The following is a 55,229-nucleotide window of genomic DNA, read 5'->3' as shown; positions in this document are numbered from 1 at the left end:
CATCCTCCACGGCTGCCTGCGCCACCGCACCGCATACGACGAGCAGACAGCATGGTCGCACCGCCAAAACATCCCCACCGCAAAGGCCGCTTGACAACTTGCGCACTTGGGATGTCTAACCGGGCGAGATTTGCGCTCACGGTGAGCGAAACCGCGGTCTGGGAAACTGGCTGGGTGACCGTCCGAACCGCAGGGACTCCGAACGCCGCACCGGTGGCGCTGCCGGCGATGGCCCCTGCGCCGGGTCTTCCGTTCGGCGTGTATATCCACGTGCCGTTTTGCGCCACACGCTGCGGCTACTGCGACTTCAACACCTATACCCCCGGCGAGCTGGGCGGCGCCAACCCCGACGGCTGGCTCGAGGCGCTGCGGGCGGAGTTGGCGCTGGCGGCGCGCCACCTGGGCCGCATCCCGGAGATCGACACCGTCTTCGTCGGCGGTGGCACGCCGTCGCTGCTCGGTGGGCAGGGTTTGGCGTCGGTGCTGGACGCGATACGCAGCCACTTCACCCTGGCCGCCGACGCCGAGGTCACCACCGAGGCCAACCCCGAGTCGACGTCGCCGCAGCTCTTCGAGCAGTTGCGCGCGGCCGGCTTCACCCGGGTGTCGCTCGGTATGCAGTCGGTGGCCCCGCACGTCCTGGCGGTGCTCGACCGGGTGCATTCGCCGGGCCGGGCGCTCGACGCGGCGCGTGATGCCCGCGCGGCGGGCTTCGACCACGTCAACCTCGACCTCATCTATGGCACTCCGGGGGAGACCGACGACGATCTGCGGCGTTCGGTGGACGCCGCGATCGAGGCGCAGGTCGACCACGTGTCGGCCTATGCGTTGGTTGTCGAGGACGGCACCGCACTGGCTCGGCGGGTGCGGCGGGGTGAGATCAGCGCCCCCGACAACGACGTGCTCGCGCATCGCTACGAGTTGATCGATGCGCGGCTGTCCGCGGCCGGCCTGGGTTGGTACGAAGTGTCCAACTGGTGCCTGCCCGGCGGGGAGTGCCGACACAACATCGGCTACTGGAACGGCGGCGAATGGTGGGGTGCCGGACCGGGTGCGCACGGTTACGTCGGTACGACGCGGTGGTGGAATGTCAAGCACCCCAACGCTTATGCGCAGGTATTGGCCAACGGTGTACTGCCGGTCGCCGATTTCGAGCGGCTCGACTCCAACGCGCAGCACACCGAGGACGTGATGTTGCGGGTGCGGTTGCGCGACGGGCTGCCGCTGGCAGCCCTCGACGATGCCGAGCTGCGCCGGGCGCAAACCGTGATCGAGGACGGCCTGCTGACGCGTGACGGCGACCGTTTGATCCTCACGGATCCGGGCCGCCTGTTGGCCGACGCGGTGGTCCGCACTCTGCTCGCTTAGCGGGGGTTGATGCACGCAATTCCGACACCTAGTGTGCGGGTAGATGTGCGGGTAGCAGACGTTTGCGATTGACGGTGAACGTTTTTCCGGTGGTCATCCGTTGTATGTGCGACGACGACGGAAAGCGAGGCATACGCGGGTGTATCGGACATGACTGATCCTGATCAAGCCGCGGTACTGCGAGCGATCCACGACGCCCATAGCCAGGATCTGCTGCGCTATGTACTGCGCTTGACCAGGGGTGACATGCCGTTCGCGGAGGACGTTGTGCAGGAGTCGCTGCTGCGGCTCTGGCGAAAGCCGGAGATTCTCGAGCAGCCGAGCGAATCGGCGCGCGCGTGGCTCTTCACCGTTGCCCGCAATCTCGTCATCGACGACAGGCGCAGCGCCCGCTACACCAGGGAACTGCAGAGCGACAACCTGCCGGAGCGGCCCTCCCTCGACGCAATCGGACCCGCGGTCGACAAATGGGTGCTGGCCGACGCGCTCAAGTCGCTGTCGGCAGACCATCGCAACGCCATCGTGCGCGCCTACTACCTCGGCCAGACCGTGGCCGACATCGCCCGGGAGGAACACGTTCCCGAGGGCACCATCAAATCAAGGCTTCACTACGCGCTGCGCGCGTTACGAATTGCGTTGCAGGAAAGGGGGGTTGGTCGTGACTGACGAACGACCCGACGACGACGTCGCCGAATGGGACGCCGCCTACGTGCTCGGTGCACTGAACCTCGAGGATCGGCGCACCTTCGAGAACTATCTCGCCGCCAATCCGGAGCGAACCGCGGAGTTCGACGAGATCGCCGCGATGCCCGACATTCTCAGCGTGCTCAGCCGCGACGAGGCACTGGCGCTGACCGACCTCGGCGACAGCCCCGCCGAGGTACCGCGGGGCGACAACGTCGCGTCGCTGGCCCACGGGGCGGCCGCGCGGCAACGGCGCTCGCGGCGTACCGGGCTGGCCGTGCTCGTCGCGGCCGCGGCGGCATTGGCGATCATCGGCGGTGTCGTCGGAGCAACGGTCTTTCCCCGCACGGCGGGGACGGTGCAGACGGTGGCGATGGCGCCGATGCAGCCGGGAGCGCGCGAGGGCCTGACCGCCGAGCTCGCCGTCACAGAAAAGAAGTGGGGCACCGAACTCCATTGGGCGTGCCAGTACACCAAGGCGTGGTCGCGTGACGTCAAGAGCTACGACATCGTCGTGACGACGAAGGACGGGGCGCAAACGACCGTCGGTTCGTGGCGGCCGGCGGGCGACGAGGCCACCGGGTTGTCGGCGGCCACGAGTATCCCCACCTCGGACATCCGCAGCGTCGACATCCGGGTGTCGGGCACCGACGAGCCGCTGGCGGTCAAGACCCTATAACCCGCCACCGCGAAATTGACTAGCGCGCAAGCACTTCCGAACGTGACGGGTGCCACGCTCGCCGTCGCCGTGTAGCCGCAGCGTAGACCCCAAAAAGTGGGGCGGGTGTGCCAGGATGGCCGCCATGACGCCGGGTTTGTTAGGGAAGCCTATCCAGACTTCTGAGCCTATGGGGCCTTGTTGACATGGCCGCCGCGAACGAACCGATCGCGCTCATCGGCATCGGCTGCCGCCTGGGCGGCGGCATCAGCGACCCCGCCCAGTTCTGGACCTTTCTGACCGAGGGTCGAAGCGACGTCCGCGAAGTTCCTGAGGAGCGCTGGGAGCCGTATCTACGCCGAGACCCGCGTAATGCTGCGGTCCTGAAGGAGACCACCCGCTGGGGCACTTTCCTCGACGACCTTGCCGGCTTCGACGCCGAGTTCTTCGGCGTATCGCCGCGCGAAGCCGAACTGATGGACCCCCAGCAGCGGCTGGCGCTCGAGGTCAGTTGGGAGGCGCTCGAACATGCCGGGGTACCGCCGCGAACGCTCGCGGGTAGTGACACCGCGGTGCTCATGGGCGTCAACTCCGACGACTACGGCAAGTTGATCATGGAGGACCTGCCCGGTATCGAAGCCTGGACCGGGATCGGCACGTCCCTGTGCGGGATCGCCAACCGCGTGTCACATCTCCTCGACCTCCGCGGTCCGAGCGTCGCGCTGGACGCCGCCTGTGCCGCGTCGCTCGTCGCCGTGCACCAGGCGTGCCAGATGCTGCGTGCCGGCGAGACGTCGCTGGCTCTGGCCGGTGGCGTCAGCGCGCTGATCGGACCGGGGCTCACCCGGGTGCTCGACGAGGCCGGGGCGACGGCGCCGGACGGGCGGTGCAAGACGTTCGACGCGGACGCCGACGGCTACGGGCGTGGCGAGGGCGCGGCGGTCGTCGTGCTCAAACGACTTGCCGACGCGGTGCGCGACGGCGACCGGGTGCTCGCTCTCGTGCGTGGGGGCGCGGTCGCGCAAGACGGCCGCACCGTCGGCATCATGTCGCCCAACGGCGAGGCGCAGGCGGACATGTTCGCGCGCGCATGCGAATCGGCGGGCGTGCCACCGCGCAGCGTCGACTTCATCGAGGCGCACGGTACCGGCACGCCGACCGGCGATCCGACCGAGGTGCGGGCGCTGGCCTCCGTCTACGGAGTCGATCGACCAGCCGAAGCGCCGTGCCGGATCGGCTCGGTGAAGCCCAATGTCGGCCACCTCGAGGGTGGGGCGGGCGTGGTCGGCCTCATCAAGGCGGCGCTGGCGCTGCACCACGAGGCCATCCCACCCACCGCCGGACTGAAAACACTTACACCAGCGGTGGATTGGGCCGCCAGCGGTTTGAGTGTGCCCACCACGGTCGAGCCATGGGAACGCGTCGAGGGCGCACCGCGCCGTGCCGCGGTGTGCAGCTACGGCTACGGCGGCACGATCGCCCACATCCTGCTCGAGGAGGCCCCGGCTGCGGAGCCGTCGGCCGTCGACGTAGCGATCGCGAACCCCGTGGTGGTACCGATATCGGCGCGGTCGACCGCCCGGCTGCGTGCACAGGCCCGGGCGCTGGCCGACCACCTGCGCGCCGGTGACCACGGAATCGACCGTGTGGCCGCCGCCGCGTGGACGCGCCGTTCCCACGAACCAACGCGGGCTGCCGTGGTGGCCGACGACATCGACGGCCTCGTGGCCGGACTCGACGCGCTGGCCGACGATGAGGCCGATCCGTCCGTCGTGACCGCCCGGGCCCTTGCCGCGGCACCCGACGGCGCCGTGTGGGTGTTTTCCGGGCACGGATCGCACTGGTCGGGGATGGGACGTCAGCTGCTCGAACGCGAGCCCGCGTTCGCCGCGGTCATCGACGCGATCGATCCGGTGTTCGCTGCCGAGTTGGGGTTCTGCGCACGCGACGCGCTGCGCACCGGGGAACTCGGCGGCACGGACCGGGTGCAGGCGTTGACGTTTGCGATGCAGGTGGGCCTGGCCGCCGTGCTGCGCGAGCGAGGCGTCACACCCGCAGCGGTGATCGGACACTCGGTCGGTGAGGTCGCCGCGTGCGTGACGGCCGGCGTATTCGACCTGACGGTGGGCGCCGCCGTGGCGTGCTATCGCGCCCGTGGCTTCCAGTCGGTGATGGGCGACGGAGCGATGGCTCTGGTGCGGCTGCCGTTCTCCGAGGCGGAACGACGGCTAAGCGGACACGGCGACGTGGTGGCGGCGATCAGCGCTTCACCCGCGTCGACCGTGATATCCGGCACGGTCGACGCCGTCGAGCACGTCTGCAAGATCTGGACCGACGAGGGCGTGATGATCCGACGGGTCAACACCGACGTGGCATTCCACAGTCCGGCGATGGACGCGCTCACCGCCGAACTCGGTCGACTCACCGCTGCGCTGCCGCGCCCGCGACCCGCCGAGACTCCCTTGTACACAACCGCGCTGACCGACCCGCGCTCGACAACGCCGCGCGATCAGAACTACTGGGTGGCCAACCTGCGCGATCGCGTGCGCTTCGCCGAGGCCGTGACGGCGGCCGCCGAGGACGGCCACCGGCTGTTCCTCGAGGTGTCCGCTCATCCGGTCGTCGCGCATTCGATCGTCGAGACGTTGACGCACAACGGGATCGGCGAGCACGCAGTCGTTCCGATGCTTCGCCGCGACCGTGACGAATTGCACGCGGTGGCCACGGCGGTGGGCAACCTGCACTGCAACGGTGCACCCGTCCGGCACGGCATCGACGCATCGGCGCCGTGGGCCGACGCGCTGCCCGTCACACAGTGGCAGCATCGCCGCTTCTGGCGTACGCCGACACCGCCACCGGGTGGCCGCGGCGTGCACGACGTCGACAGTCACACCCTGCTGGGTGGGCGGATGGACGTGACCGGGGCCGTCGCGTCCACGATTTGGCAGACACGGCTCGACATGAGCACTCGGCCATACCCCGGGGACCACCCCGTGCAGAACACGGAGATCGTCCCTGCTGCAGTCATTTTGAACACATTCCTCGGTGCCGTCGCCGATCTGAACACCCGCTCGGACCGGTCCGGCACCGATCTCGTGGACGTCCGGCTGCGCACTCCCGTTGCTCCCAGCAGGGCCCGCGATGTGCAGGTGGTCCTGCAGGACCGCGGTCTGACGCTCTCGACCCGGTTGATGGAGGACGACGACTCCGAGGACGGTGGGTGGCTCACCCACAGCAGCGCCGTGGCCGCGGCCGACGACGACATCGAGGATCTCCTGGGACAGGTGATCGACGAGTCCGCCGTGCGTGAGAGGTGCGCCGAAGTGCTGCCGCCCAACCACGTCGTGGACACGTTGGCGACGCTCGGCGTGGCCGCGATGGGATTCGGTTGGGAGATCCTCGATCTGCGCCGCGGCGAGGGTGAGTTGATCGCCAGGGTCGCCGCCGACCGCGATCGGAGGGAACCCGCGACGTGGGCACCGCTGTTGGATGCCGCGACGTCGGCGGCCTCCACCATCTTCGACGGCCCGCCGCGACTGCGGATGCCCGCGAGGATCGAACGCGTGCAGGTGTACGGACGCCCGTCTGCGGTGGCCGTCCTTCACGTGCGGCGGCGACCAGGAACGACCACGACCGACGTGTTGATCGCGGAGGAATCGGGGGCCGTCCACGCCTCGCTGATCGGGATGTCCTTCGAGGAACTCGAAAACCCGGCGGGAAGCGATCTTTCGCGCATGTTGCACCGCGTCACCTGGCATGTGGTCCCGTGGCGGGACGACGACCGGCCGTCAGCTGTGGTCGTCGTCGGGGGAGATGCCGACACCCGGCACTTCGTGACCCGCGACCTCGTGGCCGCCGATGTGCCGCACGCGGTGTGCGCCGATCCGGACGACATCGCCGCGTCCGACGTGGAGTTGGACCGCGGCGCGGTGGTGTTGGTGCTGCCCCGCAACCGCGATTCGCCGCAGCAGTCGGTGGATGTCGTGATGCGGACGCTGAGACACCTCCTCGACCACGGTGCGAAGGCCCGCATGTGGGTGCTGACCGAACGCGTGCACGAGGGCGAGAATGTGGCCCACGCGCCGCTGTGGGGTCTGGCCAGAGTCGCTGCCGCCGAGCACCCCAAGGTCTTCGGCGGCGTGCTCGACGTCGGCGCGGAACTCCTGCCCGTCGGCGCATTGGCGTCGCTGCACGGCCACCCCGTCGTCGTGTTCCGTGACGGCGTCGCTCAGGTGGCGCGGCTGGCGTTCGCAGGCCGCGGGACCGGTACCCTCATGCAGTGTTCGGCCGGTGGCACCTACCTGATCACCGGCGGCACAGGCGTTCTCGGTCTGCGCATGGCGCAACGGCTCGCCGACATCGGCGCACGACGGTTGGTGTTGCTGTCCCGCACCGGCATGCTCGAACGCGCCGAGTGGCGGGATGCGGGGGACTCCGAGTTGATCCGCACCGTGGCCGCGTTGGAGGAGCGCGGCGTGTCGGTGCACATAATCCCGCTCGACATCGGCGCGCCGGACGCGGCCGACGCGTTACGCGCCGCGCTGCGGTATCTGCCGCCGGTGCGCGGTGTCATCCACGCGGCTGGTGTGGAAGCCGGTGCGCTGCTTGTCAACACGAGCCCTGCCGACTTCGTGGCCGCCATGCACCCGAAGGTAGACGGCACGTTGACGTTGCACGAGGTGTTCCCGCCGGAGCAGTTGGACTGGATGGTGCTGTTCTCGTCGTGTGGCTACCTCGCAGGCTTCCCCGGCCAGGGAGCCTACGCGTGCGCGAACTCGTTCCTCGACGTCATGGCGCGCCATCGCCGGGGCCTCGGCGACCGCACCGTCAGCATCGCGTGGACGGCGTGGCGGGGGCTGGGCATGGGCTCGACGTCAGGCTTCGTCGCGGCGCAGCTGGACGCGCTCGGCATGGGCACCATCGGCGCCGATGAAGCCGTCCGTGCACTGGACCTGGCGATGCGCGACGGCGAATCGAACATCGTTGTGCTGCCGGTTCTTCCGGAGGCCGCAGCGGTGCCGATGCTCGCCGACGTGGCGCCGGTCGAGGACGACGGGTCGGACATGCCGGATGTTTTGTTGGACAGCTTTGTCGGCGACGACGGCGGGCCCGATCCACAGCGCGTCGCTGAGCGGGTGGTGGCCGCGGTGGCCGCCCAGCTCGGACTGCCGGAGGGCGACGTGGACACCGCGCTGCCGTTGGTGGAGATCGGTGTCGACTCGATCATGACCGTCGGGCTGTTGCGCCAACTCGAGAAGCAGACCGGGCTGTCGCTGCCGCCGACGCTGCTGTGGGAGTACCCGACCGCGGCGGCCGTGTCGGAGCGAATCACCGAACTCCTGGCGACGCCGGACGTTTCGCAGGAAGTTCCGGTGCCCTAGTACCGTCAGGACGACACGAGGTGCGCCACGACCTTCTTCTTGTCCACCTTGCCGACGGCCGTCTTGGGCAGCGTCGACATCGGGGCAAGCACGTCGGGCCGTGAGTGTGCCGACACCCCGCGTTCGTCGAGGAACTGATTCAGCTCGCTGAGCGTGATCGCAGGCCCGCTGAAGACGACTGCCGCGCAGATCTTTTCGCCCAGGTACTCGTCGGGCAGGGCGACCGCCGCCGCGGCATAGATCGCCGGATGGGCGAACAGGTGCTCCTCGAGGTCGGACGCAGACACGGTCTCGCCGCCACGATGGATGACATCCTTGATGCGTCCGGTGACCTCGACGTAGCCCGCTCGGGGACCGTCGGCGAAGATCCGCACCCGATCGCCGGTGCGGTAGAAGCCGTCGGGGCTGAACGACCGCGCGTTCGCCTCGTCGGCCCGGTAGTAGCCGTTGAGGGTGTAGGGCCCGCGCACCAGCAACTCACCCTCCTCGCCGGGGGCGACCTCGCGGCCCGCCTCGTCGACGACGCGCATCTCGTCATGCGGCGACATCGGCCGGCCCTGCGTGTTGAGCACGACGTCGACATCGTCGCCAGGGCGGGTGAAATTCAGCATCCCCTCGGCCATTCCGAAGATCTGCTGCAGGCCCGGCGTCAAACCGTCCAGGATGTAGCGCGCCTCCTCGGCGGTCATCCGCGAACCGCCCACCTGGAGCAGGCGAAGCGACGTGGGCAGCACGGGTTCCCACTCGCAGGCCTGCGTCCACACCTTGGCCAGTGCGTTGACGAGCGCGGTCACCGTCACGCGGTGCCGGTCGATCAATGCGAATGCCGACTCGGGGCTGGGATCGGTGGTGAACACCGACGTGGCGCCGACGGTCATCGACCCCAGCAGACCGGGGCAGGCGAGCGGGAAGTTGTGGCCGGCGGGCAAGGCGACGAGGTAGACGTCGTCGCCGGTGAGTCCGCACTCTTTCGCGCACGCGGTCGCGTTGTACACGTAGTCATCGTGGGTGCGCGCGATCAGCTTCGGCAGTCCGGTTGTGCCGCCCGACACCAGAAGCAGCGCGGGCGTACTCGTGTCGACGGCCGCGCGGTCGGGGATGAGGCCGTCGAAATCGGCCAGCTCCGACCACGATTCGAACTCCCCGGGGTCACCATCGACGAACACGTGGGTCAGGCGCGGGTTGTCGGCCATCAACTCGCGGGCCAGTTCGCGGTAGTCGAACCCGGCGACCTGGTCGGCGATGACCACGCCGACCGCACCGCTGACCTCGGCGAAGTGCGACAGCTCGGCATAGCGGTGGCCCGGAAGGCACATCACCGGTACCACGCCCGCGCGTAGGAGGCCGAACAACGCCACGGCGAACTGCGCCGTGTTGGGCAGCTGCAGCAGCACTCGATCACCGGCCGCGATGCCGCGATCCGCCAACGCCGCGGCGATGCGGTCGGCGCGCATGTTCAGTTCGGCGAAGGTGTAGGAGACGTTCGGATCGATTACCGCGGCGCGATCCGGCCAGGCCGCGGCGGCGTCGCCGAGGATGGAATCCAGCGGTCGTCCGGTCCAGTAACCCGCCTCGCGATACTGCTGGGCGCGCGCGGCCGGAAACGGCACGAAGCCCGTGGTGAGATCGCTCTGCTGAGGCTCTAAACCAGTGCTCATGGTGTGCCATGACCCCTCGACGTAGGTGTGTTCGGTGCCTCGAATATAAGGTAGCCTCGCCGAATTAGTTAGGGCAGCCTTTACTAATTTGGAGGACAGTGTGGGTGTTGCGGGCGGGGCAGACAACAGCGGTGGTCGTTCACTCGACACCGTCCGCGCGGAGGTCGCAGAGCTGCTCGGCGTGACGCCCGACGAGGTCGACTCCGACGCCGACCTGATCGCGTCCGGCCTCGATTCGATCCGCATGATGTCGCTGTCCGGGCGGTGGCGAAAGCAGGGAATCGACGTCAACTTCGCCGCCTTGGCGGAGACCCCGACGGTGGCCGCGTGGTCGGCGCTGGTGGCCGGACGCTCGGGGGCCGACGAATCGGCGGAGGCCGAAGACCGGTCCGGTGTGGATGCACATGTGGATGCACGTAAGGATTCAGGTGACGCCTTCCCGCTGACGCCGATGCAGCACGCGATGTGGCTGGGCCGCAACGACGATCAGCAGCTCGGCGGCGTCGCTGCCCACCTGTACGTCGAGTTCGACGGCACCGGCGTCGATCCGGACCGTCTGCGCGAGGCGGCGGCGAAACTCGTTGCGCGGCACCCGATGTTGCGTGTGGAGATTCTGCCGGACGGCACCCAGCGGATCGGCGATCGCGACCTCCCGGTCACCGTCTATGACCTGCGTGAACTCGACCTGAAAGCGGCCGAGCAGCGGCTGGAAGACCTGCGCCACCAGAAATCGCATCAAATGCTCGACGGCGATGTGCTCGAGCTGAGTCTGTCGCTGCTGCCGGAGGGGCGGACGCGGTTACACGTCGACATGGACATGGATGCCGCCGACGCGGTGAGCTACCGCAACTTCATGGCCGACCTCGCGGTGTTCTACCGCGGTGGTGAACTGCCCGAACTGGGCTACACCTATCGCCAGTACCGCAGCTCGCTCACCGCCGCCGATCCCGGACCCTCCGACGAGGACAGGAAGTGGTGGGCCGACCGCATCCCCGAGTTGCCCGAATCGCCTGCGCTGCCGCTGGTTCCGCTGGCCGAGCAGGCCGACCCCCGACGCAGCATCCGACTCTGGCATGTCTTCGACGTGGCGACGCGCGACGCGCTGTTCGCGGCCGCGCACCGGCGCGGGTTCACGCCGGCGATGGCCGTGGCCGCGTCGTACTCGAATGCGTTGGCGCGGTGGTCCAGCGGATCCCGGTTCCTGCTCAACCTGCCGATGTTCGGCCGGGAGCCTTTCCATCCCGATGTCGACAAGCTGGTCGGCTGCTTCACCTCGTCGCTGATGCTCGACATCGACCTGACGCAGACCAGGAGCCCCGCGGATCGGACCCGTGCGGTGCAGCAGACATTGCACGACGCCGCCCGTCATTCGAGTTACTCCGGCCTGTCCGTGCTGCGCGACCTTGGCCGCCACCGCGGCACCCAGACGCTCGCCCCGATCGTGTACACCAGTGCGCTCGGACTCGGCGACCTGTTCGCCGGTGAGGTCACCGACGCGTTCGGTGCGCCGGTGTGGACCATTTCCCAAGGCCCGCAGGTACTCATCGACGCGCAGGCGACACCCCTGGCCACCGGTCTGATGATCAACTGGGACGTCCGCATCGACGCGTTCCGGCCAGGAGTTCCCGAAGCGATGTTCGCCTATCACGTGGCGGAACTGGCGCGGCTGGCCGCCGACGACGCGGCGTGGGACGCTTCCGATCCGCCCGCGGTGCCCGAGAGCCAACGCGTGGTGCGCGACGCGGTGAACGGCGTGACGGCGCCGCCCAGTGGGGAGGCGCTCCACGACGGGTTCTTCCGCAATTCGCTGGCGACACCCGATGCGCCCGCCGTGTTCAGTGAGGACGGCGACCTGACCTATGCAGAGTTGCGCACGCGGGCCCTCGCCATTGCGGAAACGTTACGCCGCAACGGAGTTCAGTCCGGCGATCTGGTCGCGCTCGTCGGCCCCAAGTGCGCCGAGCAGATCCCCGCGATGCTCGGCATCCTCGCCGCCGGCGCCGCCTATCTCCCGATCGGCACCGACCAGCCCGCCGACCGGACTGCCAGGATCCTCGAGTCCAGCGGCGTCGCTGCCGTGCTGCTCTGCGGCGACGGCCGCACCGAAGCGACCGCACCGGTCCTCACCGTCGCTGCGGCGATGCAGGCTCACGTCGACACCGAAACCACCCCGGTCGATCCCGGAGATCTGGCCTACGTGTTGTTCACGTCGGGGTCGACCGGCGAGCCGAAGGGTGTCGAGCTGACTCACGACGCGGTGATGAACACCGTCGAGTTCCTCAGTCGCCGTTTCGATCTCGGAGAGACGGATCGCACGCTGGCGTTGTCGACGCTGGAATGCGACCACTCGGTGGTCGACATTTTCGGGATTCTGCGCGCCGGCGGAGCGGTCGTCGTGGTCGACGAACAGTACCGGCGCGATCCCGACAAGTGGGCCGAGCTCGTCGAACGTCACTCCGTCACCATGCTGAATTTCATGCCCGGCTGGATGGAGATGCTGCTCCCTGTCGGCGGCCCGCGGTTGTCCGGGCTTCGCGTGGTGCTGCTCGGCGGTGATTGGGTGCGCCCCGAACTCATCCGCGGTCTGCGCAAGTGCGCACCCGGCGTGCGCGCCCACGGTCTCGGCGGCGCAACCGAACTTGCGATCCATGCGGCCATCTGCGACGTAGCGGATCCGGAGCCGGAGTGGACCGCGGTGCCGTACGGCACGCCGCTGCCCAACAATGTCTGTCGCGTGGTCGCCGCCGACGGCTCCGACTGCCCGGACTGGGTGCCGGGCGAACTGTGGGTGTCGGGGCGGGGCATCGCGCGCGGCTACCGCGGCCGGCCGGACCTGACCGCCGAGAAGTTCGTTGAGTACGACAGCCGAACGTGGTATCGGACAGGCGATCTCGTCCGTTACCGACCGGACGGCACCCTCGACTTCGTCGGTCGCATCGACCACCGCGTCAAGATCAGCAACTACCGAGTCGAACTCGGCGACGTCGAGTCGGCGCTCAAGCGGGTGCCGCACGTCGACGGGGCGGTCGCCGCGGTCCTTCCCGGAGAGCCGGACCTGCTTGCGGCACTTGTCAGCACCGATGATCCGAATCTCGATCCGCAGTCGGTCGCCGCCGCGCTGACCCAACTGGTGCCCGAGCACATGATCCCCAAGATCATCGTCGTGGCCGGCCGGATCCCCTACACGGTCAACGGCAAGCTCGATCGCAAAGCCGTTGCGCGGGAGCTCGCACAAGCCGAACCGCCGGCCGCGAACGCCTATCGAGCTCCGTCGACGCCGCTGGAATCCGCGCTGGTCGGCATTGTCGCCGAGATACTCGACGTCGCGACCGAGACGGTCGGGGTCGATGACGACTTCTTCTCTCTCGGTGGCGATTCCGTGTTGGCGACCCAGGTGATCGCCCGGGTCCGGGACTGGCTCGATACACCGACCGCTAAGGTCGCCGACATGTTCGCGGCGCGATGCGTGTCGAAGTTGGCTGATCGACTCGTCGAACGCGAACAGGACGCCGACCGGCTCACGATGGTCGCCGAGGTGTACCTGGAGGTCGCCGGGATGGAGAGCGCCGAGGTGCTGTCCGAACTGGCGAGCGGCTAGCTCACCGCGGCACCGAGCCGGCGCCACTGCTCGTGGGGGAACTCCCGCGGGTCTGCGGTGAGCACCTGGACGCAGACGTGGTCGGCCCCGGCCTGCAGGTGTTCGTTCACCCGGTTCAGCACGGTCTCTTCATCACCCCATGCGATCAGCGCGTCGAACAGCCGGTCGCTGACCGAATCGAGCTCCTCTTGGGTGAAGCCCGAGCGCAACAGGTTGTTGGCATAGTTCGGCAGCGCCAGATAGGAGCGCAACCAGTTGGTCCCGACCGCGCGGGCCTCCTCGCGGTCGTTCGTCAGGAAGACGGTCTGCTCCGGCAGCAGCAGCGGTCCCTCGCCGAGGTGCTCACGCGCGTAGCGGGTGTGATCGGGCGTGACGAGGTAGGGGTGCGCGCCCCGGGACCGCGTCGCGGCGAGTTCGAGCATCTTCGGTCCGAGCGCCGCGAGCACGCGATTGGCGACGGGCACGGGATTCTCGGTCGCATCGATGGCATCCAGGTAGGCCCGCGTCGCGGCGAGCGGTTTCCGATACAGGCCGGGCTCCTTGGAATCGATGAGCGGCGCATGGCTCACCCCGATCCCCAACAGGAAGCGCTCTCCGTGCTCAGCGGTCAGCGCGGCGTACTTCTCCGCCACATCCGACGGTTCGTGCATCCACAGATTCAGAATCCCGGTGGCGATGACCACCTGCTTGGTCGACGACAGGAGGTGGGCCACTGAATCGAGCACGGGACCGCCGACGTCGGGGATCCACAGGGCGGTGAATCCGAGTTCCTCCAATTCCGCGGCGGCCTCGGCGGCCTGCCCGGGATCGCCGTAGCGCAACTGCGAACTCCATACACCGATGCCTGCTAGATCCATGTATCGATCCTTTCCCGGGGAACTATCGGCTCACGCTACCGGCGCTGAAAATCGGCCCGCCCGGGGGCACATGTAGGGGTCATCGAAAGACCCATTTAGGGTAACCTCACCTACTTAGGGCAGCCTGCACTAATTCACGCTCGGGGAATTTTGGCGTGCAGGCCCAGCTGCGAGACACCACCGGGGCTGAGCATCGCCGGTCTCATTCCCGGAAACGATCAGAGAGATCAGAAGAGAGTGAAACACGCGTGACTGACATCGCAGAGGAGCTTGGTGAGCACCGGCTGGAGCTGATCCGCCGCAGATTGGCCGAACGGGGATTGAAGTCGGTCAGCCCCGTGCCACAGAGCACCCGCAGCGGCGGGATGTCCGATGGTCAACGCCGCATGTGGTTCGTTCAGATGGCCGATCCCACCGGCGCGATGCTCAACGTCTGCCTGTCGTACCGCATCACCGGAGCACTTGATGTGGCGAGGCTGCGGGACGCCGTCAACGCCGTGTCGGCGCGCCATGAACTGCTGCGCACCACCTACGCGGCCGACTCCGACGGTGAACCGCAGCCGACTGTGCACCCCGACCTCCCACCCGGCTGGTCCGTCCACGACCTGTCCGATCTGGCCGACACACCTCAGCGGTTGCGCCTGGAAGTGTTGGCGCAGCGAGAGTTCAGCGCGCACTTCGACCTCAGTGCCGATGCCCCGCTGCGCTTGACCCTCGTCCGCACCGGGCCCGGCGAGTACGTCATGTTGCTGGTCGCACACCACATCGCATGGGACGACGGCTGCTGGCAAGTGTTCTTCGCCGACCTCACCCGGGCCTACAACGGTGAACACCTCGGCCCGTCCCTTTCGGTCCCGTCCCATGCGGACAGCGCGACCCCTGAGGACCTCGACTACTGGCGCACGGTGATGGCCGATCCGCCGGAGCCCCTCGAGCTTCCGGGGCCCAATGGCTCCGCCATACCGACGAATTGGCGTTCGGCGCGCACCACGTTGCAGTTGCCCGAGGCGACGGTCGCCCGGGTTGCTGCGTTGGCCAAGGAGTCCGGCGCAACCCCGTACATGGTGCTGCTCGCTGCGTTCGGCGTCCTGATTCACCGCTACACGCACTCCGACGACTTCCTCGTCGCCGCGCCGGTGCTCAATCGCAGCGCGGAACTCGAGAACGTCATCGGGTACTACGGCAACACCGTCGCGCTGCGTCTTCGTCCGCAGCGCCGCCAGACGTTCCGTGAGGTGCTCGCCGATGCGCGCGACACCGCGGTAGGCGCGTTCGCACATCAGCACGTCAACATCGACCGCGTGGTCCGTGAGCTCAACCCCGACCGCCGGCACGGCGCGGAGCGGATGACCCGGGTGACCTTCGGTGCGCGGGGAGCCGACGGTGCGGGCTTCAACCCTGCCGGCATCACGTGCAGCCGAGCCGACCTACGCGCCCAGTTCACCCAGCTGCCACTGGGATTCATGGTCGAATTCGACGACACCGGCGTCGTCGTGGAGGCCGAATACCTCGTCGAGTTGCTCAATGCCGCGCTCGTGCGGCAGATGGTCGAGCACTACGCGGTGCTGTTGGACAGCGCGCTGGCTGATCCAGACCAGCCCATCAGCGAGCTCGGCCTGATGACCCCTGCCGACATCGACTGGCTGCGCCGGGTATCGGCAGGCGAGGAATTCGTCACTGAAGCACAGACATTGGCCACTCTGGTGGAATCGCAGGTCGCCCGCACGCCCGACGCGGTGGCCGTCGTCTACGAAGGCCGTCACTACACCTACCGCGAGATCAACGAGGCGGCGAACCGGTTCGCGCACTGGTTGATCGCGAAGGGCATCGGCACCGAGGACCGTATCGCGGTGCTGCTCGATCGGTCACCCGAACTGGTGATCACCGCTCTCGGTGTGATCAAGGCGGGCGCCGTCTACCTGCCGGTCGACCCGACCTATCCGGAGGACCGGCTCAGCTTCATCCTCTCCGACTCGGACCCGAAACTGGTGCTGCGCGAGGCCGTTACCGAACTCGACGGCCTCCGGGAGGACAACCCCACCGACGCCGACCGGGTCAGGCCGTTGAGCCCGGAGAGCACCGCCTACCTGATCTACACGTCGGGTTCGACCGGGCTGCCCAAGGGTGTGCCGGTGCCGCACCGACCCGTCGCCGAGTACTTCGTCTGGTTCAAGGGCGACTACCAGATCGACGAGAACGAACGACTGCTGCAGGTGGCGTCGCCGAGCTTCGACGTCTCCATGGGGGAGATCTTCGGCATGCTGGGATGCGGTGGGCGCCTGGTCATCCCGCGCCCGGACGGCCTGCGCGACATCGGATATCTCACCGACCTCCTGCACAACGAGGGCATCACCTCGATGCACTTCGTCCCCTCGCTGCTGGGCCTGTTCCTCTCGTTGCCGGGTGTGAATCAGTGGCGGACATTGCAGCGCGTGCCGATCGGCGGCGAGGCGCTGCCGGGTGAACTCGCCGATAAGTTCCACGCCACGTTCGACGCGCTGCTGCACAACTTCTACGGACCGACCGAGACAGTGATCAACGCCAGCCGGTACAAGGTCGAGGGCAAGCAGGGCACACGGATCGTCCCGATCGGTACACCGAAGATCAACACCCAGATCCATCTGCTCGACGATGCGCTGCAGCCGGTTCCCGTCGGGGTCATCGGCGAGATCTACATCGGCGGAACGCATGTCGCGCAGGGCTATCACCGCAGACCGACGCTCACCGCCGAGAGGTTCGTCGCCGACCCCTTCACCTCCGGCGGCCGGCTCTACCGGTCCGGCGATCTCGCCCGCCGCGATGCCGCCGGTGACATCGAGTTCGTCGGACGCGCCGACGAACAGGTCAAGATCCGCGGTTTCCGGATCGAACTCGGTGAGGTCGCCGCCGCGATCTCCGTCGACCCGAGTGTGGGGCAGGCGGTCGTCGTCGTCAGCGATCTGCCGAACCTCGGCAAGAGCCTGGTGGGCTATCTGACGCCGGCCGACGACGTCGAGGACGTCGACGTCGAACGCATCCGAGCCCGGGTCGCCGCTGCGCTGCCGGAGTACATGACGCCCGCGGCGTACGTCGTGCTCGACGAGATCCCGATCACCGCGCACGGCAAGATCGACCGCACCGCGCTGCCGGAACCCGATATCGGCTCCGGTGTCGAGTACCGCGAGCCCGCCGAGGGCACGCAGCGACGCATCGCCGATCTGTTCGCCGAACTGCTCGGGCGCGACCGGGTAGGTGCTGACGACTCCTTCTTCGATCTCGGCGGACACTCTCTGCTGGCCACCAAACTGGTTGCGGCGGTGCGGGACCAGTTCAACGTCGACGTCGGCGTCCGCGAGGTCTTCGAGCTCGGCACGGTGAAGGCACTGGCCGAACGGATCGATGCGGCTTCGGCCGTCGAATCCCGGCGGCCGCGGCTCGTCGCCATCCCTCGCGGCGGTCCGCTGCAGATGTCGGCGTCACAGCTGCGCATGTGGTTCCAATACCGCGTGGACGGGCCGAATCCGGTGAACAACATCCCGTTCGCGGCCCGGCTCACCGGGCCGTGCGACACCGAAGCGTTCGTGCAGGCGATGCGCGATGTCGTCGCCCGTCACGAGGTGTTGCGAACCACCTACCGCGAAATCGACGGCGTGCCATACCAAATCGTCGACGAGGACCACGAGGTCGCCGTGCGGCGGGCCCACGGCGGTGACGACGCCTGGCTGCAGACCGAACTCGACATGGAACGGCGGCACGTATTCGAGCTCGAACGAAACCTGCCGATCCGTGCGGCCGTGCTGTCGACGCCCGACGCGCACGTGGTCTCGTTGGTCGTCCATCACATCGCCGCGGACCACTGGTCGGCGATGGTGCTGTTCAACGACCTGCTGACGGCGTACCGCGCGCGCCGGTCCGGTGAGGCACCGAAGTTCGCACCGATGCCGGTGCAGTATGCGGACTACGCGGCCTGGCAGGCCACGCTGCTGGCCGACGCCGAAGGACCCATCGCGGCGCAGCGCGAGTACTGGCGCCGACAGCTTGCGGGACTGCGCGAGGGTGTCGGGCTGACACCGGATTTCGCTCGTCCGGCCACGCTGAGCGGCGAGGGCGACGCCGTCGAGTTCACGATCGACGCCGCCACCCGTGTGAAGTTCGCCGAGCTGAGCCAGGAACTCGGTGTCACCGAATTCATGCTGCTTCAATCGGCGGTCGCCGTCGCTTTGCACAAGGCCGGCGAGGGCACCGACATCCCGCTGGGCACCCCGGTGGCCGGACGCACCGAGGCGGCGCTCGATCAGTTGGTCGGCTTCTTCATCAACATCGTGGTGCTGCGCAACGACCTGAGCGGCAACCCGTCGTTGCGGGACGTGCTGAAGGCGGCCCGCGACACCGCGCTGGAGGCGTACGCGAACCAGGACCTGCCCTTCGACCACGTCGTCGACGCGGTGCGGCCCGCGCGGTCGTTGTCGCGCAATCCGCTCTTCAACGTCGTTGTGCACGTTCGGGAAGCCTTGCCCGCAGGGCAACTGGTGGACTCCGGCGCCGACGGCGACACGATGTTCACCGCGCTCGAGCCGCCGTTCGACGTCGCGCACGCCGACCTGTCGGTCAACTTCTTCGCCGTCGACGACGGGTACCGCTGCCATGTCATCTATCGCACCGACCTGTACCGGCGGTCCACGGCCGAACGCTACGTGCGGTGGCTGGGTCGGGTGCTGACGGCGTTCGCCGACGATCCCGACCAGAGGCTGCGCGACGTCCTGATCGCCGACCGCGAGGAGCGGCGTCGGGTGTACGCGTTCAGCACCGGGGCCGGTCTCAGCGTGCTCGACCATTGGCGAGATGCCGTCGCAGTGGGCGTGATCGGTGACGTATATGACCACACAGAGCACGTAGACGCGGACCAGGTCACCAGGCTCACGCCCACCGGTGAGCGAGGCCGCTGGACCGCGGAGGGTCAGCTCGAGATCATCGAGGCCGAGGCCGAGGCCGAGGCCGTGCTCGCTGCTCCCGCAGACCGCGTCGGTCCGGCCGAACCTGTCCGCACCGAGACTGAACGCATACTCGCCGAGATGCTCGCGGAGGCGCTCGAGGTGCCCGAGATCGGGCGCAACGACAACTTCTTCAGCCTCGGCGGCGACAGCATCATGGCGGTGCAGTTGGCCGCACGGGCGCGTGACGCGGGCATTCCGCTGACGGCGCGAATGGTGTTCGAACATCCGGCGATTCACGACCTGGCCGCGACCGTCGACAACGCCGAGGCCGGCCCCTCGATCGGTGACACCCACCACGAACCGATGGCGGCGTCGGGGTTGTCGGATGACGAACTCGCCTCGGTGACGGCCTTGTTCTCGGCATCGCAACACGGAGAGCCGTGACCGCAACCGAAACGAAGGTGGCCATCGAGGACGTGATGGCCCTGAGCCCGCTACAGCAGGGGCTGTACTCACTGTCGAAGCTGAACAGTGGGGATGATGGGGCCGAGGACCCCTACGTCATCGCGCTGTCCGCCGACATCGTCGGGGAGTTCGACCAGGCACTGCTGCGCGACTGTGCCGCAGCGCTGCTGGCACGCCACCCCAACTTGCGGGCCAGCTTCCTCCACGGCGAACTGAGTCGGCCCGTCCAGGTGGTCCCCACCCGGGTCGACGTGCCGTGGCGCACGATCACCGCGACCGCTGACGAGGTGGAAGCTCTCGATGCCGACGAACGGCGCCGCCCATTCGATCTGGAACGCGGACCCGCGATCCGTTTCCTGATCATCGAAGTACCCCAATCGCATTGGCGCTTCGTGATCGTCGCCCACCACATCCTCCTCGACGGGTGGTCATTGCCGCTGTTCATGGGTGAGCTGATCACGCTGTACCGTGCAGGCGGCGACGTCGGCGTGCTGCCACCGCCACCGCGGCCCTACCGCGACTACATCGGATGGCTGGCAGCACGAGACCAAGACCTCAGCCGGCAGCTGTGGCGCGACCACCTCCGCGGCCTCGACGGTCCGACGCTGGTGACGCCATCGCTGACCGCCGGTGAGCCGCCGACCGGTTCGCCGCGGCGCACCGAGCTGAAACTCGACCGGCAGACCACCGTGCAGTTGGCCGAAGCTGCACGATCACGGGGCGTCACCGTCAACACGCTGGTCCAAATGAGCTGGGCCATGCTGCTTTCGGCGTTCACCGACCGCAGCGACGTCGTATTCGGCGTCACGGTGTCCGGCAGGCCCAGCGAACTCACGGGCGTCGAAACCATGATCGGCCTGTTCATCAACACCGTTCCGCTGCGGGTGCGGCTGGACCCCGTCATGGGAGTGGGTACGCAATGCGTTGCGCTGCAACGCGAAGCGGCGAAACTGCGCGACCACAGCTACCTGGCCCACTCCGAACTCCGCGCGCTCGGCGGTGTCGGCGAGCTCTACGACAGCCTGTTGGTCTACGAGAACTTCCCGCCCGGCGAACTTGTCGGAGGCGGCGAATTCACCGCCAACGGCGCCACATTCCGACCGGCGTCGCTGGAGAGCCTGTCGCACTTTCCGGTGACGATCGCCGCCCACATGGTTGACGATCAGCTCACGGTGCTCGTCGAGGTCGTCGATGGTGCGTTGGGCACGATGAGTCCAGAATCGCTGGGCGACCGCCTGCTGACCACCGTCCAGCGGCTGATTGCCCAGTGGGACAGCGCGCTACGCAACGTCAGCATTCTGCTCGACGGTGAGGCGACCGTCGCCGAGGAACCGCTCGGTGCGCCAACCCATGCGGGTGTGCACACCAAGTTCACCGAGACCGCTTACACCAGGCTCGGCTCTCCGGCGCTCAGCTGGACCGACGGCATTTTGACCTACCGCGAACTCGACGAGGCCGCCGACCGCCTCGCGGCCGTGTTGGTGACGCGTGGTGTGCAGCGCGAGGATCCGGTGGCGATCAACCTGTCCCGCGGTCCGCAGTACGTGATTGCCATGCTGGGCGTGCTCAAGGCGGGCGGGGTGATCGTTCCGCTCGACCCGGCCATGCCGTCCGAGCGGGTCGCAGACATCCTCAGCCAATGCCGGCCTGCGGTCGTCGTCGACGACGCGCTGGTCGCGGAGGTGCCCGCCGAGCATCCCGACTTCCAACCCGTCGCCGCGCGGCCCGGTCAGGCGGCCTACATGGTGTTCACCTCGGGTACGACGGGCCGGCCCAAGGGTGTCATCGGAACCCACCAGGCATTGCTCGCCTACGCCGAGGACCACGCGCAGCATGTGCTGCGACCCGCGGCGGCCCGGCTGAGCCATCCGTTGCGGGTGGCGCACGCCTGGTCGTTCACATTCGACGCCGCGTGGCAGCCACTGGTCGCGTTGCTCGACGGCCACTCGGTGCACATCGTCGACGCCGACGTCCAACGCGACGCCGAGGCGCTGGTCGAGACCATCGCGCGCTACGGCATCGACATGATCGACACCACACCGTCGATGCTCGCTCAGTTGTACGCCGTCGGCCTGCTGACCACGGTGCCCCTCGGCGTGCTCGCGCTCGGCGGTGAGGCGATCGGCATACCCGCGTGGAACCAGATCCGTGACGAATGCGCACGCACCGGCATGTCGGCCTACAACTGTTACGGCCCAACCGAAACCACGGTCGAGGCCGTCGTCGCGGCGATCGCCGACCACGAGAAGCCGACCATCGGGCGGCCCACCGCGGGCACCCGCGCGTACGTGCTCGATTCATGGCTGCGGCTCGTCCCTGCGGGCGTGTCCGGCGAGCTCTACCTGGCGGGTCACCAGTTGACGCGCGGATATCTCGGGCGGCCCGGTGAGACAGCGGGCCGGTTCGTCGCAGACCCATATGCGTCCGGCGAGCGGATGTACCGGACCGGCGACGTGGTGCGCCGCCAGCCCGACGGGACACTGCAGTTCCTGGGCCGGTCCGACGCGCAGGTCAAGATTCGCGGCTTCCGCGTCGAGCCCGCGGAGATCGCGGCGGTGCTGCACAGCCATCCGGCGGTGCAGCACGCCCACGTCGCGGTGCGCCAGGGGATTCGCGGCGGACAGCGGCTGATGGCATACGTGGCCGCCGACCCGGCACCCGATGTGGCGGAACTGCGGGCGATGCTGTCGAAGCGGTTGCCGCGCTACATGGTTCCGCAGAACATCGTGACCGTCGACCAGATGCCGCTGACGTCGCACGGCAAGATCGACGACGCCGCACTGGCCGCGATCTCCGTCGACGACGGCCCGTCGGCCGCACCGGAGACCGAAACCGAGTCGGCGCTCGTTGCGGTGCTGGCCGAACTGCTCGACGGCGTCGAGATCGACGTCACCGCGGAATTCCTTCAACTCGGCCTCGACAGCATCGTCGCGCTGTCGGTGGTGCAGGCCGCCCGCAGGCGCGGTATTCCGTTGCGGGCGCGACTGATGCTCGAATGCGCGACCATCCGCGAGCTCGCTGCGGCCATCGACAGCGAGGCCGTCACCGTCGCCCGCCAGGACGAGGGGGAGAGCGGCCCGATCCCTGTGCTGCCCAACGCGCACTGGCTTTACGAACACGGCAGGCCGCGGCGGCTGGCGCAGACAGAGGCGGTCCGGCTACCCGACGGGATCACCCGGGCTGATCTGGACCGCATGCTGCAGGCCGTCGTTGACGGACACGAAGCGCTGCGCAGCCGCCTGGACATCGACACGATGACGCTCGTCGAGCACCAGCCGGGAAATCTCCTGACCGAGGTCTGGGTCGACGGCGACATGGCGGCCGCGGTTGCCGAACAGTCGCGGCGGTCAGTGGAAAGTCTTGACCCACAGCAGGGTTCGATGCTTTCCGCGGTGTGGTTGCAGGAGCCCGACGCGCCCGGCGTGCTGCTGCTCACCGCACACGTGCTGGCACTGGATCCGGCGTCGTGGCGGATCGTGTTCGGCGAGCTGGACGCGGGATGGCACACCATCAAATCGGGACGGGACCCGGTGCCCACCCGCGAGCACACCAGCTATCGGCAATGGTCGCGGATGCTCGGCGAACGGGCCGCCACCCTCGACACGTGTGACTTCTGGGAAGACCAGCTCCGCGGCGACGACCCGACGATCGGGGCCCGCCGGGTGCGGCCGCAGACCGATCGGATCGGCGATGTCGTCGTCACCACTGTGCTGGCTGATGCCGACGTGTCGCGACGGCTGCTGAACGCGTCGGAGCCGATTCAGCACCTGCTGGCCGATGCGGCCGCTCGAACCGTCACCCGGTGGCGGCGCCGCCGCGGACAGGACTTGGCGCCACCGCTTCTCGCGCTGGAGACCCACGGCCGCGCCGACGACATCGTCGAAGACGCCGACACCTCCGACACCGTCGGGCTGCTCACCGCGATCTACCCGCTGCGCATTCCCACGCGCGCGGCGATCGATGCGATGCCGAGCGACGGTATCGACTACGGGCTGCTGCGCTATCTGCGTAGGGATACCGCCCAGCGGCTGAAGGCGTATGCCGAACCGCAGATTCTGCTGAACTTCCTGGGCAGGATCCACGTCGCGGTCGGCGGCGAGTTGAAACCCGACCGCGAGCTGCTGGCGCAGGTGTCCCCGCTGCCCGAACCCGAACTCGCGGTGCGCCACGAGTTGACCATCTTGGCGGCGGTGCTCGGCGAAGGGGACAACCAGGTACTAGGCACGCAGTGGCGCACGCTGCCGGACATCCTCTCCGCCCACGACGTCGCGACGCTGCAGTCGATGTGGCAGGACTCGCTACGAGAGGTTGCACCATGAGACCCACCCTTGCCGTTGTCGGAGCCGGAGCGAAGGCCGTCGCCGTCGCTGCCAAGGCGGCCGAACTCCACGACATGGGCGTCGATGTGCCCAAAGTCGTTGCGGTGGAACGCACCGGCGTCGCGGCCAACTGGCAGGCCGAGGGCGGCTGGACCGACGGTCAGCACCGGCTGGGCACCAGCCCCGAGAAAGACGTCGGCTTCCCGTATCGCTCGTCGTCCCCTGCCCTGCGGGCGGGGGCCCAGGCGCCGGGCCGCAATGCCGAACTCGATGAACGCATGACCCGGCACAGTTGGCAGTCCTATCTGATCGCCACCGGCCAGTTCGCAGAATGGGTGGACCGCGGCAGACCCGCACCCCCTCACCGCAAGTGGAGCCAGTACCTGCGCTGGGTCGCGGGCAACTGCGAGATGAACGTCATCTCCGGCGAGGTCACCGGGATCTCCGTGGACGGCACAGCCGAGACGTCGCGATGGGCGCTGCACACACCCGACCAGGTGGTGCTCGCCGACGGCGTGATGATCACCGGTCCCGGCCAGCCCGAGCGGTCGATACTGCCCGGCAACCCGCGGGTGCTGTCGATCGCGCAGTTCTGGCACCGGGCCGCGCGCAACGACCTCACCGCCGAGCGCGTTGCCGTGATCGGGGGCGGTGAGACCGCCGCGTCTATGCTCAATGAGCTTTTCCGGCACCGGGTTTCGACGATCACCGTCATTTCGCCCCAGGTGACACTGTTCACCCGAGGCGAGGGGTTCTTCGAGAACACACTGTTCTCCGACCCCACCGGCTGGACCGCTCTCACGCTCGAGGAGCGGCGCGATGCGCTGTTCCGCACGGACCGCGGGGTGTTCTCCGCCCGGGTGCAGGATGCGCTGCTGTCCGACGACCGGATCCGCCACCTTCGGGGTCGCGTCGCGCACGCGGTGCCTCGAGATGGCCGAATCCGCTTGACGCTGAGCACGAATCAATACGGTGAGAACCTCGAGACCGTACATGGTTTCGACATGGTGATCGACGGGTCGGGTGCCGACTCCCTGTGGTTCGTACCTCTGCTACGACAGGACGCGCTGGACCTGCTCGAGCTGAGCCTCGGGGGTCCACTCACCGGTGACTCACTGCAGGAGTCCATCGGCGACGACCTGGCGATCACCGGTCTCACACCGAAACTGTTCCTGCCCGGCCTGTCCGGACTGACGCAGGGACCGGGTTTTCCCAACCTGTCCTGCCTCGGGTTGCTGTCCGACCGGGTGCTCGGTGCCGACTTCAGCGCGACAGGAGAGCGTGTCCGTACAGATGTGGCCAGGGTCGGCTGACCTCGACGGTCCTAGGGTCGAGATTGCATCCAGGGCTGTGTTGATCTCGACAGCCCTGAGTGCAATCTCGCTCTTAGGGGCTTGAAGGTCGCCTAGGCCGGGGCGGCGGCGATCCGCCAGCCGGAACTCTTCTCCTGCTGCCGCCAGAACTCGGCGAAGTGCCCACCGCGCTGGGTCAGTTCGTCGATCCCGCCCTGCTCGACGATCGCACCGTCGGCGACGAACAACACCTGGTCGGCGTTGCGGATCGCGCCGAGGCGATGCGCGACGATGACGCGGGTGCGCCCGCGCGGATCGTCTCTGACCGCGTCGGTGACCGACGACTCGTTCTCGTTGTCCAGTGCGCTGGTCGCCTCGTCGATCAGCAGGACACCCGCAGGCTTCACGAGTGCGCGGGCGATGCTGACCCGTTGACGCTCACCACCGGACAGCGCGGCGCCCGCCTCGCCGACCCGGGTCGTCCCGCCGTCGGGTAGGCGCGAGACGATCTCGTCGACGCGGGCCAGCGACATGGCATCTCGGACATCCTTGTCGGCGGCGTCCGGGTGGCCGGCGCGGACGTTGTCCTCGAGCGGACCGTCGAACAGATACGGATGCTGGAACACCATGCTGACCAGCTCCTGGCGCGTGCGTGGATCGAGATCGCCGATATCGGTGCCGTCGACGAGGATCTGACCGCGGTCGGGTGTGTGCAGGCCGGCGATCAGCGACAGGATGGTGCTCTTGCCCGAACCCGACGGTCCGACGATCGCCGTCGTGCTCCCGGGCTCCAGCACAAAGTTCAGCCCGGAGAGAACGTCGGTGTCCGAACCGTCGTAGCGGAAGCTGACGTCGCGGAATTCGATTCGAGGCGAACGGGTTCCGACCCGGGAGTCAGTGCGATCGGCGCCCTGAGCGGCGCGGGGAGCATCGATGATGCTGCGCAGATTCGCGAGCACGCCGCGCGACGACTCGACGGCGGTGGACAGGTCGGCCAGCACGGTGAAGGGCTCGAGGAACCGCACCATGACGATCAACAGCGCCACGGCTTCCGGTGCACCGATCTCACCGCGCACCGCAAGCGTCGTGATCGTGCCCGCCAGCGCGATGAGCGCGATCTGGCTGGCGACGCTGAACAACAGCTGCCCGGGGATCTGGAACAGCAGCAGCCGCATCGTCGCGCCCTGTGCGGAGGTCACCGCCTCACCCGTCTGGCTGCGCGCGGCGGTGGCCCGCCGGCTCGCCCGCAGCGCCTGCTGGGTGCGTGCGAACTCCAAGATCCGCTCGGTCAGTGCATTGTGCGCCCGCGAGTCGGCCGCGTCGGCGGCGCGCACGATCCGCTGGCTGGCCACCAGCGCGCCCAACAGCAGCGGCAGCGTGATCGCCGCCGCGACACCGAGTTGCCAAGAGACGAAGAACAATCCGACCGTGATCGCCGCGGGCAGCAGCACCGCGCCGAGGAACGGCGTGAGCAGGTTCGCGACGAACGCGACGACATCGGGAGCGCTCGCGGCGATGGCCTGGCGCGCCATCGCGGTGTTGTCGGGGGTGAACCAGCCAAGCGGAATGTCGGTGAGCCGATCGGCCATTCGATGCTGAGTGTCGTTGACCAGTGCGAAACCGATGCGGTAGCCGATGCGCGCCAGGGTCATGTCGACCACCCAGCCGACCGCGGTGACCGCGCTGAGCACGCCGAGCCAAGTCAGCGCATCGGCGGGCGTCGAGCTGAACAGGGCGCCGAGCAGCGGCACCAACAGCAGCGCGGCCGCGGCCCGCAGGATCACCGAGACGAATGTCAGCGCTGTGTAGCCGATGAGCACGCCGCGGTGTTCGGCGGGGATCAGGCGGAGAAGATTGCCGATCATCGGGTGGCCTCCCCAGTCAGTACGCTCTGCGTCCGAGTCTCGCCGAGGCGGCTGTCCCACAGCTGTCGGTAGCGGCCGTCGGCGTTGAGCAGCTCGGTGTGCGTGCCGATTTCGGCGATACGTCCGTGATCGAGGACGACGATCTGATCAGCCTCGGTGAAGGTGTGCAACCGATGGGCGATCACCAGCACGGTCCGGTTACGGATGAGACGGCCCAACGCCTGCTGCACAAGGTATTCCGATTCCGGGTCGGCGAAGGCCGTCGCCTCGTCCATGATCAGTATCGGGGTGTCGGCGAGCAGCGCCCTGGCGATCGTCAGGCGCTGGCGTTCGCCTCCCGACAGCTGACTGTTGGCACCGAGCACGGTGTCATAGCCGTTGGGCAACCGCATGATCCGGTCATGGATCTGCGCGTCCGTCGCGGCGGCCTTGACGTCGTCGAGGCCCGCCTCGGGCCGGGCCAGCGCGATGTTGTCGCGGACGGAGCCGTGGACCAGCTGGACGTCCTGGAAGACGAAACCGACCTTGGTGTACAACTCGTCCGGCGTCAGCGACCGCACGTCGCGACCGTCGATCCGGATCGCGCCCTGGTCGATGTCGTGGAACCGCGCAAGCAGCGAGGCCAGCGTCGACTTGCCGGAGCCCGACGGGCCCACCAGTGCGGTGACCGTGCCCGGCCGCAGGGTGAAGCTCACGTCCTGGATGACGGGAACCCCTGGGCGGTAACCGAACACGACGTTCTCGAAGGTGACCGTGCCCGGCGCGGGAGCAGGTGAGGCTGCCTCCTCGTTGCGCGTGGCCAGTTCGTCCTCGTCGAGGGTGACGGCGATTCGGCGGGCGGCCTGCATGCCTTCGCGCAGACCGCCGAAGCCGAACGCGATACCCAACAGGCGAGTGCCGAAGGTGGTGCCGAGGATGAGGAACGGCAGCAGCGTCGTCGGCTCCATCGCACCTGAAATGACGAAAAGGGTTCCCGCCGAAGCGATGAGCCACAGGAACGTCGAGGGACGGGTCACCAGATCCATGAACGTCTTCTTGCCGATGAACGGCCGCTGCCAGACGTTGAGGAACTCGATGTAGTCGTCCAGACTGCGGCGGAACGACGAGGCGGCCGCACCACCGAACACCCTGATGACCGGCTGACCCTCGAGGTACGCCGCCGCTTCACCGTTCATCCGCTCGGCCCACCGCGACGCCTCGGTGATCTTTGGACCGCTCTGGTACACCATCGTCCACGTGGTGATGATGTAGACCAGGATCGGCAGGAGCAGGATCAGCGCCAATCGCCAATCGACGATGAAGAGGTACACGAGAACGGCGAGCGGTGCGACGACGGCGGCAACCGCATCCGACACCGCGTGCGTCACGAGGTAGTGCAGCGCCAGGGTGTCGTCCTGGATGAGTTTCTTGACCGCACCCGACCCGCGCTGTGTGAACCACCCCAGCGGCACGCGCGCGAGCTTGTCGAGTAATCGTCGGCGAACCGTAGCGCTGAACCGCATGTCAACTACGTGCAGCCACAACAGAAGTCCGGCGCTCAGCAGGGCGCCGGCGCCCAGCAGCACGACGAAAACGATCAACGTGCCCCGTAGCGCGGACTCGCCCGCACCGCCCAGCAGTTGCCTGGCCAGTTCGACCAACACGACGAACGGGGCCAGCTGCAGCAAGGTGATCAGCAGCTCCAGCACGCCGGTGGCGATCAGCTGCGGCTTCACCGGCGCCAGCAGATCCTTGGCCGCTTGCGATCGCCACCGTCCCTTGGGTGCGGCGCTTTCGGTGACGACAGCGGCCACCGGCTCGGCGCGCTTGACCTCGGCGGTCGGCTTGTCGTCGCCGTCGCGGCGGCTACCCATCTCGCGGCCCTGCGTCCAGTACGCCTGCGCATGCAGATCGGTCTTCGGGAATCCGAACGCCTCCCGCAACCGCTTGCGCAGATGCTTGAGGGAACCGGCCTCGGGGCCCGCCCACGCGTACCAATCCGACCAGTCACGGTCTTCGATCGCCGCGGCGAGCGCGAGGTCATCCGTTCTGTCGACCCAGTGCAGAACCCGACGCGGATGGTCCACGATCGGAATGAGTTCATCGTCGGCGCTGTGGCGTTCCAGGTACACCTCGACGTCGATATCGGCGGGGATCACCGCCAGGATCGAGTTGATGGCGGGTATCGATGCCGAGTCGCCGATCAGAAGGAAGCCCGCCGGCAGTTCGTCGGGGACGTGAAAGCCCCTGGATCCCAGCGATACGACCGGCAGCGTCATGCCCGGTTCGGCGTTGGCAGCCCAATGACTCGCGGGTCCGGACGGTTCGTGCAGCACCATGTCGATCGCGAAGCGGCCCGAGTCCGGGTCGGCCCACACGATCGTGTAGACGCGCTGAAACTCGCTGTCGCTGCCCTCCGGGTCGGGGAACCAGAACCGCAGAAAGGCCGTCGGCTCGACCGTGACGTCCTCGAAGAGCGTCGGCGACGACATCGTGATCCGGACGAAGTGCGGGGCAATCCGCGAGACTTCATGGACGGTGGCCTCGTGGTCGCGTCCCCCAAAGCCCCGCAGCAGGGCGCCCTGCAAACCTCTACCCATGTCCTGAATCCTCTGGTCGCCCGGATTTCAGTTAGCGTAGCCTAACCTTGGACTAATTCGGTGGGCCCCGTCCTGCCGACCGCATCGGCCCCGAGTGCAGCGAAAACGCCTGTTGTAGTAACCGGCTGAGACCGTCGGGCTGCTCTACGGTTGTGCCGTGACCACTCGCCGGCGTGCGCTCACGGCCGCCGCCGTCTTGTGGATCTCTGCGGCCGTCATCTTCATCACGTTCGAGGCCATCGCGGCGGCCGCCGTTCCGTCGTACAGCTATGTCGCGCAGTACATCAGCGTCCTGGGCGTCCCCGAATGGTCACCGCGCGCATCGCTGATGAACGCGGCGTTCTATCTGCAGGCCGCGCTGTTCCTCGCCGGGGCGATCGCGGCCGTCCACGCACTCGGCGGACAGTGGCGGGGTGCGATCTTCCTCCTGCTGACCACCATCAACGCCGTCGGCAATGTGCTTGTCGGCTTCGTGCACGGCTTCTCGCCGTTGTGGAATGACGGCTACGACTGGCTGCACCGGCTCGGTGCGTTTATGGCGATCTGCGGAGGCAATGGCGCCGTCATCGTCGGGTCGGCGGTGGTCGGCTATGCGGTGTCGCTGCGCTGGTACCGGCCTATCGGGGTGCTGATCGGCGTGGCGGGCCTGACGACCGCGGCGCTGCTGCAGACGTACAACACCTGGGCGCGCGACTTCATGCATATCGGTCTCGTCGAGCGGGGCAGTGTGTACACGATCATGATCTGGCAGATTTTCACCGGTATCGCACTGTTGGTCAGACCGCGTCTTGTTGGTCCGACCCCGACGTGACGTTGCAACGGGGCGCGCGGAAGGAGTTGGTTGATGGCGGAGACGACGCGGGTGGTGCTTGCCGACGACGACGTGTTGCTGCGGGCAGGTCTGGTGAGTCTGCTCGAAGGCGCGGGGTTCGACGTCGTCGGCGAGGCGGGCGACGGTGAGCAGCTGCTGAGCCTCGTCCGCGCCATGAGACCTGACCTCGTGGTGACCGACATCCGCATGCCGCCCACCAACACGAGTGAGGGCCTGGACGCCGCCCGGCTGATCCGCCAGGACCTGCCGGACACGGCGATCATGGTGCTCTCGGCACATGTCGTCGTCGAGGATGCGATGGATCTGTTGGCGGCAGGGGACCGGGTCGGTTACCTGCTCAAGAGCCGCGTCACCGACGTGACCGATTTCATCGATTCACTCGAGCGGGTCGCCCGTGGGGCGTCGGTGGTCGATCCGGCCCTGGTGCGCGAGTTGGTATCGGCGCGCAAGCGCGACGATCCGCTGAGCGTGCTGAGCGAGCGGGAGGCCGAGGTGCTGGCGCTGATGGCCGAGGGCCGATCGAATGCCGGTATCGCGCACCGTATTTGGGTCACCGAGGGCACCGTCGAGAAGCACATCCGCAGCATCATGAACAAGCTGAACCTGCCCGAGACGGGGGAGGATCACCGTCGGGTGCTCGCCGTGCTGGCCTTCCTGGAATCCCGATAGGCGCGTCGAGAGTTACATCGAAACCTGTTCGGACATCGGCGCATCCATGTCGAACACCCGCGCGTGCAGCACGACCCGGTTACGCAACGCCGAGCGCACTGCGCGGTGCAGGCCGTCCTCCAGGTAGACGTCGCCGCGCCACTTCACCGCGTGGGGGAAGAGGTCGCCGTAGAACGTCGAGTCCTCCGACAGCAACCGGTCGAGCGCCAGCACCGTGGTCGTCATCACCAGCTCATCGAGCCGTATCTGGCGGGGCGGAATCTGCGCCCACTGCCGATGCGACAGCCCATGCTCGGGATAGGGCCTTCCGTCCAGAACACCTTTGAAGATCATCGGGCGTCGCACCCCCGCGTCGTCCCCCGAGGAAAACGCATCACCCTGGGAAGGCTATCGCAAACACGCCGGTCGGCACGCGGTCAGCCTCTCGCGCAGTATCGCCGCTGATGATGACCGTAAAATGAATGCCAGCTAGCAGTGGTACCGATACGCCGACGATAAGAGAGGCAGGTGAACGCGTGAGTAGCGCCGAAGAACGCCGATTCGAGGTGCTGCGCGCGATCGTCGCCGACTTCGTGGCCACCAAGGAACCGATCGGCTCGAAAACCCTCGTGGAGCGGCACAACCTGGGTGTTTCCAGCGCGACCGTCCGCAACGACATGGCGGTCCTTGAGGCCGAGGGGTACATCGCCCAGCCGCACACCAGCTCGGGCCGGGTGCCCACCGAGAAGGGCTACCGCGAGTTCGTCGACCGGCTGGAGGACGTCAAACCGCTGTCGGTCGCCGAACGCCGAGCGATCCAGGGGTTCCTGGAGTCCGGTGTCGACCTCGACGACGTGCTGCGCCGCGCGGTGCGGTTGCTCGCGCAGCTGACGCGTCAGGTCGCGATCGTCCAGTACCCGACGCTGTCGACGTCGTCGGTGCGCCACCTCGAGGTGGTCGCGTTGACGCCGGCGCGGCTGCTGCTCGTCGTGATCACCGACACCGGCCGCGTCGACCAGCGCATCGTCGAACTGGGTGACGCGCTGGACGAGCAGGACATCGCCAAGCTGCGTGACCTGCTGGGACAGGCCCTGGAGGGCAAGCCGCTGGCGGCCGCATCGATCGCGGTCTCCGATCTCGCGTCGGGGCTGAACGACCGCAGCGGACTCGCCGACGCGGTCGGCCGGTCGGCCACGGTGCTGGTCGAGACGCTGGTCGAGCACAGCGAGGAACGGCTGATGCTTGGCGGCACGGCCAACCTGACCCGCAACACCGCCGACTTCGGCGGCTCGCTGCGCTCGGTGCTCGAAGCGCTCGAGGAGCAGGTGGTGGTGCTGAAGCTGCTGGCGGCACAGCAGGAGGCCGGCAAGATCACCGTGCGGATCGGCCATGAGACCGAGGCCGAGCAGATGGCAGGAACGTCCGTGATTACCACTGGATACGGAAGTTCAGGCAAGGTATACGGCGGCATGGGTGTGCTCGGACCGACGAGAATGGACTATCCGGGAACTATCGCCAATGTCGCTGCGGTTGCTCTCTATATCGGGGAAGTCTTAGGCAACCGCTAGCGCCGGCACAGCCGGCTTCGAACCAGGACGGCTTCGAACAGGACGGAAAGGTCAGGCAAGGTCAGCGTGGCACGCGACTACTACGGGCTGCTCGGGGTGAGCAGGGGCGCAAGCGATGCGGAGATCAAACGCGCCTACCGCAAGCTGGCCCGGGAACTGCACCCCGACGTCAACCCGGACGAGGACGCGCAGGCGCGCTTCAAGGAGATCAGCGCCGCCTACGAAGTGCTCAGCGATCCGGAGAAGCGCCGCATCGTCGACCTCGGTGGCGATCCGCTGGAGTCCAGCGGTGCTGCGGGCAACGGCTTCGCCGGCTTCGGTGGGCTCGGCGACGTGTTCGAGGCGTTCTTCGGCGGTGGGGCCACGTCACGCGGGCCGATCGGCCGCGTGCGGCCCGGTTCGGATTCGCTGCTGCGGATGCGGCTGGACCTGGAGGAGTGTGCGACCGGGGTGACCAAGCAGGTCACCGTCGACACCGCCGTGCTGTGCGACCTGTGTCAAGGCAAAGGCACCCACGGCAATTCACGACCGGCCACGTGCGACACCTGCCACGGCCGCGGTGAGGTGCAGACCGTGCAGCGCTCACTGCTCGGCCAGGTGATGACGTCGCGACCCTGTCCGGTGTGCGGCGGCGTCGGCGAGGTCATCCCGGATCCGTGTCACCGGTGCGGCGGCGACGGCCGGGTGCGCGCGCGTCGCGAGATCAGCGTCAAGATTCCCGCGGGTGTCGGCGACGGCATGCGCGTGCGACTCGCCGCGCAGGGTGAGGTCGGGCCCGGCGGTGGGCCGGCGGGCGACCTGTACGTCGAGGTTCACGAGAAGGCGCACGACGTCTTCGTCCGCGACGGCGACGATCTGCACTGCACCATCTCCGTGCCGATGGTCGACGCGGCGCTCGGCGCCACCGTCACGATCGACGCCATCCTCGACGGCCCGACCGACATCACCATCGGCGCCGGCACCCAGCCGGGTGAGGTCATCACCCTGCGCGGGCACGGAATGCCGCACCTGCGGTCCGGCGTGCGGGGCGACCTGCACGCCCACATCGACGTGGTGGTCCCGACGCGCCTGGACCACGAGGACATCGAGTTGCTGCGCAAGCTGAAGGACAAGCGCACCCGCGACACCGCCGAGGTGCGCAGCGCGCAGTCGAACTCCTCCGGCGGTGGGCTTTTCAGCCGGCTTCGCGAAACGTTCAGCGGTCGCTGAGACCCCGTGACAGGGGACCCGACCGCTCCTCGTTTCGCGGGCGCGCTCTTCTATGTCGACGCGCTGCCCGCCGTCGGTGAGCTCGCCGTGGTGGACGGCGACGAGGGTTTCCACGCGGCGAACGTCCGCCGGATCCGCGTGGGCGAGAAACTCGATCTGAGCGATGGACTCGGCGCGATCGCGCGGTGCGTCGTCGAGGACGTCGGCAAGGGCGCGCTGACCGCGCGGGTGTTGGACCTGCGGGCAGTCCCGCAACCGACGCCGCGGATCACCGTCGTGCAGGCGCTGCCCAAGTCGGACCGTTCCGAACTGGCCATCGAGTTGGCGACCGAAGCGGGCGCCGACGCGTTCGTCGCCTGGCAGGCGTCGCGCTGCGTGGCGCGCTGGGACGCGCAGGCCCGCGTCGACAAGGGTTTGCGCCGCTGGCGCGCCGTCGCCCGGTCGGCCGCGAGGCAGTCGCGGCGGGCGTACATTCCCACCGTGAGCGGCGTGGTCTCGACGACCGAGCTGGTGGAGCGGGTGCGCGACATCGCGGAAACGTCGGTGCTCGTCCTGCATGAATCCGCGTTACAGCCGATCACGGAAGTGCCTGTGGCTGAAGCGGCTTCGCTGCTGCTCGTCGTCGGCCCGGAAGGTGGCATCGCCGATGACGAGATCGCGGCGCTGACCGGGGCGGGCGCGACGACGGTCCGGCTCGGGCCGACCGTGCTGCGCACCTCGACCGCGGCGGCTGTCGCGTTGGGTGCCCTGGGCGTGCTCACCAGTCGGTGGGCCGATCCAGGTTCGGCACCCGCGCAGCCCGTTTAGGGAGGCCCCTGAGGCGAGCGAGGTTAGGCTAAATTAACCTACCGTGCCGAACCATGCTGTAGAGCAAAACGCCCAGGTCGGCCCGCTATGGATCAGGAAGTTTCATAATCGGGACTCGTCCGACCGACCGACATTGTTGATCTTTCCGCATGCGGGTGCCGGCGCCTCTTGGTACAGGCAGTTCTCGAAGGAGCTGAGCGAGGACTTCGAGGTCATCGCCTTCCAGTACCCGGGCCGCCAGGACCGCGCGGCCGAACCGCTGCTGACCTCGCTGCAGGACATCGCCGCGGGAGCGTTCGCCGAATTCGTCGCCTCGGAATTCAACCGCGGGGACGCGATCACAACGCTGGGCCACAGCATGGGTGCGCTCGTCTCGTTCGAATTCGCCAGAATCGCCGAGGCCGCCGGCGTGAAGGTGCGACAGGTCACCGTTCTGGCGGCCGTGGCTCCGCACCGTGCCGCGGACAAGCCACCCGCGCCCAAGGATGATCAAGGGCTGCTGGACCACCTGCGGTGGCTCGGCGGCACCAACGCCGACGTGATCGCCGACCCCGAACTCGTCACGATGACGTTCCCGGTCGTGAAGGCGGATCACCGTGCGGCGGAGACATATTCGTGCGACCGCAGCGCACGTATCGCGGCCCGAATCCAGGTGATCGGCGGTGACCAGGACCCCATCGTCTCGATGGCCGACCTGCACGGGTGGCGCGAACACAGCGACGATGTGGAAGTGACCATGCTCGACGGGGGCCACTTCTTTCTGCTCGACCACGTCGCTGACATCAGAGACCTGTTGTCGGAGAGCAGAATCCGTTGATGTTGCCGTCAACCGCCGACCCGATCGTCATCTCGGGATTCGCAGTGGAGGCGCCGGGCGGTGTGCGCACTCTATCGCAGTACTGGGCCGCGCTGAGCGAATCTCGTGAACTCATCGGCCCGATCCCGCGTGACCGCGGCTGGCCGGTCGATGACATGTTGTCGTTGTCGCGGCTCGAAGGGTGGGCCGACGCGTGTGACGCCGGCGGGTTCCTCGACGACCCCGGCGCCTTCGATCCGGTCTTCTTCAACATCAGCCAGCGCGAGGCGACGGTCACGAGTCCGCAGATCCGCCTTGCGATGCGGGTGGCCTGGAAAGCCTTGGAGAACACCGGAATCAACGCTGCCGCACTCGACGAGGAAGACGCCGGATGTTTCGTCGGGGCGTACCCCACCGAGTACGGGCCCGTGGGCGGACAGGCCGACGATTACTCCGGATACCGGACCGTCGGCCGCATCACCGAGGGCATTGCCGGCCGGGTCTCGCACAGTCTTGGCTTCGCCGGTCCGTGTGCGACGGTGAACACCGGGTGCGCCTCCTCGTTGACCGCACTGCACCTGGCCGCCGCGTCGGTGCGCAACGGCGAGTGCGATTGGGCACTGGCCGGCGGCGTCTGCGTCATGGGATCCCCGGCGATCATCTACGACTTCGCGAGACAGAACGAGCTAGCCGTCGACGGTCACTGCCGCGTCTACGCCGACGACTCGAGCGGCACACTCTGGGGTGAGGGCGCCGGGTTCGTCGTCGTGGAGCCGGAGTCGCGCGCGCGGCGGTTGGGCCATCGCGTCTTCGGCCACATCCTGGCCAGCCATTACAACCACAACGGCAAGGGCAAACCCATCCTGACGCCGCGCTTCGAGGCGCAGCAGAAGCTGATCCGCCGGGTCGTCGACGGCTCGGGCGTAGACGCCGCCGACGTGGGAATGATCGAGGGGCATGGCACCGCCACCAGAGCAGGGGACAAGGCCGAGCTCACCGCGCTCTTCAACACCTACGGCGCGGCCGGTTCGACCGCATTCGTCGGCTCGGCGAAATCGAACCTCGGCCACGCGCAAGCGGCAGGCGGCATGTTGGGGCTGATCAAGGTGCTCCTCGCCGGCTGGCACGGCCACGTCCCGGCGTCGCTGTTCACCGAAAACCCCACCACCGCGGTGGACTGGGATTCGTCGGGTCTGCGGCTGGCCACCAAGTTGCATCCGTGGGAACCGAAGAACGGCCACCGGTACGGCGCTGTGTCGTCGTACGGGGCGGACGGGGTCAACGCGCACACCATCATCGGCATGCCGGTCCGAGAGGAGCACGACGATTTCTGAGTACCGGCTGCCCGACGGAACCGTCCCGGTGCTGCTGTCGGCAGACAGTCCGAGCCTGCTCCGCGCCGAGGCCGGCGCGCTGTTGGCCTACCTGCGCGAGCATCCCGCAGTGCCGCCGCAACGCGTGGCGGACATGCTGTTTCGGACGCGGGCCGCGAGGCGATACCGGGCGTTGGCCATGGTGAGCGACGGTTCCGGGCTGCAGGAGTCCCTGCGGGCGGTGGCCGAAGGGGGCGCGCACCCCGCCGTCGTCCGCGGTGACAAACCCGCGGCGGCGCATCGGCGCGCGTTCGTTCTGCCCGGTCAAGGGGGACAGCGGCCGGGCATGGGCGCCATGTTCTACCACTCGGTCCCGGCCTTCCGAGCCGAAATCGACCGCTGCCATGAGCTGTTCGTTGAGTTGTTCGGCGAATCGCCGTTGCCCTACCTGTTGGGCACCGCCGACGTCGGCGACGGCACCACGGTGGTGCAGTCGGCGCTGTTCATGCAGATGGTCGGGCTCGGTGCGATGTGGCGCGCGGTCGGCGTCGACGTCGATGCCGTCGTCGGACACAGTCAGGGCGAGATTGCCGGCGCCTATCTGTCGGGAAAGATGACGTGCGAGGACGCCGTGCTGATCCTCGGCACGCGGGCGCGCGCGGTCGAGAACATCTCCTCTGACGACTACGCGATGGCGGTGGTCGCCGCCGACCGCGACGAATGCGAGAGCGTGCTGGCCCGCCAGTCCGGGTGGGCACAGGTGTCGGTGATGAATTCGCCACGCATGGTTGGTATTTCCGGGGACCGCGCCACCGTCGAGGCGACCGTGGCCGCGTTGGATGCGGGCGGGCGGTTCACCCGCCTGATCCCCGTCCGCTATCCGGCGCACACCAGCATGGTGAACCAGTTCCGCGACGAGATCGAAGCCGCGGTGCGCGGTCGGGTGCGCAATGAGCGCTTCCTCGACAGCGACATCGATTGCATCGGAGCGACTCTCGGCGAGTGCGTGACATCCGACTTCGGCGTCGCCGAATACTGGTTCTGGAACCTGCGCAACACCGTCCGGTTCGACCGTGCTGTGGCCGCCGCGGTCTCGGATCAAATCGACACGTTCGTCGAGCTCGCCGAACACCCGACGCTGCAGTTCGCCCTGCAGGAGAACCTCGACGTCCTGGCGGCGGAGTTCGCGATCGTGGTCGGTACCTCCGACAGGCGGGCCCGCGACCTTACGGAGTTCACGCGCAACCTCGCCGTCCTGGCGGTCAACGACATCGACTACCGCTGGGATGTTCTCCGTACGGAAGCTGTTGGTGCCATGCCGCTTCCGCTGTTGGACTTCCCGAACACGCAGATGAACGAATCGTCGCTGTGGTTGCCGTACGACAGCGCGCCGTCGCGGCAGGCTGCGTCGCCATCCGCACCGTCGCGGTCCACGCCGCCGCAGGTCATCGTCGAAGAATGGACCGCGCTCACGAGACGCTCGATGGCGCCGCCCCGGCGCCTCGGGGTGATCGACTACGCGGGCGACAACGAATTGGCCGGCGCGCTGTGTGCCCACGCCGAAAGTCAGGAGTTGTCCGCGCGACTCGTCACCGCGGACGCGGCCGACATCGACGCGCTCGTCGTCCTTCTTCCCGCGTTCGATGGCATGACCCAGGCCGAGGCCGCCCGACAGGTGACACGATTCTTCGCCGACCGGACGTGGTGGTTGACGCCGCCCGCGGAACTCAAGGAGTACTGGTTGGTCACCGTCGGCGGAGAGCCCGTCGTGGCTACCGACGGTGCGCCGCACCCTGTCCCTGCCGCCATCAGTGCTGGATTCCGTTGTCTCGGCGGCGAATACCCCGACATCGCATTCCGGCACCTCGACCTTACGCCGGACCATGCGCGCGCCGAATCAGCCGCGGCGATCATCGCAGCGTTGCATACCGCCGACGAGCCGGAACTGGCGTTGCGTGACGGCGTCTATGCCAAGCGGCTGATCACCGCCGACACGACGTCCTCCCCGCTGCCGCTGACGGGTAAGCATGTGCTGATCACCGGCGGGACCGGCAATGTCGGGCTCGAGTTCTGCGAATACGCCGCACAGCACGGCGCGCGCCGGATCACCCTGGTCAACCGGTCAGGGGAGACGCCGGCCGCCACCTCCCGGCTAGGGCCACTGGCGGCAACGGACATCCGGGTCATCGCCTGCGACATTGGGGATCTGGACGATGTGCAGCAGTTGGCTGACGAGATCCGCCACGCCCCAGTTGATCTCGTCGTTCATGCCGCACTGGACGGAACCACCGCCGCTGCCGTCGCGCTGAACGACCTCACCGAGGCGAAACTCGACACCGCGCTGCGCGGAAAGGTCATCGGCATCTCGCATGTCCTCGACACGGTTTCCCTCACCGATGACTGCCGGGTGGTGATGTGCTCGTCGACGGCGTCGGTGCTCGGTGGCCGAGGCAAAATCGCGTACGCGGCGGCCAACCGGATGCTCGACGCGTACGCCCGGCAGCTGCGTGCCCACGGCCGCGACTGCGTGGCGGTGCAGTGGGGCCAATGGGCCGTGTATCAGGGCCAGGACAGTGCGGACATCGCGAACCTGGCGGAGGTTGGCTACCTTCCGATGCACTCATCGGACGCTATCTCGCTGGGGCTCAGCGCATTACCGGCGACTGCCGCGGTCGCGGCGTTCGACTGGGATCGCGCCCGCGAGGTGTTCGCAACGCTAGGTTACGGTCCGACCCTGTCGCAGGTCGGCAACATGGCCGAAGAAACCGAGGTCGAGCAGACCTCCGCTGTGGCGGACCTGCCGAAGCGCCTACTGCAACTGCTCGCCGACGTGATCGGCGCGGACGATCTGCGAGCCCTTGACAGCACGCTGCCGCTGGTGGCGTTGGGGCTCGACTCGCTCAACGCACTGAACTTACGGCGGCGAATCAAGACCGAATTCCGTTGTGAGGTAGCGGTTTCCGATCTGTTGGGCGGAGCCACGCTCGACGACGTCGTGCAGATGGTGAAGACCGGAGCGCCAGCACCTGCCGCAACTCGGGCCCCGTCGCAACCCACGCCCAGGGCCGCCGTTGAATTCGACACCAGCCGGATCGCCTCCGCGCGTAGCGATCTGGATCTGTTCGGATTGAACGCCATCTGGCGCGTCCTCGAGCCCGCGCTCGGTGACGGCGGCACGGCGGATGAAATCGCCGACCGCCTCGACTTCGCCGAGCGGCACCGCTGGGTGTTGCGACAGTGGTTGCACGAACTCACCACTCGCGGCTACCTGCATTACGACGGCGGATACCGGCGGGCCGAGACATTGCCGTCGCCGACTCGGTCCTCGCTCGTCGAGGTGTGCGCAGATCTGGGCTACCTCCCACCGTTCGGACAGTTTCTCGACGCCGCCAACACGAACCTCGCCGACCTGGTCACCGACCAGCTGAGCGTGCAGGAGCTGTTGTTCCCGAACGGGTCGACAACCACCGCCGACGCGTTCTACCGCGACAACGTCGTCAGCCGGTACCTGAACCTCGGCGCCCGCTCGGCCGTCGCCGACGCTGTCCGTCGAATCGCCGTCGACCGATCGCCCGTTCGCATCCTGGAGCTGGGCGCCGGCGTCGGCGGCATGACGAACGACATCGTCGCGGGGTTGACCGGCCTGCCGGTCGACTACCACTTCACGGACGTGTCGACGTTCTTCCTCAACGCGGCCCGCAAGCGATTCGCGGACAAGCCGTGGATGCGGTTCGGCATCGTCGACCTGAACGCGGACCTGCGCAGCCAACCGCCCTGCGACGTCGTCGTGGCCTCCAACGTCGTCCACAACGCACTCGACGTCGGGCGGACGCTGGGGGAGCTTCATGACCTCGTGCGCCCCGGTGGGTCGGTGGTGTTCATCGAGGTGTGCAAGGCGCACTGCTCGTTCATGACCTCGGTGTATTTCCTGATGTCGCCGCCTCCCGGCCGGCCGCAGGTCGGCTTGACCGACGTCCGCGCCGGCACCGACAGGATCTTCTTGACCAAGGACGAGTGGCACGAGCAGCTGATGGCGAACGGTTTCAGCCCGGTGCAGACGCTGCCGACGGACGACGATCCGCTGGCGATGCTCGACCAGCACGTGTTCGTGGCCAGCCGGGTGCGTAGTTAACGGTTGGGCTGGGTCGGTGCGCGGCGGTAAACTGGGCAGACGGTGGTAAACAACCAGGCCAGACCCAGAAAGCAGGCAGAAAGCCCCACGTGACGCCCAGCGAAACGAACGCTGACTCCGACGCGACCGTTCGCAGCAGCATCGATGTTCCGCCCGACCTCGTCGTAGGCCTGCTTGGATCCGCCGACGAGAATCTGCGCGCACTCGAAAGCCTCCTCGCAGCCGATATCCATGTCCGCGGCAACGCGCTGACCCTGTCCGGGGAGCCTGCCGACGTGGCGCTGGCCGAGCGGGTGATCTCCGAACTCGTCGCGATCGTGTCCAGCGGTCAGCGGCTCAGTCCTGACGCCGTCAGGCACAGCGTCGCGATGCTCACCGGAACCGGCAACGAATCACCGGCGGAGGTGCTGACCCTCGACATCCTGTCGCGGCGCGGCAAGACGATCCGCCCGAAGACGTTGAACCAGAAGCGATATGTGGACGCCATCGACGCTCACACCATCGTCTTCGGCATCGGCCCGGCCGGTACCGGCAAGACCTATCTCGCAATGGCCAAGGCGGTCAACGCATTACAGTCCAAGCAGGTCACCAGGATCATCCTCACCCGCCCAGCGGTGGAAGCCGGTGAGCGCCTCGGGTTCCTGCCCGGCACGTTGAGCGAGAAGATCGATCCGTATCTGCGCCCGCTGTACGACGCGCTCTACGACATGATGGACCCCGAGTCCATTCCGAAGCTGATGAACGCCGGCATCATCGAGGTTGCGCCGCTGGCGTATATGCGGGGACGTGCGCAGCCCGTTTCCACCGAGGTGTTGACCCCGGAGGGGTTTCAGGCGATCGGAGACCTCGAGGTCGGCGACCTCGTAATCGGATCTGACGGGCAACCTACTGCAGTGGTTGGCGTGTATCCGCAAGGCTTCAAGGAGATCTACCGAGTCCACACCCAGGATGGCGCATCGACACTGGCGTCCGGCGACCACCTCTGGTCTGTCTATACCCGCGATGACCGTCGTCGGGGTAAACCGGCGAGGGTATTGCAGACCAAGGAGATGATCGGCAATCTTCGCGCAGCCCACTACCATCGCTACGAACTTCCACTGTTGAGTGAACCGGCGGAGTTCGAGGCCCAGCCGGTGCCTCTCGACCCGTACGCTCTTGGCCTGCTGCTAGGTGACGGGTCCTTCTCGAGCAGGACTTCGCCGTCGTTCGCGACCACTGATCCAGAGCTTGTCGGCGAGCTGGAACGTCTCATTCCGGGGATTGCGGTGAGGCGGAAATCTGAGATCGACTACGTCCTCGTCAGAGAGGCCGGCAACTGCGGCGATACGACCATCCCGAACCCGATCACTAATGCGATGCGCGACTTGGGGCTCGCGGGTGCGAGATCGGACACCAAGTTCGTTCCGAGAAAATACCTTTTCAACACGGCTGAGATTCGACTGGCTGTCCTGCAGGGTCTTTTCGATTCCGATGGCGGTCCAGTCTGCCAGCACGGACGGACATGTCGCATTCAGTTCACGACAGTTTCTGATCGCCTGCGCGACGACGTGATTTTCCTCGTTCGTTCGATCGGCGGGGTCGTTTACACGCGCACTCGTAAGGCAGAGGGCCGCAAGCCGGGCTTGGCGCGTGGTCGCGAGGTCCATCATCGGCACGACGCACACATTCTGGACATCCGGCTGCCTGAAGGGTTTCAACCGTTCCGTCTTGCGCGGAAGGCCGCCAAGTATGACGAAGCGGGCGGAGGACATCCGAAACGCTATATCGATCGAATTGAGTCGGCCGGAACCGAGGAGGCGGTCTGCATTCAGGTCGCGGCTGCGGACTCGCTTTACGTCACCGAGGATTTCCTGTTGACGCACAACACACTGTCGGATGCGTTCATCATTCTCGACGAGGCGCAGAACACCACCGGCGAGCAGATGAAGATGTTCCTGACCCGGCTCGGGTTCGGCTCGAAAATCGTTGTCACAGGCGATATCACGCAGGTCGACCTGCCCGGCGGCGCATCGTCGGGCCTGCGGACGGCGATGCGCATTCTCGACGGCATCGACGACATCCACTTCGCCGAACTGACGAGTGCCGACGTCGTGCGGCACCGACTGGTGTCCGACATCGTCGACGCGTACGCGAAGTCCGAAGAGCCTGAGCTGATGAACAGGGCGCAGCGGCGTGCGTCCGGCAGTCGGCCACGGCGGTAACGGAACTCGACATGAGCATTGAGGTGTCCAACGAATCGGGCATCGACGTTTCCGAAGAGGAACTGATCAGCATCGCCCGATTCGTCATCCGCAAGATGAACGTGAATCCCGCCGCCGAACTCTCGATGGTGCTGCTGGACCAGTCGGCGATGGCCGACCTGCACATGCGGTGGATGGACCTGCCGGGCCCCACCGACGTGATGAGTTTCCCGATGGACGAACTCGAGCCCGGCGGTCGGCCCGATGCGCCCGAACCCGGGCCTGCGATGCTCGGCGACATCGTGCTGTGCCCGTCGTTCGCCGCCGACCAGGCCGCCGCGGCGGGCCATTCGCTCGGACAGGAACTCGCCTTGCTGACCGTGCACGGGGTGTTGCATCTGCTGGGGTACGACCACGCTGAACCCGACGAGGAGAAGGAAATGTTCGCGCTGCAGCGCCAACTCCTCGAGGAATGGGTGGCCGATCAGGTCGAGGCATATCACCAGGACCGGCAGTCCGAGAAGGACCGGCGCCTGCTGGACAAATCTCGATTTTTCGACGAGCCGTGAACAATGTGAGTCAGCTGATCGGCGCGATCGTCTTGATCGGCGTCGCCGGTCTTTTCGCAGCCACCGATGCCGCCATCAGCACCGTGTCGATAGCGCGCGTCGAGGAACTCGTCCGCGACGAACGCCCCGGCGCAGTCCGGCTGGCCCGGGTGATGGCCGAGCGGCCCCGCTTCATCAACCTCTGCGTCCTGCTCCGAATCGCCTGTGAGGTCAGCGCGACGGTTCTGTTGGCCGCGTTCCTGGACGACTATCTCGGGGTGAGTTGGGGACTGGTCTCGGCGGCGACGATCATGACGGTGATCAGCTTCGTCGCGATCGGCGTCGGCCCGAGGACCATCGGCAGGCAGAACGCCTACTCCATCTCATTGGTGGCCGCGCTTCCGCTGCAGGCGATTTCGGTGGTGCTCACCCCGGTGAGCCGGCTGCTGGTGTTGATCGGTAACGCGCTGACGCCCGGTCGTGGTTTTCGGAACGGTCCGTTCGCATCCGAGATCGAGCTTCGTGAGGTCGTCGACCTGGCGCAGCAGAGCGGTGTGGTCGCCGACGACGAGCGACGCATGATCCAGTCGGTATTCGAACTCGGCGACACCCCGGCCCGCGAAGTGATGGTGCCGCGTACCGAGATGGTGTGGATCGAGGGCGACAAGACGGCGGGGCAGGCGACGTCGTTGGCGGTGCGCAGCGGACACTCGCGCATTCCGGTGATCGGCGAGAACGTCGACGACGTCGTCGGCGTGGTCTATCTGAAAGACCTTGTGCAGCGGACGTACTACTCGCGCAACGGCGGACGCGACACCCAAGTGTCCGACGTGATGCGGCCCGCGGTGTTCGTGCCGGACTCCAAACCACTGGACGAGCTGCTGCGCGAGATGCAGCGCGACCGCGTCCACATGGTGCTGCTGGTCGACGAATACGGCGCGATCGCCGGGCTGGTCACCATCGAGGACGTGCTGGAGGAGATCGTCGGCGAGATCGCCGATGAGTACGACACCGACGAGGTCGCGCCGGTGGAGGACCTGGGCGACCGGCGGTATCGGGTGTCGGCGCGGTTGCCGATCGAGGACCTCGGCGAGCTGTACGACATCGAGTTCGACGAGGATTTCGACGTCGACACCGTCGGCGGTCTGGTGGCGTTCGAGCTGGGCCGCGTCCCGCTGCCGGGTGCCGAGGTGACGTGGGACGGGCTGCGGCTGCGCGCCGAGGGCGGGCCGGATCATCGCGGGCGGGTCCGCGTCGGCACCGTACTTGTGAGTCCGAGCGAGCCCGTGGAGAAGGACGAGAAGAAACGCAATGACTGAACTGGATGCCGAGGACGCCAAGCTGGTCACGCTGGCGCGCGGGGCGATGGGGCGTGCTGAGGCGCCGACCGGTGCGGCGGTGCGCGACGTCGACGGCCGAACCTATGCCGGCGCGCCAGTGACGCTGGACTCGCTGTCGCTGACCGCGCTGCAGGCAGCCGTCGCCGCGGCGGTGTCAAGCGGGGCAACGGGACTCGAGGCCGCCGTCCTGGTCGGCGGCTCCGACGACGACGCCGGGCTGGCCGCAGTGCGCGAGCTGTCGGCCGACGCGGCGGTAATCGTTACCGATCGAGCGGGCAACCCGCTATGACGCTCGAGGCATGGAGCACACGGTGACCGAGTTCCGTTCCGGATTCGTCTGCTTCGTCGGACGGCCCAACACCGGCAAGTCGACGTTGACCAACGCGCTCGTCGGCACCAAGGTCGCGATCACGTCGAACCGGCCGCAGACCACTCGGCACACCATTCGCGGCATCGTGCATCGCGAGAACTTCCAGATCATCCTGATCGACACCCCGGGCCTGCACCGTCCGCGCACCCTGCTCGGTCAGCGGCTCAACGACCTGGTCAAGGACACGTACTCCGAGGTCGACGTGATCGGGATGTGCATCCCCGCCGACGAGAAGATCGGGCCGGGGGACCGGTGGATCCTCGAACAGATCCGCGTCATCGCGCCGAAGACCACGCTGATCGCGATCGTCACCAAGATCGACAAAGTGCCGCGCGATCGCGTCGCGGCTCAGCTGATCGCGGTGAGCGAGCTCATCGGACCCGACGCCGAGATCGTCCCGGTGTCGGCGACCACCGGTGAGAACCTCGACGTGCTGACCGACGTCCTCGCGGCCCAGCTGCCGCCGGGTCCTGCGTTCTACCCCGACGGCGAGCTCACCGACGAGCCCGAGGAAGTGCTGATGGCCGAGCTGATCCGCGAGGCCGCACTGGAAGGCGTGCGCGACGAGCTGCCCCACTCGCTGGCCGTCGTCATCGAGGACGTCGAACCCCGCGAGGGACGCTCACCGGAGCAGGGCGAGCTCATCGACGTGCACGCGGTCCTCTACGTCGAGCGGGACAGCCAGAAGGGCATCGTCATCGGCAAGGGCGGTGCGAGGTTGCGCGAGGTCGGCACCGCGGCGCGCACGCAGATCGAAAAGCTGCTGGGCACAAAGGTTTACCTCGACCTGAGGGTCAAGATCGCCAAGAACTGGCAGCGCGATCCCAAACAGCTCGGCCGGTTGGGATTCTGAACGTCAGCCCGGAGCGCCCGCGCCCGGCTGGCCGAACGGGCGACCCGGCGACTGCACCGGCGGGTCGCCGTCGCCCTTGCCGTAGACCGCGACCACGACGCTGCGGTCGAGCGAGTTCGCCGACCACACGCCGATGTCGACGTTGGCGCAGTCCGACATGATGGCGTGGTAGTCGGGCCGGTAGTACCACTGGTTGATCAACTCGATCCCGCTGATCGCCAGCGCGGGGTTGATCGCCGTCGTCTCCGACACCGCGCCGGCGTAGCCCGCGTTGCGTGCGCGATCGGCGACCGTCGACCCGTCCGAGCCGATGTCACCGTTGAGCGCGCGGTTGTTCATCACGTCGTCGGTGTGCCATTGCGCGGCGAGCCGCAGCTTGGGGTTGATCTTGATGTCGGTGGTGCACCCGGCCTGGTGTTGCATGGTGTACACGTTGGCGACCACACCGTCGTTGAGCCGTTTGTTGTCGGCGCCCGCCGCCGGTGTCCCGGCGACGCTGCCGGCCGCCAGCACTACGGCGGGGATCGCATAAGCCCAGTACCGCGCTGTCATGGTCGAAGACCTTACGCCACCTCGCCTGGGCGGAGGTCCTCAATCGAACGTTCCGGCTCCGGTGCCTCCGGCGGCAGCCACCACGGCTCCGGCTCCTTGTTCGCCCAGCCGTTGATGGCCTCGAGCGCGGCGGCCAGCGACACCAACAGGGGCTCGCTGTTGGCCGGGCCCATCAATTGCACGCCGATCGGCAGACCCGACGACGTGAACCCGGCGGGCACATTGATCGACGGCCAGCCCAGCAGATTCCACGGCCAGGTGACGGGGCAGGCCCGGATCATGGTGCGGTTGGTGGCCAGCCCGCCGAGCTTGTCGAATTCGTGCGCTTCGGGCGGCGGCTGCGCGGTCGTCGGCGCGAGGACGACGTCGGCGATATTGAAGATCCAGCCGATGCGGCGCTGGGACTCGGCCTCGCGGGCGCGGGCCTTGCGCAGGGTGTGCTGCGACAACAGCCAGCCGGTGCGGATGTTCGCCTTGGTGCGCTTGTCGAGGGTGACGTCGTAACCCAGCCGGTCCGCCCAGTCCAGCAGCCCCGACGTCGACCGGGACAGGAAGTTCCACGACATGGCCAGGTTGTAGCCGGGGTCGGCCGACACGATCGTGTGCCCGAGTTCTTCGAGTTGCGCAGCGGTGACCTCGAGGGCGTCGCGGATTTCGGGATGCAGCTTGGCCCGGAAGAAGGTGAAGGGGAACTTGGTGGACAGCGCAATTCGCAGCGGTCCGGGCGCGGAGCCGACGGAGTCCGACACCTGCACCGGCGGCGGCTGATGCAGATCGCCGGGCACGTTGCCCGACGCCGCGTCGAGCACGATCGCCGCATCGGTGACCGTGCGGGCGAGCACGCCGTTGACGGTGATGCCGTTGAACGCCTCGGGCAGCGGCCAGGTGGAGATCCGGCCGCGCTGCGGCTTGATGCCGACGAGGTGCGTCCATGCGGCGGGAATGCGGACGCTGCCCGCGCCGTCGGATCCGATCGCGGCGGTCACCAACCCGGCGGCCACCGCGGCGGCGCTGCCGCCCGACGATCCGCCAGGGGTGTGTTCACGCGACCACGGATTGCGGGTGTGCCCGAAGGCCGGTCCGCTGGTGAACGGCCACTGGCCCAGCTCGCACGTGTTCGTCTTGCCGACGATCACGGCGCCCGCCGCCTTCAGCCGTCGCACCACTTCGGAGTCGGCTTCGGCGGGGGCGATCCTGCCGTCGGCGCCGAACCGGGTGGGCACGCCCTTGACGTCGACGTCGTCCTTCACCGCGATCGGGATGCCGAGCAGCGGAAGTTGTTCACCCGCTGCACGTTTGCGGTCGGCCTCGGCGGCGTCGGCCAGCGCCTGTTCGGCCAGCACCACACGGAACGCGTTCAGCGTGGGCTGGCTGGCCGCGATCGCGTCGAGCGACCGGCGTACGAGGTCAACGGACGTGAGGGAACCACTCGCCAGCTGAAAGAGCTGCTGAGTGAGCGTGGGGAAACGGAACTGTTCGACCATCGCCTACAAGAGTATCGGCGCCGCTGCCGTGATCTGTCGGATCGCAATGGGAGACTGTTGTGATGCGGCTGTACCGGGATCGAGCGGTGGTGCTGCGTCAGCACAAGCTCGGCGAGGCCGACCGAATCGTCACCCTGCTGACCCGCGACCACGGGCTGGTGCGTGCGGTGGCCAAGGGGGTGCGGCGCACCCGCAGCAAGTTCGGGGCACGGCTGGAGCCGTTCGCGCACATCGATGTTCAGCTGCATCCCGGCCGCAATCTGGACATCGTCACCCAGGTCCAGGCCATCGACGCGTTCGCCACCGACATCGTCAGCGACTACGGCCGCTACACCTGCGCGTGCGCGGTCCTCGAGACCGCGGAGCGCTTGGCGGGTGAGGAGCGGGCGCCGATGCCCGCACTGCACCGGCTGACCGTCGCGGCGCTGCGGGCGGTGGCCGACGGCAGCAGGCCCAGGGAGCTCGTGCTGGACGCGTACCTGTTGCGCGCCATGGGAATCGCCGGATGGGCGCCTGCGCTGACCGAATGCGCCCGCTGTGCGGCACCTGGCCCGCACAGGGCGTTCCACGTCGCGGCCGGGGGCAGCGTGTGCATCCACTGCCGGCCGTCGGGGTCGGCGACACCGCCGCAGGGGGTGTTGGATCTGATGGCCGCGCTGTACGACGGGGACTGGGAGTACGCGCAGGCGTCGACGTCGTCGCATCGCAGCCAGGCCAGCGGTTTGGTCGCCGCGCACCTGCAGTGGCACCTGGAACGCCAGCTACGAACGTTGCCGCTGGTGGAACGGATGTACCGAGTGGATCAGAGCGTCGCCGACGTACGGGTGTCGGTGGTCGGGCAGGATATGGCGCATGGCTATCAAGAGGGGCAAGGAGAAGGAGACCTACCCACAGCTGCCCCCGGCGCCTGACGACTATCCCACCTTTCCGGACAAGTCGACCTGGCCCGTCGTCTTCCCCGAGATTCCGGCGGGCACCAACGGCCGGTTCGCCCGTCCGCCGCAACACACGTCGAAGGCCGCCGCGCCGAAGATCCCGGCCGGCCAGGTGCCGAACCACGTCGCCGTGGTGATGGACGGCAACGGCCGGTGGGCCACCCAGCGCGGCTTGCACCGCACCGAGGGCCACAAGATGGGCGAGGCGGTGCTCATCGACATCACCTGCGGAGCAATCGAAATCGGCATCAAGCACCTGACGGTGTACGCCTTCTCGACCGAGAACTGGAAACGCAGCACCGAAGAGGTGCGCTTCCTGATGGGGTTCAACCGCGAGGTGGTCCGTCGGCGCCGCGAGAACCTCAACGACATGGGCGTCCGGATGCGCTGGGTGGGGTCGCGACCCCGCATGTGGCGCAGCGTCATCAAGGAATTCGACATCGCGGAGCAGATGACGGTCGGCAACGACGTCATCACCATCAACTACTGCGTGAATTACGGGGGTCGCACGGAGATCGTCGAAGCGGCGCGGGCGTTGGCGCAGGAGGCGGTCGACGGCAAGATCAACCCGAACCGGATCAGCGAGGCGATGTTCGCCAAGCACCTGCACCGCGCCGACATTCCCGACGTCGACCTGTTCATCCGGACGTCGGGGGAGCAGCGGGCGAGCAACTTCCTGCTGTGGCAGGCGGCCTACGCCGAGTACGTCTTTCAGGACAAGCTGTGGCCGGACTACGACCGCCGCGATCTGTGGGCGGCGTGCGAGGAATACGTCCACCGCAACCGCAGGTTCGGTAGAGCCTGATGACCCTGCAGGACCGGCTGGCCGACGTGCTCGGCGAAATCCTCCCGCTGACGCGGGAAGAGGATGGCGCGATCACAGTGCACCACAACGGTACGTTCGCGTCGCTGCGGGTGGTGGAAGTCGCCGAAGGCCTGGAGTTGGTGTCGCTCACCCAGATCCTGGCGTGGGACTTGCCGTTGGACGCGAAACTGCGGGCCAAGGTGGCCGATCATGCGCACACCACGCTGCTGGGGACGGTGTCGCTGGCGGCAAAGAGCGGCCACAAAGAGATCGCGGCCGGAGCCAAGCGCAACTCCAAGAAGGTCGCGGATGTGTTGCTGCGCTACAACTTTCCCGCCGCCGGGTTAAGCGACGACGCACTGCGCACGCTGGTGTTGATGGTGCTGGCCACCGGCTCGGATGTGCGACGCGCCCTGATCTGACCGTCAGTTGGTGGTGCAGGCGCCGCAGAGCCCGAAGATCTCGATGGTGTGACTGACATCGGAGAAGCCGTGCTGGCGAGCCACTTCGGCGGCCCACGTCTCGACCTGACCGCCGGACACCTCGACGGTCGCGCCGCACGCCCGGCACACCAGGTGGTGATGGTGGTCGTCGGAGCAGCGCCGGTACACGGACTCGCCGGTGTCGGTGCGCAGCGTGTCGACGAGGCCGGCCGCGGCCATCTGCTGCAGGGTGCGGTACACCGTGGTGAGGCCGATTCCCTCACCGCGCCTGCGTAATTCGTCGTGCAGCTCCTGGGCGGAGCGGAAGTCGTCGAGCTTGTCCAGCAGTGCCGAGATGGCGGCGCGCTGCCTTGTGGAGCGGACGCCCATCGGTGCCGCCGAGGAGCCCGTCACGCGTGGCCTTCCGCCGCGTGGGTCACCGCTGCGACGACGATGTCGGCGAGGTGATGATCGACGAGGCGGTACATCACTTCGCGTCCCGACCGCTCGCCCGCGACGACGCCCGCGGACTTGAGGATCCGCAGGTGCTGGCTGACCAACGGTTGGGGTACGGCGAGCGCGTCGACGAGTTCGTGAACGCAGCGCGCCGACTCGCGCAGCTGCAGGACGATCGCGATGCGGACGGGCGCGGCCAGTGCACGCAGGAGGTCGCCGGAGGTGTCCAGCACGTCGCGAGGGGGAAGCTCCGGAAAGGGCCCGCCGCTGTGGTCGTGTCCGTCCTCGACAGCGAAAGTGGAAACGGTTTCCATTATGGCGCCAGAATACATGCACACTTCCGCATGTCAATGCGCTCTGGCAGGTCGCTAGGCTGTGCACCTGTGGCTCAGTCTTCGTCGATCATCGACACCGTCGCCAATCTCGCCAAGCGTCGTGGCCTCGTCTTTCAATCCGGCGAGATCTACGGCGGCACGAGGTCGGCGTGGGATTACGGCCCACTCGGGGTGGAGCTCAAGGAGAACATCAAGCGGCAGTGGTGGCGCTCGGTAGTCACCGGCCGCGACGACGTCGTCGGCCTCGACAGCGCGATCATCCTGCCGCGTGAGGTCTGGGTGGCGTCCGGGCACGTCGACGTGTTCAACGATCCGCTCGTCGAATGCCTGAACTGTCACAAGCGCCACCGGCAGGACCACATGCAGGAGGCATTCTTCGAAAAAGGAGGCGAGAAGAAGGGCTTCTCCAGCCCTGACTCGGTGCCGATGTCGGAGATCGTGTGCCCGGACTGCGGCACCAAGGGGCAGTGGACCGAGCCGCGCGACTTCAACATGATGCTCAAGACCTATCTCGGTCCGATCGAGACCGAAGAAGGCCTGCACTATCTGCGGCCGGAAACCGCGCAGGGCATCTTCGTCAACTTCGCGAACGTCGTGACGACCGCGCGTAAGAAGCCGCCGTTCGGCATCGGCCAGATCGGCAAGAGCTTCCGCAACGAGATCACGCCGGGCAACTTCATCTTCCGCACACGCGAGTTCGAGCAGATGGAGATGGAGTTCTTCGTCGAACCCGACACCGCTCCCGAATGGCACCAGTACTGGATCGACACCCGGCTGCAGTGGTACGTCGACCTCGGCATCGACCGCGACAACCTGCGGCTCTACGAACATCCGAAGGACAAGCTGTCGCACTACAGCGATCGAACGGTCGACATCGAGTACAAGTTCGGCTTCCAGGGCAACCCGTGGGGTGAACTCGAGGGTGTCGCGAACCGAACCAACTTCGATTTGTCCACGCACGCACAGCATTCCGGCGTCGACCTGTCGTTCTACGACCAGGCGACCGATACCCGCTACGTGCCCTACGTCATCGAACCCGCAGCCGGCCTGACCCGGTCCCTGATGGCATTTCTCGTCGACGCCTACTGCGAGGACGAGGCGCCCAACGCCAAGGGCGGGGTGGACAAACGCACGGTGCTGCGGCTCGATCCGCGGCTGGCGCCGGTCAAGGCCGCGGTGCTGCCGCTGTCGCGTAACGAGGAGCTGTCACCGAAGGCCCGCGATCTCGCGGCCGAGCTGCGCAAGTCGTGGAACGTCGAGTTCGACGATGCGGGCGCGATCGGACGGCGCTATCGCCGGCAGGACGAGATCGGCACGCCGTTCTGTGTGACGGTCGACTTCGATTCGCTCGAGGATCACGCGGTGACGGTCCGCGAACGCGACGCCATGACACAGGACCGCGTCGCGATGGACAACGTCAGCGACTACCTGGCGACCCGCCTCAAAGGCTGCTAACCGCCGAGTCAACTACCGCGAGCGTGCGTGTCTGAGGGCGACACGCCGCGCCAGAATCCGAGTTCGCGCACGCTCACGCCGCGCTGGTTATCCCCAACTGGCAACCCATCCACAACTTTGATTCGTCGCCCACATCGCGAGCCACGTCAGTCTGACGATCGTCGACATGACCGACGACTTGACCGCGCTCTTCGACACCCAAGGCGACGTGGCCACCAGCGGCCAACTATTGGCGGTGCTGAGCCGCAGCCAGCTCGACACCAAAATCGCCACTGGAGAGCTGATGAGGGTGTGGCCGGGCGTCTACAGCCGCGAGGAACCGGACACGCTGATCAGACTGCGGGGTGTCGATCTTCGGGCTGGTGAGCCAGTCGCAATGTGTCTGGGCACCGCAGCAGCTGCATACGGATTCGACACCGAAGACGTCGTCGATCTGCACGTCCTGAATCCTGATCATCATCAGCTACGCCACTGCGACGGACTGTTCGTGCATCGTCGCGAGGGCGCACCGCTGACCGAAATCGACGGCCGTCTGGCGACGGCGCCGGCCTGGACCGCCGTTGAGGTGGCCCGATCGCTGCGGCGGCCTCGGGCGCTGGCCACGCTCGACGCGGCTCTGCGCAGCAGAACCTGCACTGCTAGCGAGTTGTGGGCGGCCGCGGTGCTGCAATCGGGTCGACGCGGGATCGTCGCGGTGCGCGAGTTGATCCCGTTGGCAAGGGCGGAGGCCGAGTCGCCGATGGAAAGCGAAACGCGACTGGTGATGATCGACGGTGGACTGCCGCCAGACGAACTGCAGTACGAGATCGTCGATCGCGACGGTCGTCGGTGGCGCGTCGACTGCGCGTGGCCCGGCCGAAAGGTCGCCGTTGAGTACGACGGTTTCGACTTCCACAGCGATCCAGAGAAGTTTCGCCGAGATCGACAGAAGCGGGCGGCACTACAAGAGATTGGCTGGTCCGTCGTCTCGGTGGTGTTTGACGATGTCCGGCGTCAGCCCCAAGATATGTTGCGCCGCATCGAAGTTCAGTTGCAGCGTTCGCAGGCGGCGTGAGCGTGCGTGAAATCGAATTATTACACGGCGTGTCGCTCGCAGACACGCACGCTCGCGGCAAAGAACGGGCTAGAAGCGGCCGCCGCCACCGCCGTAGCTGCGCCCCGACGAATGCGACGACCCGCCGAACGACGTCGACCGGCCCATCCCGAGCCCGCCACCGAAACCGCCGAAGCCGCCGAACCCGCCACGCAGCGCGCCGCTGAGGATGTTGCCGATGATGATGCCGCCGATGACCCCGCCCATGTCGGACCCGCTGCCACCGCCGCCCCAGCCGGACGTGTAGGACCGCTGCGCGGCTGCGACGTCCTGGCTGGCCAGCGACTGCGCCTGTGCGGCGAGCATGTCCGCGCCGTTGGCGTGCGCGATCGCCTCGCTCAGGTTCGTCGCCCTCTTGTCCTGAGCGGCCTGCAATTGGCGGACCGCTTCGGCGAGCCTTGTGCGCGCCTCGGGTCCGATGCTGCCGCGGCGGGTGTCGATGAAGTCCGAGACCCCACGAACGCGCGACTGCGCGGAGAACAGCGCCTGGTCAAACGCCCGGGTGAGGCGTTCGGTGGCTTGGCGTTCCTCGGTCGCGCTGGCGAGCAGCCGATCGAGTTCGGCGTCGGCCTTGGTCAGCCGGGTGAACGTGCCGAGCGGGTCGGTGCTGCCGTTCTTCTCGGCGTCGGCGATCGCGGCTGCTGCCTGGTCACGCGCCGCCCTCAGTTCGTTCTGCAGGGAGATCTTGCCCTGGCGCAGCTGTTCGTCCGCCTGGCTGACACCGTTCTTGATGTCGTCGATCGCCGCAGGCAGCGCCGCGGCGGCGCGACTGATGTCCGCTCCCGCACTGTCGACCGCATCCAGCAGCGAACGGGCCTGCCCCAGCGACGATTCCGCGGCGCGGATCGCATCGACCAGACCCATCTGCTGGCCCACCGGCCTGGCGACGCAGTTGCGCGCGGTGGTGATGTTCTTGTCGGCGAAGTTCAACCGTTCCCTGGCGGTCTTCACGTTGTCGGCGACGGAAGTCAGTGCAGCAGCGTCGAATTGATCGTGCAGGGCTTTCAGCGCCTCCTCCGACGGGCCGAGCCGCGCGGTGAGGTCGACCATCTGCTGGGTCAGGGTGTCGAGACGGGTAGGTGCGTTGATGACGAGATCGCGCAGTTTCTCGAAGGCCTCCGACTGCGCCTCCAGCTCCCGGTCGGCCTTGGCGGCGGCGACGACCACGCGGGTGAGCAGGTCGCGGCGCTGCTGCGGCGTCTCGGGGATGGCGTCGTCGAGGATCTGGCGCACGTTGAACGCCTGCGCCAGCGTCGTTTTCGCGTTCGCGACGGCCCGGCTGAAGGGTTCGGTCTGCGCGGTGCCGAATTCCTCCACCGCCAGGGCTAATTCGCTCTCGCTGGTGCGTACCGCATTGTCGACGTCGACCACCATCATCTTGGAGAGGTCGTCGAGTGCGTCGAGCGAGACGGCCGCCAAGGCCTGGGGGTCGGCGGGGTCCACCCGCCGGGCCGCGGCG

General features: G+C 67.5%; 35 protein-coding genes and 3 pseudogenes (1 of these 38 running past the window's edge). 28 read left to right on the top strand and 10 right to left on the bottom strand.

The annotated features are described in order from the left end of the window. Positions 1–228: 228 nt before the first annotated feature. From hemW to H7J93_RS23990, 4 genes are all read left to right on the top strand, one after another. Positions 229–1,368 carry a radical SAM family heme chaperone HemW gene (gene hemW, locus H7J93_RS24005; RefSeq protein WP_267308795.1) on the top strand — a complete coding sequence of 380 codons (1,140 nt, stop codon included), beginning with the start codon at positions 229–231 and terminating at the stop codon, positions 1,366–1,368. 150 nt (positions 1,369–1,518) lie between these two features. Further along, complete coding sequence (locus H7J93_RS24000; protein ID WP_267308785.1) at positions 1,519–2,034, top strand: sigma-70 family RNA polymerase sigma factor; 516 nt, start codon at positions 1,519–1,521, stop codon at positions 2,032–2,034. Then, positions 2,027–2,731 (top strand): anti-sigma factor, encoded by a 705-nt coding sequence (locus tag H7J93_RS23995; RefSeq protein WP_267308784.1) that lies wholly within the window; start codon positions 2,027–2,029, stop codon positions 2,729–2,731. The genes H7J93_RS24000 and H7J93_RS23995 overlap by 8 nt, the downstream gene beginning before the upstream one ends. 185 nt (positions 2,732–2,916) lie before the next feature. Then, entirely contained in the window at positions 2,917–8,091 is a 5,175-nt protein-coding gene (locus tag H7J93_RS23990; protein WP_267308783.1) for a type I polyketide synthase, read from the top strand. Between the two features lie 5 nt (positions 8,092–8,096). Here H7J93_RS23990 and H7J93_RS23985 read toward each other — a convergent pair whose 3' ends face one another. Continuing rightward, on the bottom strand, positions 8,097–9,749 hold the full coding sequence (locus tag H7J93_RS23985) for a (2,3-dihydroxybenzoyl)adenylate synthase (RefSeq protein ID WP_267308782.1): 1,653 nt from the start codon (positions 9,747–9,749) through the stop codon (positions 8,097–8,099). A 100-nt stretch (positions 9,750–9,849) separates the two neighbouring features. Between H7J93_RS23985 and H7J93_RS23980 the strand changes: the two genes are divergently transcribed. Then, a complete protein-coding gene (locus tag H7J93_RS23980; RefSeq protein ID WP_267308794.1) occupies positions 9,850–13,347 on the top strand; it encodes a non-ribosomal peptide synthetase in 3,498 nt (1,165 codons plus the stop codon). Here the strand turns inward: H7J93_RS23980 and H7J93_RS23975 are convergent. Continuing rightward, the gene (locus tag H7J93_RS23975; RefSeq protein ID WP_267308781.1) at positions 13,344–14,204 is read right to left on the bottom strand and encodes an LLM class F420-dependent oxidoreductase; all 861 of its coding nucleotides are present in this window, start codon (positions 14,202–14,204) and stop codon (positions 13,344–13,346) included. The genes H7J93_RS23980 and H7J93_RS23975 overlap by 4 nt on opposite strands. Before the next feature lie 248 nt (positions 14,205–14,452). Here H7J93_RS23975 and H7J93_RS23970 point away from each other — a divergent pair, with 248 nt between their 5' ends. The 3 genes from H7J93_RS23970 to mbtG are packed head-to-tail and all read left to right on the top strand — an operon-like array spanning position 14,453 to position 25,214. After that, entirely contained in the window at positions 14,453–19,561 is a 5,109-nt protein-coding gene (locus H7J93_RS23970; RefSeq protein ID WP_267308780.1) for a non-ribosomal peptide synthetase, read from the top strand. Next, positions 19,558–23,901 carry a non-ribosomal peptide synthetase gene (locus H7J93_RS23965; RefSeq protein WP_267308779.1) on the top strand — a complete coding sequence of 1,448 codons (4,344 nt, stop codon included), beginning with the start codon at positions 19,558–19,560 and terminating at the stop codon, positions 23,899–23,901. Before H7J93_RS23970 ends, H7J93_RS23965 begins: the two co-directional genes overlap by 4 nt. After that, complete coding sequence (mbtG, locus tag H7J93_RS23960; protein ID WP_267308778.1) at positions 23,898–25,214, top strand: NADPH-dependent L-lysine N(6)-monooxygenase MbtG; 1,317 nt, start codon at positions 23,898–23,900, stop codon at positions 25,212–25,214. Before H7J93_RS23965 ends, mbtG begins: the two co-directional genes overlap by 4 nt. Before the next feature lie 92 nt (positions 25,215–25,306). Here mbtG and H7J93_RS23955 read toward each other — a convergent pair whose 3' ends face one another. Next, on the bottom strand, positions 25,307–27,058 hold the full coding sequence (locus H7J93_RS23955; RefSeq protein ID WP_267308777.1) for an ABC transporter ATP-binding protein: 1,752 nt from the start codon (positions 27,056–27,058) through the stop codon (positions 25,307–25,309). Beyond that, the gene (locus H7J93_RS23950) at positions 27,055–29,637 is read right to left on the bottom strand and encodes an ABC transporter ATP-binding protein/permease (protein ID WP_267308776.1); all 2,583 of its coding nucleotides are present in this window, start codon (positions 29,635–29,637) and stop codon (positions 27,055–27,057) included. The genes H7J93_RS23955 and H7J93_RS23950 overlap by 4 nt, the downstream gene beginning before the upstream one ends. 157 nt (positions 29,638–29,794) lie before the next feature. Here H7J93_RS23950 and H7J93_RS23945 point away from each other — a divergent pair, with 157 nt between their 5' ends. Beyond that, complete coding sequence (locus tag H7J93_RS23945) at positions 29,795–30,448, top strand: DUF998 domain-containing protein (RefSeq protein ID WP_267308775.1); 654 nt, start codon at positions 29,795–29,797, stop codon at positions 30,446–30,448. 33 nt (positions 30,449–30,481) lie between these two features. Continuing rightward, positions 30,482–31,138: a response regulator gene (locus tag H7J93_RS23940; protein WP_267308774.1), complete on the top strand. Its 657-nt coding sequence runs from the start codon at positions 30,482–30,484 to the stop codon at positions 31,136–31,138. Between the two features lie 12 nt (positions 31,139–31,150). Here the strand turns inward: H7J93_RS23940 and H7J93_RS23935 are convergent, their stop codons facing one another. Then, positions 31,151–31,471: a type II toxin-antitoxin system VapB family antitoxin gene (locus H7J93_RS23935; protein WP_267308773.1), complete on the bottom strand. Its 321-nt coding sequence runs from the start codon at positions 31,469–31,471 to the stop codon at positions 31,151–31,153. Positions 31,472–31,653: 182 nt separating this feature from the next. On the opposite strand from H7J93_RS23935, the gene hrcA reads away from it, so the two are divergent. The 13 genes and pseudogenes from hrcA to era all read left to right on the top strand — a co-directional run bounded on the left by hrcA (position 31,654) and on the right by era (position 46,233). After that, positions 31,654–32,685 carry a heat-inducible transcriptional repressor HrcA gene (gene hrcA, locus H7J93_RS23930; RefSeq protein ID WP_267308772.1) on the top strand — a complete coding sequence of 344 codons (1,032 nt, stop codon included), beginning with the start codon at positions 31,654–31,656 and terminating at the stop codon, positions 32,683–32,685. A 66-nt stretch (positions 32,686–32,751) separates the two neighbouring features. Then, entirely contained in the window at positions 32,752–33,894 is a 1,143-nt protein-coding gene (gene dnaJ / locus H7J93_RS23925; protein ID WP_267308771.1) for a molecular chaperone DnaJ, read from the top strand. 6 nt (positions 33,895–33,900) lie between these two features. Beyond that, positions 33,901–34,701, top strand: a complete 801-nt coding sequence (locus H7J93_RS23920; RefSeq protein WP_267308770.1) for a 16S rRNA (uracil(1498)-N(3))-methyltransferase — start codon at positions 33,901–33,903, stop codon at positions 34,699–34,701. A 43-nt stretch (positions 34,702–34,744) separates the two neighbouring features. After that, complete coding sequence (locus H7J93_RS23915) at positions 34,745–35,518, top strand: thioesterase II family protein (protein ID WP_372508020.1); 774 nt, start codon at positions 34,745–34,747, stop codon at positions 35,516–35,518. Then, on the top strand, positions 35,518–36,831 hold the full coding sequence (locus tag H7J93_RS23910) for a beta-ketoacyl [acyl carrier protein] synthase domain-containing protein (protein ID WP_267308768.1): 1,314 nt from the start codon (positions 35,518–35,520) through the stop codon (positions 36,829–36,831). Before H7J93_RS23915 ends, H7J93_RS23910 begins: the two co-directional genes overlap by 1 nt. A gap of 55 nt (positions 36,832–36,886) precedes the next feature. Then, positions 36,887–40,942: a nocobactin polyketide synthase NbtC gene (gene nbtC, locus H7J93_RS23905; protein WP_308204953.1), complete on the top strand. Its 4,056-nt coding sequence runs from the start codon at positions 36,887–36,889 to the stop codon at positions 40,940–40,942. Between the two features lie 89 nt (positions 40,943–41,031). Next, a pseudogene (locus H7J93_RS23900) lies at positions 41,032–41,730 on the top strand (PhoH family protein); the annotation flags it as partial. Then, positions 41,719–42,546: pseudogene (locus tag H7J93_RS29305) on the top strand (PhoH family protein); the annotation flags it as partial. The pseudogenes H7J93_RS23900 and H7J93_RS29305, both read left to right, overlap by 12 nt. Before the next feature lie 261 nt (positions 42,547–42,807). Then, a pseudogene (locus H7J93_RS23890) lies at positions 42,808–43,143 on the top strand (PhoH family protein); the annotation flags it as partial. Positions 43,144–43,154: 11 nt separating this feature from the next. Continuing rightward, positions 43,155–43,691 carry an rRNA maturation RNase YbeY gene (ybeY, locus tag H7J93_RS23885; RefSeq protein ID WP_267308766.1) on the top strand — a complete coding sequence of 179 codons (537 nt, stop codon included), beginning with the start codon at positions 43,155–43,157 and terminating at the stop codon, positions 43,689–43,691. Then, positions 43,688–44,989, top strand: coding sequence for a hemolysin family protein (locus H7J93_RS23880; RefSeq protein WP_267308765.1), 1,302 nt, complete (start codon positions 43,688–43,690; stop codon positions 44,987–44,989). Before ybeY ends, H7J93_RS23880 begins: the two co-directional genes overlap by 4 nt. After that, complete coding sequence (locus H7J93_RS23875) at positions 44,982–45,299, top strand: cytidine deaminase-like protein (RefSeq protein WP_267308764.1); 318 nt, start codon at positions 44,982–44,984, stop codon at positions 45,297–45,299. Before H7J93_RS23880 ends, H7J93_RS23875 begins: the two co-directional genes overlap by 8 nt. A 22-nt stretch (positions 45,300–45,321) precedes the next feature. Then, positions 45,322–46,233, top strand: coding sequence for a GTPase Era (gene era / locus H7J93_RS23870; RefSeq protein ID WP_267308793.1), 912 nt, complete (start codon positions 45,322–45,324; stop codon positions 46,231–46,233). A 3-nt stretch (positions 46,234–46,236) separates the two neighbouring features. Here era and H7J93_RS23865 read toward each other — a convergent pair whose 3' ends face one another. Further along, positions 46,237–46,785, bottom strand: a complete 549-nt coding sequence (locus H7J93_RS23865; RefSeq protein WP_267308763.1) for a CAP domain-containing protein — start codon at positions 46,783–46,785, stop codon at positions 46,237–46,239. An 11-nt stretch (positions 46,786–46,796) separates the two neighbouring features. Further along, a complete protein-coding gene (locus H7J93_RS23860) occupies positions 46,797–48,269 on the bottom strand; it encodes an amidase (protein WP_267308762.1) in 1,473 nt (490 codons plus the stop codon). A 62-nt stretch (positions 48,270–48,331) separates the two neighbouring features. Here H7J93_RS23860 and recO point away from each other — a divergent pair, with 62 nt between their 5' ends. Genes recO through H7J93_RS23845 form a run of 3 tightly spaced genes read left to right on the top strand, consistent with a single transcriptional unit; the run spans position 48,332 to position 50,431 of the window. Continuing rightward, entirely contained in the window at positions 48,332–49,180 is an 849-nt protein-coding gene (recO, locus tag H7J93_RS23855) for a DNA repair protein RecO (RefSeq protein ID WP_267308761.1), read from the top strand. Next, positions 49,122–50,009, top strand: coding sequence for a decaprenyl diphosphate synthase (locus tag H7J93_RS23850; RefSeq protein ID WP_267308760.1), 888 nt, complete (start codon positions 49,122–49,124; stop codon positions 50,007–50,009). The genes recO and H7J93_RS23850 overlap by 59 nt, the downstream gene beginning before the upstream one ends. Continuing rightward, complete coding sequence (locus H7J93_RS23845) at positions 50,009–50,431, top strand: hypothetical protein (protein WP_267308759.1); 423 nt, start codon at positions 50,009–50,011, stop codon at positions 50,429–50,431. Before H7J93_RS23850 ends, H7J93_RS23845 begins: the two co-directional genes overlap by 1 nt. 3 nt (positions 50,432–50,434) lie before the next feature. Here H7J93_RS23845 and H7J93_RS23840 read toward each other — a convergent pair whose 3' ends face one another. Together H7J93_RS23840 and H7J93_RS23835 are read right to left on the bottom strand one after the other, a co-directional pair. After that, positions 50,435–50,821, bottom strand: a complete 387-nt coding sequence (locus tag H7J93_RS23840; RefSeq protein ID WP_267308792.1) for a Fur family transcriptional regulator — start codon at positions 50,819–50,821, stop codon at positions 50,435–50,437. 20 nt (positions 50,822–50,841) lie between these two features. Continuing rightward, entirely contained in the window at positions 50,842–51,201 is a 360-nt protein-coding gene (locus tag H7J93_RS23835; protein ID WP_267308758.1) for an ArsR/SmtB family transcription factor, read from the bottom strand. Positions 51,202–51,237: 36 nt separating this feature from the next. Here H7J93_RS23835 and H7J93_RS23830 point away from each other — a divergent pair, with 36 nt between their 5' ends. Next, positions 51,238–52,677 (top strand): glycine--tRNA ligase, encoded by a 1,440-nt coding sequence (locus tag H7J93_RS23830; protein WP_267308791.1) that lies wholly within the window; start codon positions 51,238–51,240, stop codon positions 52,675–52,677. A gap of 166 nt (positions 52,678–52,843) precedes the next feature. Further along, the gene (locus H7J93_RS23825) at positions 52,844–53,731 is read left to right on the top strand and encodes a type IV toxin-antitoxin system AbiEi family antitoxin (protein WP_267308757.1); all 888 of its coding nucleotides are present in this window, start codon (positions 52,844–52,846) and stop codon (positions 53,729–53,731) included. Positions 53,732–53,800: 69 nt separating this feature from the next. On the opposite strand, the gene H7J93_RS23820 is transcribed toward H7J93_RS23825, so the two are convergent. Then, on the bottom strand, positions 53,801–55,229 hold the 3' portion of the coding sequence (locus H7J93_RS23820; protein WP_267308756.1) for a TPM domain-containing protein. The gene runs 581 nt beyond the window's last position; 1,429 of the gene's 2,010 nt are visible here — the last part of the coding sequence; the start codon falls outside the window, past its right edge; its stop codon occupies positions 53,801–53,803.

The organism is Mycobacterium barrassiae (assembly GCF_025822765.1).
Lineage (GTDB): Bacteria > Actinomycetota > Actinomycetes > Mycobacteriales > Mycobacteriaceae > Mycobacterium > Mycobacterium barrassiae.
Note: the sequence above shows the minus strand (reverse complement) of the source record. Positions and strands in the feature narration are given on the sequence as shown.

Coding starts and splice junctions, on each gene's coding strand:
- H7J93_RS23845 (WP_267308759.1), top strand. CDS start 50,009: ATGACCCTGCAGGACCGGCTGGCCGACGTGCTCGGCGAAATCCTCCCG.
- H7J93_RS23875 (WP_267308764.1), top strand. CDS start 44,982: ATGACTGAACTGGATGCCGAGGACGCCAAGCTGGTCACGCTGGCGCGC.
- H7J93_RS23910 (WP_267308768.1), top strand. CDS start 35,518: ATGTTGCCGTCAACCGCCGACCCGATCGTCATCTCGGGATTCGCAGTG.
- hemW (WP_267308795.1), top strand. CDS start 229: ATGGCCCCTGCGCCGGGTCTTCCGTTCGGCGTGTATATCCACGTGCCG.
- H7J93_RS23985 (WP_267308782.1), bottom strand. CDS start 9,749: ATGAGCACTGGTTTAGAGCCTCAGCAGAGCGATCTCACCACGGGCTTC.
- H7J93_RS23865 (WP_267308763.1), bottom strand. CDS start 46,785: ATGACAGCGCGGTACTGGGCTTATGCGATCCCCGCCGTAGTGCTGGCG.
- H7J93_RS23975 (WP_267308781.1), bottom strand. CDS start 14,204: ATGGATCTAGCAGGCATCGGTGTATGGAGTTCGCAGTTGCGCTACGGC.
- mbtG (WP_267308778.1), top strand. CDS start 23,898: ATGAGACCCACCCTTGCCGTTGTCGGAGCCGGAGCGAAGGCCGTCGCC.
- H7J93_RS23940 (WP_267308774.1), top strand. CDS start 30,482: ATGGCGGAGACGACGCGGGTGGTGCTTGCCGACGACGACGTGTTGCTG.
- ybeY (WP_267308766.1), top strand. CDS start 43,155: ATGAGCATTGAGGTGTCCAACGAATCGGGCATCGACGTTTCCGAAGAG.
- H7J93_RS23825 (WP_267308757.1), top strand. CDS start 52,844: ATGACCGACGACTTGACCGCGCTCTTCGACACCCAAGGCGACGTGGCC.
- recO (WP_267308761.1), top strand. CDS start 48,332: ATGCGGCTGTACCGGGATCGAGCGGTGGTGCTGCGTCAGCACAAGCTC.
- H7J93_RS23955 (WP_267308777.1), bottom strand. CDS start 27,058: ATGATCGGCAATCTTCTCCGCCTGATCCCCGCCGAACACCGCGGCGTG.
- H7J93_RS23860 (WP_267308762.1), bottom strand. CDS start 48,269: ATGGTCGAACAGTTCCGTTTCCCCACGCTCACTCAGCAGCTCTTTCAG.
- H7J93_RS24000 (WP_267308785.1), top strand. CDS start 1,519: ATGACTGATCCTGATCAAGCCGCGGTACTGCGAGCGATCCACGACGCC.
- H7J93_RS23990 (WP_267308783.1), top strand. CDS start 2,917: ATGGCCGCCGCGAACGAACCGATCGCGCTCATCGGCATCGGCTGCCGC.
- H7J93_RS23950 (WP_267308776.1), bottom strand. CDS start 29,637: ATGGGTAGAGGTTTGCAGGGCGCCCTGCTGCGGGGCTTTGGGGGACGC.
- H7J93_RS23840 (WP_267308792.1), bottom strand. CDS start 50,821: ATGGGCGTCCGCTCCACAAGGCAGCGCGCCGCCATCTCGGCACTGCTG.
- H7J93_RS23830 (WP_267308791.1), top strand. CDS start 51,238: ATGCGCTCTGGCAGGTCGCTAGGCTGTGCACCTGTGGCTCAGTCTTCG.
- H7J93_RS23935 (WP_267308773.1), bottom strand. CDS start 31,471: ATGATCTTCAAAGGTGTTCTGGACGGAAGGCCCTATCCCGAGCATGGG.
- H7J93_RS23850 (WP_267308760.1), top strand. CDS start 49,122: ATGGCTATCAAGAGGGGCAAGGAGAAGGAGACCTACCCACAGCTGCCC.
- H7J93_RS23835 (WP_267308758.1), bottom strand. CDS start 51,201: ATGGAAACCGTTTCCACTTTCGCTGTCGAGGACGGACACGACCACAGC.